Source organism: Salinivibrio costicola subsp. alcaliphilus (assembly GCF_001996185.1).
GTDB classification, from domain to species: Bacteria; Pseudomonadota; Gammaproteobacteria; order Enterobacterales; family Vibrionaceae; genus Salinivibrio; species Salinivibrio costicola.
The window spans coordinates 1-57,671 of sequence record NZ_MUFR01000010.1; the positions used below are offsets into that span (position 1 = coordinate 1).

The 57,671-nt window shown below is 50.9% G+C and carries 52 protein-coding genes and 3 pseudogenes; 22 read left to right on the forward strand and 33 right to left on the reverse strand.

From position 1 onward, the window contains the following. Positions 1 to 229: 229 nt before the first annotated feature. On the reverse strand, positions 230 to 3,985 hold the full coding sequence (gene tamB, locus BZJ21_RS04800) for an autotransporter assembly complex protein TamB (RefSeq protein WP_158075502.1): 3,756 nt from the start codon (positions 3,983 to 3,985) through the stop codon (positions 230 to 232). Between the two features lie 8 nt (positions 3,986 to 3,993). Further along, entirely contained in the window at positions 3,994 to 5,697 is a 1,704-nt protein-coding gene (gene tamA, locus BZJ21_RS04805; protein ID WP_077669258.1) for an autotransporter assembly complex protein TamA, read from the reverse strand. A gap of 163 nt (positions 5,698 to 5,860) precedes the next feature. Here tamA and msrA point away from each other — a divergent pair, with 163 nt between their 5' ends. Next, the gene (msrA, locus tag BZJ21_RS04810; protein WP_236719520.1) at positions 5,861 to 6,493 is read left to right on the forward strand and encodes a peptide-methionine (S)-S-oxide reductase MsrA; all 633 of its coding nucleotides are present in this window, start codon (positions 5,861 to 5,863) and stop codon (positions 6,491 to 6,493) included. 89 nt (positions 6,494 to 6,582) lie between these two features. On the opposite strand, the gene BZJ21_RS04815 is transcribed toward msrA, so the two are convergent. Further along, on the reverse strand, positions 6,583 to 6,789 hold the full coding sequence (locus BZJ21_RS04815; protein ID WP_077459979.1) for a DUF1107 domain-containing protein: 207 nt from the start codon (positions 6,787 to 6,789) through the stop codon (positions 6,583 to 6,585). Positions 6,790 to 7,160: 371 nt separating this feature from the next. Here BZJ21_RS04815 and BZJ21_RS04820 point away from each other — a divergent pair, with 371 nt between their 5' ends. The 7 genes from BZJ21_RS04820 (at position 7,161) to BZJ21_RS04850 (ending at position 12,447) form a co-directional block, all read left to right on the forward strand. Next, positions 7,161 to 7,715 (forward strand): YtfJ family protein, encoded by a 555-nt coding sequence (locus tag BZJ21_RS04820; protein ID WP_077576494.1) that lies wholly within the window; start codon positions 7,161 to 7,163, stop codon positions 7,713 to 7,715. Between the two features lie 99 nt (positions 7,716 to 7,814). Further along, positions 7,815 to 8,102, forward strand: coding sequence for a DUF2607 family protein (locus tag BZJ21_RS04825; RefSeq protein ID WP_077459981.1), 288 nt, complete (start codon positions 7,815 to 7,817; stop codon positions 8,100 to 8,102). Positions 8,103 to 8,128: 26 nt separating this feature from the next. Beyond that, complete coding sequence (zrgA, locus tag BZJ21_RS04830; protein ID WP_077669260.1) at positions 8,129 to 8,812, forward strand: zinc uptake protein ZrgA; 684 nt, start codon at positions 8,129 to 8,131, stop codon at positions 8,810 to 8,812. Between the two features lie 41 nt (positions 8,813 to 8,853). Beyond that, entirely contained in the window at positions 8,854 to 9,549 is a 696-nt protein-coding gene (locus BZJ21_RS04835; RefSeq protein ID WP_077669261.1) for an ABC transporter ATP-binding protein, read from the forward strand. Next, entirely contained in the window at positions 9,546 to 10,805 is a 1,260-nt protein-coding gene (locus BZJ21_RS04840; RefSeq protein WP_077669262.1) for an ABC transporter permease, read from the forward strand. Before BZJ21_RS04835 ends, BZJ21_RS04840 begins: the two co-directional genes overlap by 4 nt. Before the next feature lie 3 nt (positions 10,806 to 10,808). Continuing rightward, on the forward strand, positions 10,809 to 11,306 hold the full coding sequence (locus tag BZJ21_RS04845; protein WP_021023528.1) for a DUF3299 domain-containing protein: 498 nt from the start codon (positions 10,809 to 10,811) through the stop codon (positions 11,304 to 11,306). A gap of 238 nt (positions 11,307 to 11,544) precedes the next feature. Then, positions 11,545 to 12,447 carry a TIGR03899 family protein gene (locus tag BZJ21_RS04850; RefSeq protein WP_077669263.1) on the forward strand — a complete coding sequence of 301 codons (903 nt, stop codon included), beginning with the start codon at positions 11,545 to 11,547 and terminating at the stop codon, positions 12,445 to 12,447. A gap of 5 nt (positions 12,448 to 12,452) precedes the next feature. Here BZJ21_RS04850 and cysC read toward each other — a convergent pair whose 3' ends face one another. The 5 genes from cysC to cysG are packed head-to-tail and all read right to left on the reverse strand — an operon-like array spanning position 12,453 to position 18,636. Then, positions 12,453 to 13,073, reverse strand: coding sequence for an adenylyl-sulfate kinase (cysC, locus tag BZJ21_RS04855; RefSeq protein WP_077669264.1), 621 nt, complete (start codon positions 13,071 to 13,073; stop codon positions 12,453 to 12,455). A 34-nt stretch (positions 13,074 to 13,107) separates the two neighbouring features. Next, positions 13,108 to 14,850 (reverse strand): SLC13 family permease, encoded by a 1,743-nt coding sequence (locus BZJ21_RS04860; protein ID WP_077669265.1) that lies wholly within the window; start codon positions 14,848 to 14,850, stop codon positions 13,108 to 13,110. 3 nt (positions 14,851 to 14,853) lie between these two features. Continuing rightward, on the reverse strand, positions 14,854 to 16,278 hold the full coding sequence (gene cysN, locus BZJ21_RS04865; RefSeq protein ID WP_077669266.1) for a sulfate adenylyltransferase subunit CysN: 1,425 nt from the start codon (positions 16,276 to 16,278) through the stop codon (positions 14,854 to 14,856). A gap of 9 nt (positions 16,279 to 16,287) precedes the next feature. Then, positions 16,288 to 17,196 carry a sulfate adenylyltransferase subunit CysD gene (gene cysD, locus BZJ21_RS04870; RefSeq protein ID WP_077459989.1) on the reverse strand — a complete coding sequence of 303 codons (909 nt, stop codon included), beginning with the start codon at positions 17,194 to 17,196 and terminating at the stop codon, positions 16,288 to 16,290. 12 nt (positions 17,197 to 17,208) lie between these two features. Further along, entirely contained in the window at positions 17,209 to 18,636 is a 1,428-nt protein-coding gene (gene cysG, locus BZJ21_RS04875) for a siroheme synthase CysG (protein ID WP_077669267.1), read from the reverse strand. 288 nt (positions 18,637 to 18,924) lie between these two features. On the opposite strand from cysG, the gene cpdB reads away from it, so the two are divergent. Together cpdB and BZJ21_RS04885 are read left to right on the forward strand one after the other, a co-directional pair. Then, positions 18,925 to 20,889, forward strand: coding sequence for a 2',3'-cyclic-nucleotide 2'-phosphodiesterase (cpdB, locus tag BZJ21_RS04880; RefSeq protein WP_077669268.1), 1,965 nt, complete (start codon positions 18,925 to 18,927; stop codon positions 20,887 to 20,889). Between the two features lie 84 nt (positions 20,890 to 20,973). Continuing rightward, entirely contained in the window at positions 20,974 to 21,441 is a 468-nt protein-coding gene (locus BZJ21_RS04885; RefSeq protein ID WP_077669269.1) for a GNAT family N-acetyltransferase, read from the forward strand. A gap of 56 nt (positions 21,442 to 21,497) precedes the next feature. Here BZJ21_RS04885 and BZJ21_RS04890 read toward each other — a convergent pair whose 3' ends face one another. Both BZJ21_RS04890 and BZJ21_RS04895 read right to left on the reverse strand, forming a co-directional pair. Then, positions 21,498 to 23,129 (reverse strand): methyl-accepting chemotaxis protein, encoded by a 1,632-nt coding sequence (locus tag BZJ21_RS04890; protein ID WP_077669270.1) that lies wholly within the window; start codon positions 23,127 to 23,129, stop codon positions 21,498 to 21,500. A 406-nt stretch (positions 23,130 to 23,535) separates the two neighbouring features. Then, entirely contained in the window at positions 23,536 to 24,228 is a 693-nt protein-coding gene (locus BZJ21_RS04895; RefSeq protein WP_158075503.1) for a LysM-like peptidoglycan-binding domain-containing protein, read from the reverse strand. A gap of 89 nt (positions 24,229 to 24,317) precedes the next feature. On the opposite strand from BZJ21_RS04895, the gene BZJ21_RS04900 reads away from it, so the two are divergent. Continuing rightward, complete coding sequence (locus BZJ21_RS04900; protein ID WP_021023517.1) at positions 24,318 to 24,938, forward strand: FKBP-type peptidyl-prolyl cis-trans isomerase; 621 nt, start codon at positions 24,318 to 24,320, stop codon at positions 24,936 to 24,938. 63 nt (positions 24,939 to 25,001) lie between these two features. Here BZJ21_RS04900 and alr (BZJ21_RS04905) read toward each other — a convergent pair whose 3' ends face one another. The 8 genes from alr (BZJ21_RS04905) to dusA all read right to left on the reverse strand — a co-directional run bounded on the left by alr (BZJ21_RS04905) (position 25,002) and on the right by dusA (position 33,569). Beyond that, positions 25,002 to 26,237 (reverse strand): alanine racemase, encoded by a 1,236-nt coding sequence (alr, locus tag BZJ21_RS04905; protein ID WP_077576879.1) that lies wholly within the window; start codon positions 26,235 to 26,237, stop codon positions 25,002 to 25,004. 250 nt (positions 26,238 to 26,487) lie between these two features. Further along, positions 26,488 to 27,267: a phosphoadenylyl-sulfate reductase gene (locus BZJ21_RS04910; protein ID WP_077645990.1), complete on the reverse strand. Its 780-nt coding sequence runs from the start codon at positions 27,265 to 27,267 to the stop codon at positions 26,488 to 26,490. Beyond that, entirely contained in the window at positions 27,260 to 28,975 is a 1,716-nt protein-coding gene (cysI, locus tag BZJ21_RS04915; protein WP_077669272.1) for an assimilatory sulfite reductase (NADPH) hemoprotein subunit, read from the reverse strand. The genes BZJ21_RS04910 and cysI overlap by 8 nt, the downstream gene beginning before the upstream one ends. Next, positions 28,975 to 30,783, reverse strand: a complete 1,809-nt coding sequence (locus tag BZJ21_RS04920; protein WP_077669273.1) for an assimilatory sulfite reductase (NADPH) flavoprotein subunit — start codon at positions 30,781 to 30,783, stop codon at positions 28,975 to 28,977. The genes cysI and BZJ21_RS04920 overlap by 1 nt, the downstream gene beginning before the upstream one ends. 140 nt (positions 30,784 to 30,923) lie before the next feature. After that, positions 30,924 to 31,151, reverse strand: coding sequence for a hypothetical protein (locus BZJ21_RS04925; RefSeq protein WP_021023512.1), 228 nt, complete (start codon positions 31,149 to 31,151; stop codon positions 30,924 to 30,926). A gap of 155 nt (positions 31,152 to 31,306) precedes the next feature. Continuing rightward, positions 31,307 to 31,957 carry a TIGR04219 family outer membrane beta-barrel protein gene (locus tag BZJ21_RS04930; protein WP_077669274.1) on the reverse strand — a complete coding sequence of 217 codons (651 nt, stop codon included), beginning with the start codon at positions 31,955 to 31,957 and terminating at the stop codon, positions 31,307 to 31,309. A gap of 161 nt (positions 31,958 to 32,118) precedes the next feature. Continuing rightward, positions 32,119 to 32,382, reverse strand: a complete 264-nt coding sequence (gene pspG, locus BZJ21_RS04935) for an envelope stress response protein PspG (RefSeq protein ID WP_077669275.1) — start codon at positions 32,380 to 32,382, stop codon at positions 32,119 to 32,121. A gap of 158 nt (positions 32,383 to 32,540) precedes the next feature. Then, positions 32,541 to 33,569, reverse strand: coding sequence for a tRNA dihydrouridine(20/20a) synthase DusA (dusA, locus tag BZJ21_RS04940; RefSeq protein ID WP_077669276.1), 1,029 nt, complete (start codon positions 33,567 to 33,569; stop codon positions 32,541 to 32,543). 341 nt (positions 33,570 to 33,910) lie between these two features. On the opposite strand from dusA, the pseudogene BZJ21_RS16665 reads away from it, so the two are divergent. After that, positions 33,911 to 34,027: pseudogene (locus tag BZJ21_RS16665) on the forward strand (site-specific integrase); the annotation flags it as partial. Positions 34,028 to 34,242: 215 nt separating this feature from the next. Here the strand turns inward: BZJ21_RS16665 and BZJ21_RS04950 are convergent. Beyond that, the gene (locus BZJ21_RS04950) at positions 34,243 to 34,614 is read right to left on the reverse strand and encodes a hypothetical protein (protein WP_131825165.1); all 372 of its coding nucleotides are present in this window, start codon (positions 34,612 to 34,614) and stop codon (positions 34,243 to 34,245) included. Between the two features lie 307 nt (positions 34,615 to 34,921). On the opposite strand from BZJ21_RS04950, the pseudogene BZJ21_RS04955 reads away from it, so the two are divergent. The 3 genes and pseudogenes from BZJ21_RS04955 to BZJ21_RS04965 form a co-directional block, all read left to right on the forward strand. Beyond that, a pseudogene (locus BZJ21_RS04955) lies at positions 34,922 to 35,122 on the forward strand (tyrosine-type recombinase/integrase); the annotation flags it as partial. Positions 35,123 to 35,314: 192 nt separating this feature from the next. After that, complete coding sequence (locus BZJ21_RS04960; RefSeq protein WP_021023507.1) at positions 35,315 to 35,605, forward strand: type II toxin-antitoxin system TacA family antitoxin; 291 nt, start codon at positions 35,315 to 35,317, stop codon at positions 35,603 to 35,605. Beyond that, a complete protein-coding gene (locus BZJ21_RS04965; RefSeq protein WP_021023506.1) occupies positions 35,581 to 36,138 on the forward strand; it encodes a GNAT family N-acetyltransferase in 558 nt (185 codons plus the stop codon). The genes BZJ21_RS04960 and BZJ21_RS04965 overlap by 25 nt, the downstream gene beginning before the upstream one ends. 217 nt (positions 36,139 to 36,355) lie before the next feature. On the opposite strand, the gene BZJ21_RS04970 is transcribed toward BZJ21_RS04965, so the two are convergent. From BZJ21_RS04970 to azu, 4 genes are all read right to left on the reverse strand, one after another. After that, on the reverse strand, positions 36,356 to 36,928 hold the full coding sequence (locus tag BZJ21_RS04970; protein WP_077669277.1) for a hypothetical protein: 573 nt from the start codon (positions 36,926 to 36,928) through the stop codon (positions 36,356 to 36,358). Positions 36,929 to 36,952: 24 nt separating this feature from the next. Then, positions 36,953 to 37,318, reverse strand: a complete 366-nt coding sequence (locus BZJ21_RS04975; RefSeq protein WP_021023504.1) for a hypothetical protein — start codon at positions 37,316 to 37,318, stop codon at positions 36,953 to 36,955. A gap of 252 nt (positions 37,319 to 37,570) precedes the next feature. Then, a complete protein-coding gene (locus tag BZJ21_RS16795) occupies positions 37,571 to 37,693 on the reverse strand; it encodes a hypothetical protein (protein WP_269087433.1) in 123 nt (40 codons plus the stop codon). Positions 37,694 to 37,934: 241 nt separating this feature from the next. Next, the gene (azu, locus tag BZJ21_RS04980) at positions 37,935 to 38,381 is read right to left on the reverse strand and encodes an azurin (protein WP_021023502.1); all 447 of its coding nucleotides are present in this window, start codon (positions 38,379 to 38,381) and stop codon (positions 37,935 to 37,937) included. Between the two features lie 282 nt (positions 38,382 to 38,663). Here azu and zur point away from each other — a divergent pair, with 282 nt between their 5' ends. Both zur and BZJ21_RS04990 read left to right on the forward strand, forming a co-directional pair. Further along, positions 38,664 to 39,107 (forward strand): zinc uptake transcriptional repressor Zur, encoded by a 444-nt coding sequence (gene zur, locus BZJ21_RS04985; RefSeq protein WP_021023501.1) that lies wholly within the window; start codon positions 38,664 to 38,666, stop codon positions 39,105 to 39,107. A 29-nt stretch (positions 39,108 to 39,136) separates the two neighbouring features. Further along, positions 39,137 to 39,601, forward strand: coding sequence for a chemotaxis protein CheX (locus tag BZJ21_RS04990; RefSeq protein ID WP_077669278.1), 465 nt, complete (start codon positions 39,137 to 39,139; stop codon positions 39,599 to 39,601). A gap of 100 nt (positions 39,602 to 39,701) precedes the next feature. Here BZJ21_RS04990 and pgi read toward each other — a convergent pair whose 3' ends face one another. After that, on the reverse strand, positions 39,702 to 41,357 hold the full coding sequence (pgi, locus tag BZJ21_RS04995; RefSeq protein WP_021023499.1) for a glucose-6-phosphate isomerase: 1,656 nt from the start codon (positions 41,355 to 41,357) through the stop codon (positions 39,702 to 39,704). Between the two features lie 229 nt (positions 41,358 to 41,586). On the opposite strand from pgi, the gene BZJ21_RS05000 reads away from it, so the two are divergent. Beyond that, positions 41,587 to 42,018 (forward strand): secondary thiamine-phosphate synthase enzyme YjbQ, encoded by a 432-nt coding sequence (locus BZJ21_RS05000; protein WP_077660547.1) that lies wholly within the window; start codon positions 41,587 to 41,589, stop codon positions 42,016 to 42,018. A gap of 51 nt (positions 42,019 to 42,069) precedes the next feature. Here BZJ21_RS05000 and alr (BZJ21_RS05005) read toward each other — a convergent pair whose 3' ends face one another. Together alr (BZJ21_RS05005) and BZJ21_RS05010 are read right to left on the reverse strand one after the other, a co-directional pair. Continuing rightward, the gene (gene alr, locus BZJ21_RS05005) at positions 42,070 to 43,209 is read right to left on the reverse strand and encodes an alanine racemase (RefSeq protein ID WP_077669279.1); all 1,140 of its coding nucleotides are present in this window, start codon (positions 43,207 to 43,209) and stop codon (positions 42,070 to 42,072) included. Next, positions 43,181 to 44,572: a replicative DNA helicase gene (locus BZJ21_RS05010; protein ID WP_021023496.1), complete on the reverse strand. Its 1,392-nt coding sequence runs from the start codon at positions 44,570 to 44,572 to the stop codon at positions 43,181 to 43,183. The genes alr (BZJ21_RS05005) and BZJ21_RS05010 overlap by 29 nt, the downstream gene beginning before the upstream one ends. Positions 44,573 to 44,741: 169 nt before the next feature. On the opposite strand from BZJ21_RS05010, the gene BZJ21_RS05015 reads away from it, so the two are divergent. Next, a complete protein-coding gene (locus tag BZJ21_RS05015) occupies positions 44,742 to 45,512 on the forward strand; it encodes a DUF481 domain-containing protein (RefSeq protein ID WP_077669280.1) in 771 nt (256 codons plus the stop codon). Between the two features lie 61 nt (positions 45,513 to 45,573). Here BZJ21_RS05015 and rplI read toward each other — a convergent pair whose 3' ends face one another. The 5 genes from rplI to BZJ21_RS16280 are packed head-to-tail and all read right to left on the reverse strand — an operon-like array spanning position 45,574 to position 47,198. Then, on the reverse strand, positions 45,574 to 46,023 hold the full coding sequence (gene rplI, locus BZJ21_RS05020) for a 50S ribosomal protein L9 (RefSeq protein ID WP_021023494.1): 450 nt from the start codon (positions 46,021 to 46,023) through the stop codon (positions 45,574 to 45,576). 32 nt (positions 46,024 to 46,055) lie between these two features. Then, on the reverse strand, positions 46,056 to 46,283 hold the full coding sequence (gene rpsR, locus BZJ21_RS05025) for a 30S ribosomal protein S18 (protein ID WP_021023493.1): 228 nt from the start codon (positions 46,281 to 46,283) through the stop codon (positions 46,056 to 46,058). Positions 46,284 to 46,299: 16 nt separating this feature from the next. Beyond that, positions 46,300 to 46,602 (reverse strand): primosomal replication protein N, encoded by a 303-nt coding sequence (gene priB, locus BZJ21_RS05030; protein ID WP_077669281.1) that lies wholly within the window; start codon positions 46,600 to 46,602, stop codon positions 46,300 to 46,302. A gap of 8 nt (positions 46,603 to 46,610) precedes the next feature. Continuing rightward, positions 46,611 to 47,039 (reverse strand): 30S ribosomal protein S6, encoded by a 429-nt coding sequence (gene rpsF / locus BZJ21_RS05035; RefSeq protein ID WP_077460007.1) that lies wholly within the window; start codon positions 47,037 to 47,039, stop codon positions 46,611 to 46,613. 18 nt (positions 47,040 to 47,057) lie between these two features. Continuing rightward, positions 47,058 to 47,198: a hypothetical protein gene (locus tag BZJ21_RS16280; RefSeq protein ID WP_158011513.1), complete on the reverse strand. Its 141-nt coding sequence runs from the start codon at positions 47,196 to 47,198 to the stop codon at positions 47,058 to 47,060. A 314-nt stretch (positions 47,199 to 47,512) separates the two neighbouring features. On the opposite strand from BZJ21_RS16280, the gene BZJ21_RS05040 reads away from it, so the two are divergent. The 3 genes and pseudogenes from BZJ21_RS05040 to BZJ21_RS05050 form a co-directional block, all read left to right on the forward strand. Continuing rightward, positions 47,513 to 50,338, forward strand: a complete 2,826-nt coding sequence (locus BZJ21_RS05040; protein ID WP_101494549.1) for a glycosyl hydrolase family 18 protein — start codon at positions 47,513 to 47,515, stop codon at positions 50,336 to 50,338. Positions 50,339 to 50,390: 52 nt separating this feature from the next. Continuing rightward, positions 50,391 to 51,563, forward strand: coding sequence for a lytic polysaccharide monooxygenase (locus BZJ21_RS05045; RefSeq protein ID WP_077660551.1), 1,173 nt, complete (start codon positions 50,391 to 50,393; stop codon positions 51,561 to 51,563). Between the two features lie 18 nt (positions 51,564 to 51,581). Beyond that, positions 51,582 to 53,846: pseudogene (locus BZJ21_RS05050) on the forward strand (glycosyl hydrolase family 18 protein); the annotation flags it as partial. 433 nt (positions 53,847 to 54,279) lie between these two features. Here BZJ21_RS05050 and rlmB read toward each other — a convergent pair. Both rlmB and rnr read right to left on the reverse strand, forming a co-directional pair. Beyond that, positions 54,280 to 55,014 (reverse strand): 23S rRNA (guanosine(2251)-2'-O)-methyltransferase RlmB, encoded by a 735-nt coding sequence (gene rlmB / locus BZJ21_RS05055; RefSeq protein WP_077576889.1) that lies wholly within the window; start codon positions 55,012 to 55,014, stop codon positions 54,280 to 54,282. Positions 55,015 to 55,017: 3 nt separating this feature from the next. Further along, a complete protein-coding gene (gene rnr / locus BZJ21_RS05060) occupies positions 55,018 to 57,513 on the reverse strand; it encodes a ribonuclease R (RefSeq protein WP_077669283.1) in 2,496 nt (831 codons plus the stop codon). Between the last annotated feature and the right edge of the window lie 158 nt (positions 57,514 to 57,671).

Consider the following 57,671-nt stretch of genomic DNA (forward strand, 5'->3'; position numbering starts at 1 on the left):
GGCGTTGGCATAATCGCTCCTATAAACATTTAATTATTAAGCACAGCCTATTCACTGTGGTAATGGTCATATTGCGAAAAGCATGCCAAGTTTTATTTTTTTATTTTACAGATACTTACTGATTGGTTTGGCAACTTCTTGCTCGACCGCAAGCAAGAAGTTGCCAAGCTGAGCAAAAAGTTGCTTGGAGGAATGAAGGTTTCACGCAATTCCCAAGACCACTATTTATCTATTTAATCTCAAACTGATAAAGCACATCGACCGCTTGGTCAACACCCGACACCGCTTCTAGGTAAAGGTCTTTCATTAAACGATAGCGCACAGTAAATACCCCAATCGCATCGAAGATCCCGACCCCATATTTCACTTCCAAATCCGGTAAAATATAGCCTGACACTTCGACCTTTTGTTCGTCGCCGGCACCCGCGGTATCTAAGGTGAGATCCTCAACACCAAAGGCTTGGCCGATCTCTCCTACCAATTTTCCGCTTTGCGCTAACCCAATACCAATCAGCATCGAGGTCATATTGGCATCGCCGGCGCCAGCATCCAGCGCTCGGCCACGCAATAGATAAGATAAGGCATTCGCCTGCGAGCCAGCCGGATCCATAAATATATCCGCAACCGGATCATCGGCCGGGCCACTCAAGCGAATACCTGCGATCACATCCCCCTCTATTCGCTCTGGGTTACGAATCGCTTCCACTTGCAGGTAGGGTTGGTCGGCAGGGCCATTAAACAAGATTTCCCCTTTGCGGATAATCAAGTCTTGTCCGAACGAGCGATACGTTCCGTCCAGTAAGCTGACATTCCCGACAATTAATACACCTTGCGGATTGTTTTTGATATTCAGTTCACCGGATAAGCGCGACTTTAAACCAAAGGCTGCGAGACTAACGTCATCCCCCAGTGCTAACTTTACATCGGTGACTAGGTTAAACGGCATCGGCTCATCTTGTTCTGCACTTTCTGGCGTATAGTCTTGGTTTAACAGCACCGTATCGTCTGACACCGTCACCGCTGACGCAGGTAAATTTTCGACTTCTATCCGTCCCCAAGGCACATGGATATCACCACGAATCGCGACCTGATCAGGCGTCGCAGAAACGGTAAGATCTGGCGCGACATCGAGCTTTACCATTGGGGGAAGGTTAACACGTAACGTATCACCCGATACATTCAAGCCAAATTGCCAATCATCAATGCGGGGCCATTGGCCATCGCCTTTTAGTGTTAGCGGACCCTCAGGCGTGATTAACTGCCCATCCAGTTGCCCTTGTTGCCCATCAACCGTCAGAGCCAATTGCCCGTTATCTACATCCACCGGTGACGATAAGCCTTTCATCCGCAGCCCACTGACCGTCATGCCGCCATACACTTGCGGTAACGTTAGTGGGCCTTCAAGACGTAAATTCGCATTCACTTCACCATTCATATCCGCTTGTTTATCGTTTCCGAGCAAGGGCTCAAGCTTGGCCAATTGCACAGCAGTCACGGTAAGGTCGCCAGTAATCGTAGGTGTAGGAGCCAATAAATCGGTTAGGGTAAAGCCAGACGCAAGGGTGCCACCATCATCCAACGTCAGAGCAAGCGCCCCTTGTAATTGGTCATTGTGCCAGCGTGCATCCATGTTCGCGTGTTGCCAGTCAATGACTAGTGGCCTTTCTGCTTGCTGACGCAGTGCACCGTCGGTGATATCAATCGAGGCGCGTACATCTGGCGAGGCGTCAGGCTGCCATCGAGCGTGAACGGCTGCATTGGCACGTGTTTCAGCGTGCCATTCCGGCGGCATGAACGCCGCAATTTGCTTCGCATCAAACCCTTCAATATTGGCAACGACCTCTCCTTGCTCACCAATATAGGCCGGTTGTGATAAGCATAAAGAAGTGGCTTGCCACTGCCAGCAATGCTCGCCGATCTGGGTTTGCGTATCGGCGAAAGTAAACGCAATGGGCGCCGCGGTTTGCTGCACGATGTCGCCAATGTCTTCTACATTCACCCGCGTATCGAGCAGTTGCCCTTGCCAACCGGACTCGCGCGCCAGCGCACCTTGAATACGTAGCACGCCAGAGGTAGGAACGCCTTGCCAGCGTAAATCCAGCTGATGCTCGGCTTCATCACCGCGGACGGTAAGATCTAAGTTCTCTAAACGCAGCGTTTGATAGCGCCCTCCCAGTACAGACACATTCAGGTTGCCACCTAAGGTATCCTTGAAGGCCAGCGCGCCGTCTAAGGTAAGCTGATTGATGCGAAGATCTTGCCAGCGCAACTGCTTGGCATCGACGGCCAGTTTGGCATTGGGATGGGCAAAGGGCCCGCTCAGACGCGCATCGCCACGAATCACACCAGTTAACATCGGTAATGATTGAGACAGGTCGGCAATATCCACCGATAGCCCCATTTGCCACTCGTCACGCACTTGCCCTTGCGCAGTAATACGGTTAGGACCGTGGGAAAGCGTCAGACCGGAGGTAGAAACGCTAGGTTGCCCATCGCCATCACGATCATGGGCATTAAGCGCGCCAGACACTGAAAGGGGTAATTGCTGAAGCTCACCATGAACGACCAAGGTTGGCATAGACACATCCCAGCCACCTTGTGGGGTTAATCGTCCACGATGGCTCACGGCGCCGGTGAGATCACCATTCACCTCAGGCCATTGCCGCTGAGGCTGAATATGGGCAAAGCCTAACTCGGCTTGCCAAAAAGGCACGCTGGACCAATCCACGCTGGCGCGCCCAGCAACAGTACCACCGAGTGTTTGTGCCTCAAATTGCGAGAGCTTGAGCGCCGAGAGGCTACCTTGCCCGGCAAGGTTTAGTTGTGTTGTCGGCACCTCAGGGCCGTCAACGTCACTTTGTAGCCCCAGCTGATAGTCAGATAAGTCACCATCGGCGTGAAAGTGTAGCTCGCGTAATGCCGCGATCGCTTTCCCCGTCAGCGGCCACGCCAATGCCTCGCTATCCAATTGCACGGCAAAAGGTAAGTTCGGTGCCAGCACGTTTGCTTCTCCCTCAAGCGTCGCCGTCACCGGGCCGCGCGCGCTCGCGTTTAGCTTAAGCGCGGCAAGACTTCCTGAGGCCGACAGCGATAAAGCTTGGCCTTGGAGCGATGCCAAGTTCGTGGTCAACTGTGTTTCTAAGGTCAGTGGGTACTCACCTTCCAACAGAATATCGCCAGAAAGCTTAGCCGTGCCCTGAGGGGCGGCCACCGAAAAATGGTCAATCGTCACCGCACTGCCTTTGACGGCGCCGACGAGATCTAACGAAGAAAAAGTATGTACTGTACCGGCGTCAATACGAGTATCGCGTAGGCTAAATTGCTCAACATTGATATTTAGCGGCACATGAATAGACGGCAAGCGGAGCCCTGGATAATGAAAAGGGGCACTCGAGGCGTCGCTATCAGGTTTACCAACCGCACGGTCGGTATTTTCTTGATCACTGTCGTTGGTGGGCAGGGTAACCACCAGCTGCTGCCACTTTGTGGGCGATAAGGTTAATGTGTCTCCCTCGACATGCACACCGCCTTGAAGCTGCTGCCAGTCAATCGCCTGTCCAGCCACCTGAATCGCCACATCATTGAATGCAAACGCGTTAATATGTATCGGTAGCGGCGATTGGATCCTCGCGGTAGACGGCTCGGCGGCGGTGTTGTCATCGCTTGGCGGGAAATTAAGCGCAAGCGTTACCCCTTCAGCCGCCAGTTGTTCGACACAGATTGATGGGGTAAGTAAGCACTTACCTTTTATCTCAATCCCCAGCTTATTAGCGGCCAATTGGATTTGCTCATCCTGATATTGCAGACCACGAAGTTCAAAGCCGGTCAGCAAAGTGCCCTCGGCTTGTTCAAGCGATAATGCAGGTATAGCTTTCTGTGCCCCCCACACTCCAACTTGTAACCCGATCGGCGTAAATAAGGTGGTGGACACCAAACCTACCAGCGCAAATATCGTGATTAATAGAATCAAAGTTAATCTAACCAACCACCGGCTCATAATTCAGGCCCCAACGTCAGGTGCACACGAAAGTCGTCATCGTCATTATCAAAACCATGGGCGACATCAAGGCGAATCGGGCCCACCGGTGATGACCAACGAATGCCTGTCCCGGCCGCGCGCTTCCATGACAAATGGTTGGTCCACGCATCGCCGCCGTCAGCAAACACCGCCCACCACCAATTGCCACCAAGACGATACTGATATTCTAAAGTCCCGGTTAACATATAGCGTGCACCACTTAACTGACCGCTGTCATCGACCGGCGAGACGGTTTCATAGCCATAACCACGAATGCTGTTATCCCCCCCAGCGAAAAAACGTAAGGATGGTGGTGCTTCACGAAACTCCTCGGAAATCAGGGCGCCACCATCGACCCGAAGTAAGCCACGATGATTCTTATTTAAACTGCGAATCCAAGCACTACGACCTTGAAGTCGCAGCAAGCTAATATCCGACAGCCACGCGGGATCGGCTGCCTCCAGCGTCAGTGATTGCTTGTCTCCCCAATGCGGCATCAGACCACCACGCACGCGCGTTCGGGTAACGTTGACGCCCGGCAGCACCACGCTGACGATATCTTCATCTTGCCCTTGGCTATAGTTTTCGTACAGCCAGCGCAGCGATACACTGCGCTGCCAGCCGGTATCATAAAGCCAGTGTCGGGAGACAGAGGTCGTCGCTTCAAAACTGGTGGTATCGCGTTGGTCTGTATTTTTTAACCCCAGCTGAACTTGATAATATTCCCGTGAAACATCGTCAAGCGGCACTTTATAGGTAGAAGTAAGGGTTTGCTCTGGCTGAGAAACCGCCAGTGATGTGCTCAGGCTATGCCCCCTTGAATTATACCAAGGCTTACGCCAATTAAGCTTAAGACGCGGGCCAATGTCGGTGGAATACCCCACCCCAGTTTCAAACTTGTTGCGCGCTTCCGGGGTCAACGTCACCTTGATCGGCACTTCATTGTCCTCGGCGTCTTCCATATCCGCTTGGACTAATGCACTGGCAAACCAGCCCGTATTTGCTAACGCTTGGTTAAACTCGCCTAAGTCAGTAACTTGATAGAAATCACCTGGTGAAAAATCTCGCAGTGTATCAAGTCGCTTATGCTGGATTTGCGAGCCTTGATAATCGATCGCACCAAAATGATAACGCTTGCCACTGGCAAAATGTAGACGAATAAAGGCTTGCTGGCGGTCAGGCGCGACTTCGAGCCGGGCTTGCGTAAAACGACCATCAAAATAGCCCTTTTTCACGGCTAAGCTCTGGATCTGACTTTTGAGTGACTCATAATCACTGTGATTGAGCCGATGACCAGGTTGCGGTCCTTTCGCTTTAAGCGAATGAAAGTCATCATCCATCGCAGCTTCACCGGAAAAGACGACATCGACTTGCGCCACGTTAACCGGGGGGCCTGGATTAACGGAGACAACCAGGGTATCGCCCTCTGGCGCGTTCAGCGTGATTTTGGGCTGATAGTAGCCTACTGCCTGGAGTGCTTGTCGGACATCGCGCTCGACACGCGCCTTAAACCGATACGAACCATCGCGTTCTTCGGGCGCGATCGCCGCCAAATAGGTTGCTACATTTTGTTGCGCTTCACCCTCGAGTCCTTGGAGCTCAACGTCGAGGCTCGCGCGTACCCAGCTAGGTAGCAGTAAAAAAGCGATCGCAATAAGGGAGAGTTTACGTATCTTCATGCAATGAGAACCATTACTAGGGTGCCGCTCAACAAAATTGATGATATCTTGCCATATTACGCGTTGAGCTGGGCTTGATGCTAGCGCCATTCACATCAGTCCACACCCAAAGCGGTTTCATACAACACATAACGCTTTTCATCACAGCAGTAAAAGGATGCCTATGTCGATGCAATCTTCGTTCAGCCAACCCGATAATGCGATTGCGGATCGTGCTGATGCCATCACGCCCACCGAGCCACATGCCGTATTTGGGCAACCTATCACAACGGCCCCAGCGAACGGTCAGAAACAGGTCATTTTAGGGATGGGCTGTTTTTGGGGAGCGGAACGCAAACTCTGGCAACAACCAGGTGTAGTCATGACCTCTGTTGGCTACTGCGGTGGGGTAACACAACACCCGCGCTATCAAGATGTCTGTACGGGTCAAACAGGCCACGCCGAAGTGGTTAATGTCATTTTTGACCCGAGTGTCACCAGTCTGGACGCTTTATTGACGATCTTTTGGGAAAACCACGATCCAACTCAAGGGTTGCGCCAAGGTAATGACGTGGGCCCACAGTACCGTTCAGCCATTTATTACTGTGATCCTGCCGATTGCGCGACGGTAGAAGCCAGCTTTGCCGCCTATCAAGCCGCTTTAAAAGCAGCGGGCAAGTCGGATGGCGTCACCACAGAGATCGCCCCCGCAGGTACTTATTTCTTAGCAGAAACAGACCATCAGCAGTATCTGCACAAAAACCCCCAAGGCTACTGCGGCTTGGGTGGCACCGGCGTTTGCTTCCCGCCACAATAGTCTGAAGGCACGCAAAAGTCTGAAGACACGCAAACTCAGAGATAAAAAAAACACGTCATTAGACGTGTTTTTTCTGCATCGCACGTTTTTTATGCGGTGATGGCCATCGATTTAATTTCTTTATTTACTTCGGTCATGACCGAGAGTGCACGTTTATCACTGTGTCCTGGAGGTAGCAAACGCCCACCATCAAACTCAAACGCGCCGACACCTTCAATATAAAGTCGGCCCTTAAAAAATCGTTTCACATATCGCGCAATCTGGGTTGGTCGATATTGACGAAAGATGCGAAGCATAGGGATCCCTTTATTTCTCAACCAAGTCTGATGAACAGACCGAAACAGTAACAACGCTCTTTCACCGTTTCTTGGTAAATTATGTGTTACCACCTTGGAGCACCGAATATTATCTGGCAATCTCCACGTATAAAACTAAGCAAGCAAAGTGCCATCTTATTCTGATGACAAGCACAGAATTAGAGCCTACTGGGCACGAAAAGTTCCTACCTTAGATCAATACGCGCGCTTTGAAGTGACGATCACTGGATAAAACTCCGATCTCGCGCACGGATTAACCCTTGGCACTTGGCACAACGCACTGTCTGGCGTAACCATAGATAACTTGGCACCGAATGCCAAATAATGACCACAGACATGGATGATAAAGAATGAACAAAACCCTACTTGCTCTCACTTTTGCGTTATTCACAGGCACCAGTTGGGCGCACACGATCCAAAACGGTGCACCTTTACCGTCAGCCAAGGTCGCCGAGCAAGGCGAACTAACCTTGAATGGCGACGATATCGTTTATCAAGCTTGGCAAACCGAACAGTTGCAGGAAAAAGTACGCGTGATCCAAGCCATTGCTGGACGCAGTAGCGCCAAAGAAATGAACGCCCCCCTCATGGCGGCAATTACCGCCGCGGATTTTGACGATGCACGCTATCAAACCACCACCATCATCAATCAAGATGATGCCATGTGGGGAACTGGCGGCTTTGTAAAATCGTCAGCCGAAGACAGTAAACGCGAATTTAGCTGGTCATCGATTGTGCTCGACGAAAATGGCAGTGTCGCAGAGGCATGGCGCTTAAAAGAAGAGAGCTCGTTGATTGCCGTACTGGATGATAAAGGCATGGTGCGTTTTGTTAAAGAAGGTAAGCTAAACGAGGATGAAGTGAATCAAGTTGTCAGCTTGGTGACAGAGCTGGTAAACCAATAATCATATCGCGGGCAAGGCCCGCGCTTTCATTTCAGACTTGGCGTTCAAGGCTACAATTGTTATGTTATCACATTACTTAATAACCTCATGGACGTCTGGATGACTCGGCGAGTGCTCGTCAACCTGCTATTTGTATTGGTGCTTAGCCAAGCCGGACTGTGGGCGCACCATCAAGTCGATACCTTAGCCCCGAGCCATCACAGTGAGCATTGTGGTGTCTGTCATCTCATCCCACCAGCAATACTGGCTTCCAGTATCGTGACACCGACGCCCACCTATGCCGCCAATACCCTCATCGTTTGGTCAAAACCTCAGCGAGCTTATCGTACCGCTATAGCCTTTTCGGCGCGCGCCCCACCGAGTGAAATAAATGCCTTCATTATCTAATTCATTTATTCACGAGGAGAAACCACATGAAAGCTCGTTTATTACCCAGCGTTATCACTATGGCCATCGCGACCACCTCTGCAGCAACATTAGCCGATGAAGCCAGCTATCAGTCGTTCGATGCCCACGTCCACGGGGAGGTAGCACTGAGCCTCGCCCAAGACGGTGAGCGCGTATTCATTGAGTTAACGGCCCCCGGCAATGATGTGGTCGGCTTTGAACACCAGCCTAAAAACGCCGCCGACCAGCAAGCGGTCGAAGATGCCTATGCGCTTCTGCGTGATGGTGGAAAACGCTTCCAACTTGCTGAAGCAGCGAATTGCCAGCTTGCCGAGACCAAAGTCACTAGCAGTTTTGACGACTACAATGAGCATCACGGCCATGACGAACACCACGGCCACGACGAACACCATGACCACGACGAACACCATGACCACAATGAACACCACGGTCATGACGAGCACCATAACCACGACGAGCACTACGGCCATGACGAACACCACGGCCATGACGAGCATGATCAGGGTAACCACAACACTTTATCCGTGAACTATCAATTCGTTTGCCAAACCCCACAAGCCTTCACCGAATTGAAAACGGATTGGTTTAGCCTGTTCCCTAACACAGAAGCCATCAAAATTCAGGCCGTTACCGATGATAAGGTCAGGGTTGACACCTTGATTCGTACTAAGTCGCACATCCAGTGGTAGTGAAAAAAGGAGGCGGGGCGCATCCAGTGCCCCTGTCAGGCATGATAGCCATCAAACAACTAGGTTTTACGTGGCCCGATCAGTCGCAACCGATCTTAGACATCGATAGCTTTACGGTCGGTGAAGGCGAGCATGTATTTTTACAAGGTCCCAGCGGCAGTGGTAAATCCACCCTGCTAAGCCTGATTGCGGGTATTCATATCCCCCAGACGGGTACGCTGACGGTCAATCATCAAGCGCTAACGGCACTGAATGATCGCGAGCGTGATCAATTCCGTGCTAACCACATTGGTTATATTTTTCAGCAATTTAATCTGCTGCCTTATTTATCGGTGATCGATAATGTCACCGTGCCGCTGCGCTTTTCTCACCTGCGTCGTCAGGCGTTGACACGATCGCCTCATCAAGAGGCCGCCACCTTGCTCGACCAATTGGGCTTACCCACAAACTGCCACCACCAGCCGGTCACCGCGCTGAGTATCGGCCAGCAACAACGGGTCGCGGCGGCGCGGGCGCTGATTGGTGCGCCGGCGTTAATTATCGCTGACGAGCCGACTTCTGCGCTCGACGCTGACACCCGCAACACCTTTATTCAGTTGCTTCAAGACCGCTGCCGAGAAGCCAACAGCAGCTTATTGTTTGTCAGCCATGACAGTCAATTAGCGCCCTTGTTTGACCGTGATGTCTCGCTTCCCGCGCTGAATCGCGCCATGCGTCGCAAGGAGGATCAGCAATGATTTCGCTATTGGGACTCGCAGGGAAAAGCCTGAAAAATCGCCGCGCCACCGCATTGCTTTCTTTGCTGACCGTCACCATCGCCGTGGTGCTGTTACTCGGCGTCGAAAAGGTGCGCACGCAAGCGAAGGCCAGCTTTGCCAACACCATTTCCAACACCGATTTAATTGTGGGCGCCCGTTCCGGCTCCATTAATTTGCTGCTCTATTCCGTGTTTCGAATTGGTAACGCCACCAACAATATCGGCTGGGAAAGTTATCAACGCCTTCGCGAGCACTCAGATGTGAGTTGGACCATCCCCATTTCACTCGGGGATTCTCACCGTGGCTTTCGCGTGCTAGGCACCAGCAATGATTACTTTTCCCATTATCAATATGGTCAAAAACAACCACTCGCCTTTCGCCAAGGCGGCCCATTTTCCGGTCAATTTGATACCGTGATTGGCGCCCAAGTGGCGAAAGATCTGGGATACAAAATGGGCGATAACCTAGTGATTGCTCATGGACTGGCCGATAAAAGCTTTAATCAACACGACAATTTGCCGTTTACTGTCACCGGTATTTTGGCGCCCACCGGCACGCCCGTCGACCGCAGTGTGCATGTGTCGCTCGAAGCCATAGAAGCGATTCATGTCGGCTGGGAAAGTGGCGCACGACTCGGCCAAGGCCTCACTCAAGCCCAAGCACAGCAGCGTGAATTACAGCCCGAGCAACTCACTGCAGTCATGGTGGGTCTGAACAGTAAAATCAAAACGTTTGCCGTCCAGCGTTGGGTCAATACTTATTCACGCGAGCCATTGACTGCCATCATGCCCGGCATTGCCTTGCATGAGCTATGGGACATGATGCGCGTGGGCGAGCAAGCGCTATTAGTGATCGCTGGATTTGTCGTCGTTGCTGGATTATTAGGCATGCTCTCCAGCCTGCTCACCAGCCTGAACGAGCGTCGACGAGAAATGGCAATTTTACGGGCAATGGGCGCACGTCCGGTACATATTATTCTGCTGTTGGTCAGTGAGGCGGTTGCCATCACCCTGGCGGGTATCATCTTAGGTGTGCTACTGCTTTATGGCGGTCTTGCGCTCACCCAGCCCTATATTATCAGTGAATTTGGCCTGTTCTTACCGCTCGACTGGCCCTCTTATTATGAATGTTTGTTAATGGTCGGCGTGTTTATCGCTGGTCTCGTGGTCGGCTTAATTCCCGCTTGGCGCGCGTACCGACAAACACTGTCCGACGGCATGACAATGAAGGTATAACCCATGAAAAAACGGATAACGCTCCATCTTATCGCCTTGCTTAGCGGCCTTTTGAGTTCGCTTGCTTGGGCAAGCAGTGAACCACTCATGCTCGATTGGATAGATTTGGTTCCTGAGCACGAACGGGCACAGTTTGATAGCCGCGGCATGCCAGACATTAGCCACGACGGTGATAACCCGCAAAGCTTGGTCGGATCGGTTCGCCCTGAACTCAATAATAGCCAAGTTAAAATCCCCGGCTTTGTGATCCCGTTAGAAGGTGACGATCAACGGGTGACCGAATTCTTGCTGGTCCCTTTTCTTGGCGCCTGCATCCATGTGCCACCCCCACCGCCCAATCAAATTATTTACGTAAAGTTTGCCGATGGCGCGCCGATTCAAGAACTATGGGATGTGGTTTATGTCGAAGGGACACTCAATACTGAGCATGTCAGTCATGACTTGGCAGAGGTGGGATATGTACTGCAAGGTACAACGCTAAGCGCCTACGACGACGGATAGATTTCTATCAATCAGTGAGCTTGATCGGCGCCGACACCATTGTCAGACAATATAATGAGACAATATCGCCAGTGCGCCGATATAAATGGCGATCAACAGTAAATTGATGGAGTTAGGTTTTTGCCTTCGCACACGCATCCCTACGCTTAATAGATAACACCATAATGTTAACAAATTTAATCATTAATTAACATATTTGCCAGCATAAAATTTTGCTGACAATCAGTGTGAGAACCGCATGGCAGAGCAAGACAAACCCGTGGTCGTCGACGCCCACCCAGAGAAACGGCAACACCAAGATCACAGCTATAAAGAAGATGCCGATCTACGCGGCAGTAAAGGGCGACTAAAAGCGATTGCGAGCGAGTATCAAGTTGATGCTCGCTTACAAGACGTGGAGCAAGAGGATCTCGCCCATCGCAGCGCAAACCGCCAACGCCAGGTGATGCAAAAGCAACAAGCCAACCTCGAAGCGATCATTGCTCATACCTACGAAAGTTGTCACAGTGAAACGGCACAAACCCCCGATCCGGATTGGCTGGTACGCTTTTTCGACTTAGCCCGCAATATTCACGGCTATGCGATGCAACAGCTTTGGGCTAAGATCCTTAAACAGGAAATATTGCGTCCGGGAAGCACCTCGATCAAAGCACTCACCCTTTTAGAAACCATGACCCAGCGCGAAGCGCAAGCACTGCAACGCGCCTGTGCATTGTCCAGCACCTTTGGCCAAGACAGCACCAAAAAGCTAGTCACCGGTTTTCGTCGTCGTCAAGGTTTGGTGCAACTGCTGCGCCCAGAGCCGCCACACAAACTCTCGCTAGGGCATTACCAGCTTTCTTATACCGACTTGATGTTACTGATGGATTTAGGGCTTATCCTGCGCACCGAGCTTGAATCTGGGATCATTGAGATGCATCCTGCCATGCCATTTACACTGCAAGACACCCAGTACATGCTCACTCCGCTCCACAAAGGCATGCGCCTGTATTATTACCGCTTTAGTCCCACCGGCCACGAGCTGGCTAAACTGGTCGGCAAACGCGTGCATCCCGACTACCACCACGCGATTTGTACGTTGCTCGCTGAAGGCTTTGAGATGCACAGCGACATTGGCGATACCGTCAACACCCATGCGTGATACCTTTAGGTGCGCAGCACTCCCCGATCGCGCAACACATCAAGGCAGACCGCCACATGCTCAGCAACACGCTGATCGCCAGTTAAATGAATCGCCGGTGCGTGCGGTGGTTCATAATCTGACGATATGCCGGTAAACGCTGGGATCTCGCCAGCACGCGCTTTTTTGTACAGCCCTTTTGGATCGCGCTGCTCGCACACCGCCAGCGGCGTATCGACAAAGACTTCGATAAACTGCCCCTCAGGCAAACGCTCACGCACCCTCTCTCGCTCCGCGCGGAATGGTGAGATAAAAGCACTGAGGACAATCAGACCAGCATCGGTCATCAACTTAGCCACCTCGCCAATTCGGCGAATGTTCTCGGCTCTGTCCTGATCGGAAAAACCCAGATCGCGACACAATCCATGGCGAATATTATCGCCATCCAGCAAATAGGTATGGTGCCCTTCGGCCACCAAGGCGGCCTCCAACGCACCAGCAATGGTCGATTTGCCCGAGCCAGACAAGCCAGTAAACCAAAGCACCACAGGTTGCTGCTGTTTTTGTTCACTGCGCTGGGCTTGGTCAACATGATGCTGATGCCAGATCACATTGGGATCAGTTGACGCAGATACAGTGTCAGTCATGAAAGTCTCCGCTATTTCGTTGGCCACGCCATAATTAAGGGGCGACCGCCGTTAAAGGAAAAACAATCGGTAACAGGGTGAGCACTACTGCGGAATACACCACAGATAATGGCAGTCCCAGACGCAAATAATCACGTAGCTGGTAATTTCCCACGCTGTATACCAATAAATTGGTTTGATACCCGTAAGGGGAAATAAAACTGGCACTGGCGCCAAATAGCACCGCCATCACAAAAGGCATAGGATCAACCCCATACCCTAGCGCCAGGCTATAACCAAGCGGGAAAGCCAGCGCCGCCGCGGCATTGTTGGTGATAAGCTCGGTCAGTAACAAGGTCAGTAAGTATACGGCCACCAGCGCTCCTATCGCGCCCCCTGCGGTAAAGGTCGCCATAAACCAATCACTAAAGCGCGCCGACAACCCTGACGCCAACATAAGCTGTGCCAATGTCAGCGCCGCGCCGACAATCACCACCACTTCAACCGGAAATCGGCGTTGTAAATCGTGCAAGGAGATAATGCCGGTGACCAGCAACACCACCAAATAAGCGGCTAAGCCATTGAGAATTGGCATAGGGGTGAGCAAGGCCGCGCCAATCACCGCGACAAATCCCACTAGTACCGCAACGCTTTTACGCTCGGAAAGCCGGGTACTGGCTTCCAAACCATTAAAGAGCACGAATTCACGCCGTAACGCTTGGCTGTCTTGGCGAAAGGTTTTGCCCGGCACCAACACCAACGTATCGCCGGCATGCAAAGGAATATTACCCAGCCCACCGTCGAGTTTTTCATGGCCGCGGCGAATGGCGACCACCACGGCATCAAAGGTCTCGCGAAATCGGGCGGCTTTAAGAGTTTTGCCACAAATGCTGGCGCTGTGGCTCACCACCACCTCAATCAAGTTTTGTCCATCAATGTGATGCTGGCCGAACAAGGTCAAGCCCGGGATCTCTTGCAAGGTCGCGACACTTTCCACATCGCCGGCAAACTGCAACTTGTCACCGGCCAATAACGGCGTATCCGGACACACAGGCGCAATGACGCCGTCTTGACGATGAATTTCGGCCAAGTACAAGCGGCGTAGTGCCCGCAAGCCATTGTCTGCCACACTGCGACCGCATAAGGGTGAGTCGGCAGCCAACCGTGCTTCGAGCACATACGGCAAGCTCTCTTCTTGTTCACCATCATGGCGTGGCAACCGATAGCTAAACGGAATTAATACCAATAGCCCTGCCACCAATGCAGCAGCACCAATGACCGTTGGCGTGAAAAAGCCCAAACTGGGTAAACCCGCCCGCTCAACAAAGCTGTTCACAATGAGATTGGTGGACGTGCCAATCAGCGTTAGGGTGCCGCCGAGAATGGCGCTATATGACAATGGGATCAAAAGCTGCGAGGGTGAGTGACGTCGGTTGCGCTTTATCGCGCCAATCATAGACACCACCACCGCTGTGTTATTGACCAGCGCCGATAGCAGCGCGCTCGATATGCCTAATTTCGCAATTACGGTGGGGAGTGCGCCGTGAGACGCCTGCCGCGCAACCCAGCTGGTCAAATGGGTTTTCTCTAGCGCACAAGAAACCAAAATCAGCAATACCAAGGTCAGCAGTGATGGCGCGGTAAAGTTCGCCGTCAGCGCTTCAACCGAGGTGAGCCCAGTTTGGAATGCTACAAACGCGGCCCCCGCAAACAAGAGCACAGGCTTTATTCGAGTGAGCACCAAGCCGGCGACAATCGCCACCAGCAAGGTGAGTACCGTGGTTTCTTGCCAACTCATCGTTTACCCCAGTTGGCTTAGATCCCGCGCTTGCCAATGCGGAAAGTGCTTGCGGATAAGCTGGTTTAATTCAAGCTCAAACGCTGAAAACGACGAGGTGGTTAGTGGCTGCGTCTCAGCGACATGACGAATCATGCCCGCGCCGACCGTCACATTGGTGAGGCGGTCAATCAGGATAAAGCCACCGGTATTCGGGCTATCGTGATAGGTATCCAGCGGCACCGCTTCGCTCAGGGTCAAGGTGCAACGACCTATGCCATTGAGCGGCAAGGTGTCTGCGTCATGAGTATTAAGCGTATTAACATCGACCCCATACGACAGTGCCTCAACCTGCGCTGAGGTTTTCTTGCTGGCCAACTGAATATCGTATTCGCGCCCCGGTGCCAGTGGGGTTTGCGTCATCCACACCACGTCGGCGTCAAATCGTTGACCCACCGCCACGTCATCATCCGCTCGCACCAAGAGATCGCCACGCGAGATATCAATTTCTCTATCTAAAGTGAGGGTGACCGCTTGACCGCTAAAGGCAAATTCACGATCACCGTCAAAGGTGACGATGCGCGCGATCTTCGCGGTAAGCCCAGAAGGGAGTACCTTAACCTCATCGCCCACATGCAACTCGCCACTGGCAAGGGTGCCTGCATAGCCACGGAAGTTCAGATCCGGTCGATTGACATACTGCACCGGAAAACGGAACGCGCCCGTCCCGCGCGATTTTTCAATGTCGATGGCTTCTAGCTGGCTGAGTAGCGGCTCGCCTTGATACCACGCCATCGCGTCACTGGCATTGACCACATTGTCGCCTTCCAGCGCCGACAAGGGCACCATAGACACTGACAAGCCGGGATTGAGCTGATCGGCAAACGCCAGATATTGCTGTTGAATTTCATCAAACCGAGCTTGACTATATGCCACCAAATCCATCTTGTTCACCGCTACCACAAAATGCTGAATACCCAGCAAGTTAGCAATGTACGAATGACGGCGGGTCTGATCCAAGATGCCGTGACGGGCGTCGATTAAGATCACCGCTACATCACAGGTCGACGCGCCGGTGGCCATATTACGGGTGTACTGCTCATGGCCTGGGGTATCGGCGATGATAAACTTACGCTTGGCGGTGGAGAAATACCGGTACGCCACATCAATGGTGATCCCCTGCTCGCGCTCAGCTTGCAGGCCGTCTACCAGTAGCGCCAGATCCGGTTTCTCCCCCGTGGTACCGACACGCTGGCTATCGGCATGGACAGCAGCCAGCTGATCTTCATAGATCTGTTGCGAGTCGTGCAGCAAGCGGCCAATCAAGGTCGATTTACCGTCATCGACCGAGCCACAGGTCAAAAAGCGCAATAAACTTTTGTGTTGGTGCTGTTGCAGATAACCCTCAATACCCAGATCGGCCACCTGTTGTTGAATTGCTGGATTCATGACTGCTCCTTAGAAATAACCCTGACGCTTTTTGCGCTCCATGGATCCGGACTGATCGTGGTCGATCGCCCGCCCTTGGCGTTCACTTGAGGTAGCGACCAACATCTCTTCGATGATCTCTGGCAAAGTGGTCGCGGTAGATTCAATCGCCCCCGTGAGCGGGTAGCAGCCCAGCGTGCGGAAACGTACCGATTTATGCATCACGGTTTCCTCGGGTCCAATCGGCATCCGCGCATCATCGACCATGTACAAGGTGCCCTCACGCTCCACCACCGGGTGTTCAGCCGCCAAGTAAAGCGGGACAATATCGATATTTTCCAGATAGATGTATTGCCAGATATCGAGCTCGGTCCAGTTAGAGAGCGGAAACACACGAATGCTCTCGCCCGGGTTCACTTGGCCGTTGTAGTTGCGCCACAGCTCTGGCCGTTGATTTTTCGGATCCCAGCGGTGGTTCTTATCGCGAAACGAATAGACGCGCTCCTTGGCACGGGACTTTTCTTCATCTCGACGCGCGCCGCCAAACGCCGCATCAAACTTATGTTGATCCAGCGCCTGCTTCAGCGCTTGGGTTTTCATGATATCGGTGTGCTTGTCGGAGCCGTGATCAAAAGGATTAATCCCCTGTGCTATTCCTTCTGGATTTTTGTGCACAATCAGATCTAGCCCCAGCTCTTTAGCGGTGCGATCGCGAAAGGTAATCATGTCGCGAAACTTCCAATCGGTATCGACATGCAACAGCGGAAACGGGATCTTACCGGGGTAAAAGGCTTTGCGTGCTAAATGCAGCATCACCGACGAATCTTTACCAATTGAATACAGCATCACGGGGTTATCAAACTCCGCTGCGACTTCCCGCAGTATATGAATGCTCTCGGCTTCCAACTGCTGGAGGTGAGTCAGTGTTTTTGCGTCCATCTTCATTATCCTTTAAGCGAAGTTAACCACAGCGGTTGGCGCTTGCGTGGGATCAGCATCAGTTGCCACATTATTATCACCAAACCAAGTCAACTGACCGGCGAGGGCCGCGACTTCGCCTACCACGATTAGGGCTGGCGACGCCGCTTGCTCAGCCAGCGACGGTAAATTATTGAGTTGACCGGTAAAGACTTTTTGCTCTGGACGGGTGCCGTTTTCAATCACCGCCACTGGCGTCTCCGGTGAACGGCCATGAGCCAAAAGCTGGCTTTGAATGTGGGCCGACTTCATTAGCCCCATGTAGATCACCAAGGTTTGCTGCGCGCGTGCCAAGGTGGCCCATTCCAGCGTGTCTTGTTCTTTTTTCAAATGACCGGTAATAAACAGCGCCGTTTGAGCGTGATCGCGATGGGTTAGCGGAATACCGGCATACGCCGTTGCCCCTGCAGCGGCGGTGATACCAGGCACCACTTGAAACGAGACTCCGGCGTTGGCCAGTGTTTGTAACTCCTCGCCACCACGGCCAAACATGAACGGATCGCCCCCTTTTAAGCGCACCACCCGTTTTCCCGCTTGGGCATGCTCGACCAACAGACGATTAATGTCGTCTTGGCTGACACTGTGGTAGCTCGCCCGTTTTCCCACGCAAACCAGCTCTGCATCTCGGCGACACAACTCCATAATCGGCTCAGCGACTAAGTAGTCGTATAACACCACATCGGCTTGCTGCATCAATTGCAATGCGCGCAAGGTCAATAGCCCAGGATCCCCTGGCCCGGCGCCAATCAAGGCCACTTCGCCTTGGGTGGTGATTTGTCCACTGAGCTGTTCAAGCGCCTGCTCGGCTTGCTGGTGTTTGCCCGCCGCGACTAAATCAGCAAACCGGCCACTAAAAGCGGCTTCCCAGAATTTACGCCGCCCCGTTAAGGTCGGAATGCGTGCTTTCAGTTTGTCGCGAAACGCGCCCGCCATCGCTGCCATTTTGCCGATATGTTGGGGGACCAAGGTTTCAATTTTTTCACGTAGCATCCGTGCCAATACCGGCGCTTTACCGCCCGACGAAATAGCAATGATAATGGGAGAGCGATCCACTAATGAGGGGACAATAAAGCTGCACTTGGGCGTATCATCAACCACATTGACCAAAATATTGCGGCTGTCAGCGGCAGTGGAGACCAACTCGTTGACTAAGGCATTATCGGTCGCCGCAATTGCCAGCATGTTTCCATCCAGGTGTTCGGGACGAAACGCCTCGCGTAACACCGTCAACTTGCCTTGCGCTTGCGCCTCTTCAATTTCACGGTCGACCTCAGGGGCCACTAAGGTGACCGCCGCCCCGACTTTGAGTAGCATGCGGGTTTTTCGCCATGCCACTTCGCCGCCGCCCACCACGAGGCAAGGACGATGTTTCAGCTGAGCAAAAAGAGGAAGATAATCCATGATCGCGCATTTCCTTGATGACAATACCGCCACTATATCGCTCCACAACTATTACCTGAAATTCTATAAATTCATTTTTTATTCTTTTTAGTGCTTTAGGAGGGAGTGGAATGGGTAAGGCATCGGGTCAATAAAACAATGACTGCGATCGCAAAGCGCTCAATTGCCGCCTCAGAGCCTTGAAACGGTTCGATAAAGCCGATCAAGCGCACAGCTTCATGTGAATGATAAACGGCATAATTCAATTGCTTGATAACTAACGCACACTTTTCACTTGGAGATCCTGTTATGCGTTTGCTCCCTTCTGCTGTCGCCACCGCGGTGGTTGCCGGTCTGTTTGCCGCATCTGGCAGTGCCTTTGCCGATACCATCAACCTGCGTGTGATTGAAACCACCGATATTCATACTAATGTGATGGATTACGACTACTACAAAAACAAGCCGTCACAAAAAATCGGTTTGGTCCGCGCCGCGACCGTGGTCAAACAAGCTCGCGATGAAGCACAAAACGCGCTATTGGTCGATAACGGTGACCTGATTCAAGGCAGTCCAATGGGCGATTACATGGCGAGCAAAGGTATCCAACCTGGCGAAGTGCACCCAGTGTACAAAGCGATGAACTTGCTCAATTATGAAGTGGGAAACATCGGTAACCATGAATTCAACTATGGCTTGGCCTTTTTAAAAGAGTCAATCAACGACGCTAACTTCCCGTATATCAACGCCAACGTGTTTGATGCCGATAGCGGCGAGCACTACTTTGACCCGTATTTAATTAAAGAATACCAACTCAAAGATGAAGACGGTGATAGCCACACCATCAAAGTCGGTTACATCGGCTTTGTCCCGCCACAGATAATGACTTGGGATAAAGCCAATCTCGAAGGAAAGGTGATCGCCAAAGACATTAAACAAACCGCAGAAAAGTTAGTGCCGGAAATGAAAGCCAAAGGGGCCGATGTGGTCGTGGCTATTCCTCACTCAGGTATTTCACAAGCGCCTTATAAAGCGATGGCAGAAGATTCTGTGTATTACCTCACGGATGTCGACGGCATTGATGCCATTGCCTTTGGTCATTCACATGCCGTCTTCCCTGGAGAAGACTTCGCCAACATTCCCGGTGCGGATATCGATAAAGGCACGATCAATGGTGTGGCCAGTGTGATGGCCGGCCGCTGGGGCAGCCATGTCGGTGTAATAGATCTGGCGCTCGAGCAAGTCGATGGTCAATGGCAAGTCACTGACAGTCAGGCTCAGGCGCGTCCGATTTTTGATCAGGCGAATAACAAGGCCTTAGTCGAGGCCGATGAAGCTTTGCTTAAGGCTGTGGAGTCAGACCATAAAGCCACACAAGATTTCGTCAATCAGCCAATTGGTCAAGCTAATGATGTGATGTATTCCTACTTGGCCCTGCTTCAAGACGATCCGACCGTACAAATCGTTAACCTCGCACAGCAAGACTATGTCGAGCGCATGATTCAAGGGGACCCTGACTTAGCCGATCTGCCGGTGCTGTCTGCCGCCGCGCCTTTTAAAGCCGGTGGTCGCAAAAACGATCCGAGCAACTTTACCGAAGTGGAGGCGGGCCAACTGACGTTCCGTAACGCCGCCGATCTTTATCTGTACCCGAATACCTTGGTGGCACTGAAAGTCTCTGGTGCCGAGCTTACCCAATGGCTAGAGTGCAGTGCCGGCCAGTTTAACCAAATCGATCCCAACACAGAGCAGCCCCAGTCACTGGTGAACTGGGATGGATTCCGCACCTATAACTTTGATGTCATTGACGGTGTCGAGTATCAGATTGATATCACCAAGCCTGCCCGCTACGACGGAGATTGCAATGAGGTCAATCCAGACGCGTCGCGAATCATCAACCTGACCTATCAAGGTGAGCCGGTTGGCCCTGAGCAAACCTTCCTGATAGCGACCAACAATTACCGTGCCTATAGTGGTAAGTTCCCAGGCACCGGCAGTGACCATATCGCCTTTGCCGCGCCGGATGAAAACCGTACCGTGGTCGCCAACTACATCAGCCGTGTGAGTCAAGAAGAAGGCCAAGTCACAGTGAGTGCGGATAACAACTGGTCCATCGCGCCTATCGAAGGCGACGCTGTGGTCAGCTTTGAAACCTCACCAAGCGAGAAAGCGGCGCAATTTATCGAGCAAAAAGGCCAATGGTCAATGCGCCGCCAAGGCACTGATGAAGTGGGATTTGGCGTTTATCATGTTGATTTAAGCCAGCCTCGTCAGTAGCTGGTTAACGACACCCACTAAATAGCTTTTGAATACCGCAGCCTGTCTGCGGTATTTTTTTACTTTCCCCTTTGGAGTTTTGGTATGGATTGGCAAATCGTGACATTTGACGCGCTTGATACGCGCACCTTATTCACACTGATGAAATTACGGGTAGATGTGTTTGTAGTGGAACAAGCCTGTGCCTACCCAGAGCTTGATGCGCTCGACACCGCGCCAGAGACGCTGCATTTAATGGGCTGGCTGAATGGCGAGCTGGCGGCTTATGCCCGTGTGCTGGCACCAGGTGCAAGTTACTCAGGCGCCAGCATTGGCCGTGTGATCGTTGCGCCCGCTCACCGAAACGGTCAATGGGGGCATCAATTGGTTCGCCACGCGATTCAGGCTTGCCAGCAACATTGGCCACATGATGATATTGAGATTGGCGCACAAACACATTTACAGCGGTTTTATCAAATCCATGGCTTTTCGGCGTTTTCCGACGCCTACTTAGAAGATGGGATCCCCCATATTGATATGCGTTTATCGGTGAGTGACGCATCCGCCGTTTAAAGCAAAAAATCCCGCTGAATCAGCGGGATTTTGTTTTCATCTATTGGCGGTAAGACCTATTTGGTTAGACGGAAGCGCTGCATGGTCGTTTGCAGTGATTGCGCCAACTGGCTGAGCTCGCTACAGGCTTGTGCGGTTTGATCGGCACCGCCAGCGACTTCTTGTGACGAATCATTGATGCGCTCAATGTTACGGCTTAGCTCATCCGCTACCGAGTCTTGCTCGCCACAGGCACTGGCAATTTGCATGCCCATATCAGCGATGTTTTCAACCGAGGTTTCAATCCCACGCACCAGCTGTTGAGCCTGGTCGCCCTGCTCTACGCATTGCTCAATGCTCTCACAGCTTTGCGTGGTGGCATTGCGCGCTTGCGTGGCGTGTTGCTGCAGTTTTTCGATGATGGTGGTGATTTCGCCCGTTGAGTCTTGGGTACGGCCCGCTAAGGTACGCACTTCATCGGCCACCACCGCAAAGCCACGGCCTGATTCACCGGCACGCGCTGCTTCAATCGCCGCGTTCAACGCCAGTAAATTGGTTTGCTCAGCAATATCACGAATAACATCCACCACCATGTTGATTTGTTTCGACTGCTGATCGAGCTCACTCACGGTATTGCCCGTTTGACGCATGTCCTCTGCTACTTTGCGAATCGATGCCACCATCCCATCAATATCTTGCGCCCCCATACGAGACTGCTCGCTCGCTTCGTTGGCGGCGGTGGATGAGCTTTCGGTATTCTGCGCCACATCCGCCACGGTGGCTTTCATTTGTGCCATCGCGGTCGCCACTTGCGACACCTCATGTTGCTGGTTTTGCATCCCAGTCGAGGTTTGGCTCGATACGGCACTGACCTCTTCGACTGCACTGCTCAATTGGGTTACCGCGGCAATCACTTCTTCAATCAGCGTGCGCAGACTGTCTTGCATCGCCATGCTCGAGTCCGCCAATTTACCCATTTCATCATTACCAATCTGGCTGCGATCCAATTGATAGCTCAAATCACCATCGGCAATCGCAGAAGACTGCTCCATCACTAAACGCAACGGATTGATGATCGCACGAGTAAACACCACTGCCACCACAATCATAAAGGCGATCACTGCAAGCAGTACGCCAATAATGGTCATGCTCACCGTAGAAACTTGGCTAAGCATCGAGGCGCGGTTTTTACCAATAAAGCCTTGCATCAACTCAGACATTTCCGTTAAGGACTTATCTAACTGTCCGAAGGTACCAAATGACTTAGATAAAATTTGTTGTGCTGCGGTCAGTTGCCCGTCTTCAACACGGTCAGGAAAAGCACTGAGCTCTTGATTATATTTGTCCCAATTGTTCTGGATACGACTGAAAATGGCTTTTTCATCGTCGTACCAAAGCGTCTCCTGGTAGGCGTCGAGAGCACGGCTATAATCGCGCTTCATAACATCGATCTCGCCCAAGATTTCACGCCGTTCTGCCGGATCACTAAAGGTAAGAACCGCATACTGATCCTGACGAATCCGTATCATCTCTTCATTGAGTCGTTCGATCTCAAGCACCGCGGGAAGGGTATCGTCAGTAAAGTTCAGCATATTATCGCGCATGCCGCTGACTTGGGTGAAGATGTAAAACCCAAAGATCACGACAGCAATACCAATGAGGGAAAAAGCCGCGGTAAACTTTTTGCCAATAGATAGATTTTTCAACATGGAAAAGCGAGTCCTCAACAAATTAGTGATTAGCGTGTTAATGCCTAGACATCCATGTTGAGGCGGGCTTGCGTGTCTGTCCTACACAGCGGCGCGAATACTAGCACAAAAAATAACCAAAGTGTGATGAAAGACTCATTATTTTCGTAAAAAGTATGTCATACAACACTGGCTTGTTTGGCAGGCATTCACACCCTTAACCGCAATTTGTCCCTTTTCCGCCTCAATGATGCAATGTATCCAGCCGTATTGACTGATTTATAAAAAGTAGCTTAAAAATCGTGCTGCAGCGACTTTAATCACAAAATTGCGCAAAAAACAGACAGAGTAAGGACTATAAAAGACAGGGAAGAGACCGAAAGCACCACCTATCAATGCCTTCGGTTAGATTGACGGTTTCAAGAAACTAACGTTGACGGGCAAAACCGCCATCAGAAAGGCGAAAATACAGTGCGGATTGACCTTTCTCCGTTTCGATCTGCAATATATCTAGCGCGCCACTGGGTGTCCGTTTAAAACGAATCCATTGGCCAGGCTGAATGCGACTGATAGGTTTGCCTTCACCTTCAATATTGGCAATCGAATACAAGTCCGTTAAGGCGAGATCGTAGCGTCGGAACACTTTGGCCAAGGTATCACCAGACTCAATTTGATGACGTGTCCAAGCGCTCTCTTCTGCGGTTGAGGACTCCTGTGACATCGCAGAGTCAGCCACTGACGATGCGTTTTGTGACGCTGTTGACGATGGAGCCGTTGACGATGATAACGAACGGCTCGCATCTGGATTGATCGCAACCGGCTGTCGCGCCTGGCGCACAGGTTTATCCGATGACGACTCAGGCGGCGTGGGGCTAGGAAGTAAGGCCAATACCACAACGACGGGAACCAGGATCATCAACAGTCGCCGGTGGAGACGAGGCAGGTGGCGCCACGCGTGTTGTATTCGCGTTAGCATCGCACTGTGACGACTTAACGTCGCCGCTTGCTCTAAAACAGTGGTGAGTTTGTCTCCACCTTTCGCACGCAGTTTATCCCAGAGCGCTCGTATTGCTGTTAACTTCATTGCCACTCCGCGCATATATTGTTGTTTTGTCCTCATATTGGACGCCTTTTTGGCACAAAAGTTTACCCACGAATCCATCACCTGTTATCCTTTCACACTTTATTGACCCACAAAAGAGAGACGTTATGTCTGACGTACAACTGGAAACCGTCGAACAGAAGGCCAGCTATGGCATCGGCCTACAAATGGGCCAACAACTTGCGGGCAGTGGCCTTGAAGGTCTAAACGTCGATGCGATTGCCAAAGGCATCAGCACGGCCTTAGCTGGCGAAATGCCAGAGATCGAAATTGATGACATTAATAACGCATTGCGTGAGCTTCACACAAAAGCGGAAGAAGTTCGTCAAGAAGCTGCAAAAGCACAAGCCGCAGAAGGCGATACTTTCTTGGCTGATAATGCCAAACGTGATGAAGTGACGGTAACCGAATCAGGCCTACAGTACGAAGTGCTGGTACAAGGCGACGGTGACATCCCAACCAGCGATAAGCAGGTACGTGTGCACTATCATGGCCAACTGATCGATGGCAGCGTTTTTGATAGCTCAGTTACGCGTGGCGAACCGGTCGAGTTCCCAGTGACTGGCGTGATTAAAGGTTGGGTGGAAGCCCTGCAAATGATGCCAGTTGGCTCTAAGTGGAAACTGTATGTACCACAAGATCTGGCCTACGGCGAGCGTGGTGCTGGCGCAGCAATCCCGCCATTTGCTGCATTAGTATTTGAAGTAGAGTTGCTTGATATCCTGTAAAACGGATCAGCGCTTGAATAACAAGCAAAGCGATGCCAATCGGCATCGCTTTTTTTGTACTGATTACTGCACGTATTCACGTGGGTTGACCGCGCCCCACCAGCTATATATCTCAGGGAAGATCACATCCGCACTCGATTCATACTCTTCAGCGCCAATGGTCTCCTCCCCTTGCTGACCAAAGAGCACCACTTCATCGTTTGGCATCACTTGATCCGCAATCTCGGTAATATCGACCATAATGGTGTTCATGGATGAAACACCGACCACGGGGGCTCGGTGACCTTGAATCAAGACATCAGCGTTGTTGCCCATTTTACGTGGCACACCATCCGAATACCCCACCGGCAGGTTCGCCAACACCGAATCACGCTTTAGCGTATAGGTACTGTCATACCCCACGGTGCTGCCTTCAGGCAAGTGATGCACAGAGGCCACTTTAGTTTTAAAGCTCATGATCGGTGGCAGTTCACGGTTAGTGGGCTGATCGCCATACAAGGCGCCTCCCGGACGAACCATATCAAGATGGCCTTCAGGAACATTCAGGGTCACAAAAGAGTTCGCCGCGTGCAGCAATACGTCTTCACGTTGAAGCCCAGCTTCCTCTATTAGCCATTCGCTGTTCGCAGTAAACTGTCCTAACTTGCTACGAACATACTCCGCTTCATAGTTAGGAAAGTGAGTCATGATACCGACGACGTTAAAGCGTGGGTCGGTAGCGATATCCACCGCAACTTGTTTGCCAGATTCCTCGTTCATCTCAATACCATTACGCCCCATACCTCCGGCATTAAAGGCCATATGGACCGGAATGGTAATATCATGCTTGTCGGCTAACTCACGCATTTGCTCGGCTTGCTCTGCCGAGCCAATGAGCTCTTGCATGTTCAATGCTAATGCACTTTCCATTTCCTGCAAGGTCGCGGTCCGTACACGCATGATCTCGCCGGTAAAGCCGCCTTCGCGCAACGTCCGAGCTTCTTCATTACTGGCAATACCAACACAGTCGATACCACTTGCAATCACGGTGGGCAATAAGCCTGCAATACCATTGCCATAGGCATCCGCTTTCATGACGGCACAGATTTTCGTCCCTTCACTGACTTGCTGTTGAACACGTTGAATATTGTTAGCAAAAGTGGCCGTGTTCACTTCCAGCCAGCCGTTGCCGTGCCCCATATAACGCTGGTTAGCATCAGACGTGGAGGGAGCTGCTGATGTATAGTCAATGACAGCCGGGGCGCCAATGGCAACGACACCGGCGACGGCAAGCGCGACTAAAGATAGTTTTTTGTTCATAAGATTCACTGTTGGTCACATTAATGGCGCATCCGTGACACGTTGCGAATAAAAGTATTAGGCTCTTATTCACTGCCTCCTAGCTTTACCCGCTATTTATAGCACAAAACACGCCACGGCTGATGAGTTACTCAGTTAAAGAGTAGACAAACTCAGTGAAATTGAACAAAAAAATGCCACCACAAGGTGACACTATTTAAGGGCCGAGAGTTAGTTACATTCTTTCTCGGCGGGGCTATTCTCGACGAGGCTATATCCCCGAACCATCATTTAAGTCGTCCTCATGCAAGCCGCACTCGCGTTTGAGACCAAAAAACCGTGTTTGCTCTTCACGCATGCCCGGTTCTAACCGCTGGGTGGTATGAACATCCCCCACCGACACATAGCCTTTTTCGCGCAATGGATGATAAGGCAAGTCATGCTCGCGCAGGTAGTCATCGACCTGTTGGTTCGACCAATCAATCACAGGCAAGAACTTAAACACCCCATGCTGGACACTGAGTATCGGCAAATTGGCACGCGAGTCAGATTGACCTCGGCGGAGCCCAGAAAACCAGGTCCCGGCTTTTAGCTCTCGCAGCGCACGCTTCATCGGCTCAACTTTATTGATTTGATTATATCGGCTGATCCCCTCCACGCCTTGCTCCCAGAGTTGGCCGTAACGCGCTTCTTGCCACGCGGGGGAAAGCTCAGCACGATAGACGCGCAAATCCAAGTTAAGCCGTGCAGTTAAGGTATCGATAAACCGGTAAGTCTCGGCAAATAAGTAGCCCGTGTCGGTTAAGATCACCGGAATGTCCGATTTAACCTGACTCACTAAATGAAGCATAAGCGCTGCCTGTACACCAAAGCTGGACGACAGAACACATTGCCCCTCGAGATGCTCAAGTGCCCAGGCCACACGCTCAGGCGCCGAAAGTGACTCCAAGGTGGCATTGACCTCCGCCAATGCCAAGGCTTGCTGGCTTTTATTCATCGCGGCAATGTCAGCCAAGGCTAACGTCGCATTAGGTTGAACGGTTTCAAGCATAAAAATCCCTCTTAGATACATGCACGGGGGCAATCACCTCGCGGCGGATCAAGAAATCACCAAAGTGCTCACCCACTTCACGCTCCGTTGCCCAGCGACCAATCAACTGATCCAATTCTTCAAGGATCTGACGATCGGTGATGTTCTCTTTGTACATTTTGGGGATTCGGGTACCTTCCCAATTTCCGCCTAAATGCAGGTTATAGCGCCCTGGCGCTTTGCCGACCAAACCCACTTCTGCCAGCATCGCACGGCCGCAACCATTGGGACAGCCGGTCACCCGTAAAACAATCGGATCGTTGTCTACTTGGTGTTTTTTCTGAATCGCTTCCACTTCGGTGACAAAATCGGGAAGAAAGCGCTCCGCTTCTGCCATGGCAAGTGGACAGGTTGGGAAGGAAACACACGCCATCGAATTCGTGCGCTGTACACTGTGCGCATCATCAATTAACCGATAACGACGCGCTAACGCCTCAATCTCGTCTTTTTGCGCTTCAGGGATCCCGGCAATGATCAGGTTTTGGTTGGCGGTCATTCGAAAATCGCCTTGGTGTACCTTGGCGATCTCTGCCATGCCGGTTTTGAGCGGCTTTTCTGGTGTATCACGCAAGCGGCCATTTTCGATAAATAAGGCGAGGTGGTATTTACCGTCAATCCCTTTGGTCCAGCCCAAGCGATCACCGCGACCAGTAAAGCTATAAGGCCGGCTTGGCGCAAATATTACACCAGCACGCTTTTCCACTTCCGCTTTGAATACATCCGCGCCAACACGATCAAGGGTGTACTTGGTTTTCGCATTTTTACGGTTCGAACGGTTTCCCCAATCACGTTGGGTGGTGACCACGGCCTCAGCAATCTTCAACGTATGTTCAAGCGGAATAAAACCAAAATCATCTGCGCGGCGCGGGTAGGTGTTGGTGTCACCATGGGTCATCGCCAGCCCACCCCCGACTAAGACGTTAAAGCCGATCAGCTGTCCTTGTTCGGCGATGGCGACAAAGTTAAGGTCGTTGGCGTGCACATCCACGTCGTTTTGTGGCGGGATCACCACCGTGGTTTTGAACTTACGCGGCAAGTAACGCTCACCCAAAATCGGCTCTTTATCTTGGCTGCCTTCGACTTTTTCACCATCGAGCCAAATCTCTGCGTAAGCGCGAGTTTTAGGCAGCAAGTGCTCGCTGATGCGTTTTGCCCAATCATAGGCTTGCTGATGGAGCTCGGACTCCACTGGGTTGGAGGTACACAACACATTACGGTTCACATCCCCAGCAGTAGCAATCGAGTCAATACCATATTCATGCAAGGTCTGATGCATGAGCTTGATGTTAGGCTTTAAGACACCATGAAACTGAAAAGTTTGTCGCGTTGTCAGGCGAATGCTGCCATAGAGCGAGCTTTCGCGGGCAAACTTGTCAATCGCTAACCATTGCTCAGGGGTAATGATCCCGCCCGGCATCCGCGCGCGTAACATCACGTTATGCAGTGGCTCCAATTTTTGTTTTTGCCGCTCCGCGCGAATATCGCGATCATCTTGCTGATACATGCCGTGAAAACGGATCAGCTGGAAATTATCATCGGTAAAACCACCCGTAATAGGATCCTGCAAGTCGTGATCAATGGTGCCACGCAAATAATCACTGTCTTTTTTTAGCCGTTCATTATCGGCCAGTGGGCCCAGTGTATCGCCCGCAAATTTCTGCTCACTCATTAGTACACATCCCTTTGATAGCGCTTATCTTTGCGCAATTCGTTAATAAAGGCTTCGGCTTGCTCACGGCTTTGCTGACCCTGTGTTTGGGCAATCTCGATTAACGCTTCATGGACATCTTTCGCCATTTGGTTAGCATCGCCACACACATAGAGGTAGGCACCGTTTGATAGCCATTGCCATACCGCTTCAGCGCGTTCGCGTAACCGATGCTGGACATACACTTTCTCTGCCTGATCACGGCTAAAGGCCACATCCATCCGCGTGAGTAGGCCAGATTTAAGGTATTGCTGCCATTCAACCTGATAGAGAAAATCATCAGTAAAGGTGCGATCACCAAAGAACAACCAGTTGTCACCTTGTGCCTCCCGTTGCTCTCGCTCTTGCAAGAAGGCGCGGAATGGCGCAATACCGGTGCCTGGACCAATCATAATGATCGGGGTGGCATCGTTATCAGGAAGCTTAAAGTTATCGTTATGCTCAACAAACACTTTTACTGTCTCCGCTTTCGCCGCGCGGTGGGCGAGAAAGCTCGATGCGCCGCCTTGGCGTGACGCTCCACTCTCATGCTGATACTCCACCAGCCCGACGGTGAGGTGCACTTCGTCTTCTACTTCTGCCTGGCTGGAAGCAATTGAGTACAAACGCGGGGTAAGCCGGCGCAATATCGATTGAAATTGCTCGACATTGAGAGTGACATCGGCCAGCGTCAATGCATCAATGAGCTGAGTGCGATTGGCAAACTCACGCAGTGCAGCTTTGTCTTCCGTCAAGGCGGTGAGTGTGTCGCTTTCCGACAACGCCGCCAGCGCAGTGATCTGCTGCGGGTTAGAAGCGGTGATTTCATAGTCAGTGATCAGCGCCTCGCGCAACGAAACGGCACTGCCATCCACCGCTACCGACTCGTCACCACTCAGTCCTACTTGGGCTAAAATGGCATCGGCTAATACAGGATCGTTTTGATACCACACCCCCAAGGCATCGCCCGGTTGGTATTGAATGCCGGACTCATCCAGATCAAATTCAATGTGGTAAACCGCTTTATCTGACCCACGTCCAGTAATACGCTGACAGGTGAGTAGTTCGGCTGTGTAAGGAGACTGCTTAGTATATTTAGCGTGCGAGGTGGCTTGATGGAGTGGCACCACTTGCGCGTCCCCGCTGGCCTGAAATTGTTGCTTGACCTCGGCTAAGGTTTGCTCGCGCCAGGCACTGGCTGTGGCTTCATAATCCACATCGCAATCAAGACGGGCGACCATGGGCTTAGCGCCGAGTTTTTGTAAAAAGGCGTCAAAATCTTTACCTGTTTGGCAAAAGTACTCGTAACTCGAGTCTCCTAAGCTCAAAACGGCGTAGTGAAGATGGTCAAGCTTAGGCGCTTTTTTAGATTGTAAAAATTCATGCAGCTCAATGGCATTATCAGGCGGCTCGCCTTCACCATTGGTGGAAGCCACTATCACCAAGTGGGTTTCTTTGCCCAGCTGCTTGCCTTTATAGTTATCGGTCGCAACCAACTTGGCTGGGATCCCTGCTGCCTCGGCCTCTTGATGCAACGCCTCCGCCACGCCTTTGGCATTACCCGTTTGCGAGGCATACAGAATAGTCAGGGTGTGGTTGGGCGCGGCACTGGTTTGTGGCATGGTCTTGGGTGCCACCGCTTCACCGGCAGGTGTTTGGCTTAACCCCCAAAAATAACCACTGATCCAGGCCAGCTGCTGCGGTGACAACTCCGCCACCGCTTGTTGCAACTGGCCGATTTGCTGATCATTAAGCGGGCTGGTTAACCCGGAGAGATCCTTGAGTAACATGGTGACGACATTCCTTGCTAACATTGCGTAAATGCTAGCGTAACCTCACCAGTTAATAACAATAAAGAATAGATGTGAATGTTTTATAACTTTTTGTAAGATCCCATGTGTAGAAAGGAGTGCTTAAGCGGGTCGCGGGATTAGTCGATAATGCGCACTTGCTGAAAACCAATCTCTAATGCATTCAAGGTCGCTTGATCGATATCGAGAAAACACTGCTCAACGCCGTCGGCATTCGTCAATGCCATCAAGCCTCCCGCAGCATGGCGGCATTCAACCACCCATCCTTCATTATCTAACGACGGCTCAACAAGCGCTTCAATCAAAAGCTGTTGGCGGTATAACGCACGGAGTTGTTCGGCTGTCATCGTCATTTGCCTATCGATAAAATCCACATCTTGAATTGAGCTTAGTATCAGATAGACGAGGGTGCCATGTGTTGTAGGGGGAGAGGATAAACAGGAAGGCATTAAAAAACCGCGCAGAGGCGCGGTTTAGGGCATAAGGCTGATAAAAAGCAAGATTAAAAGTCTAATTCAGCACCGACAAAGAAACCGGTCAGATCAAGCTCAGCTTTGTTATTAAAATAATCGAAATCGTGGTCAATCATCCGATAGCCGCCACGCACATTCAGATCTGCGGCGACCAAGCCCAGTTGGTAAATAAGGCCCGCCTCGGCATCTAAGGTGCTGGTGCCATCAAACTCGCCTTTGCTTACGGTGGCAAACACATTTAACGGCGTGCCTACCAAACCAACGCGCGCATCGACATACAGGTTTGGCTGCCATTCGTCGAAGCTCTCCCCTTTGAACTTACCAGATTGAAAACGCTGTAAATTAACGCCAGCATCCACAGATACAAGATCGTTATCGAGAAACTCGTAATACGCCACGAAGTCGATTTGGTCAAAATCAACGTTGTCCGAGCGAGTGCCATCAACACTCACCGAGGTTTGACGGATCTTGGCATTCGGGATTAACGGAAGCGGGTGCTCGAGTGCCGCATAATAAGAACCCGCTGTACTGGCATCATCGGCTTCTACATTGTTGACATCAGCATCCATAAACCAGGCATCGGCGCCGACTTTTCCCCCGGCAAGGGTGGCTGCTTGAGAGGGCATGGCCAGTAGCGCGGTAAACGCTGCGGCGGCAAGCGTCATTGAAGTGGTTTTCATGAAAGTCTCCACATTGTCGATAAAAAAGTGTCGTCACGCGGAGGCGGCAAAGCCATGCCTTGTCGCCGGTAACTGATAATGATAGCAAGCTTTGTGCCGAGAAGAAGCCAAAAACAACTTATGCTGTCCGTTTGCTGTGCACACGCGCAAGTTTTCACGCTCTAGCGGCGACGGAATCGTGCCCAGCGCTTTTCATTGATGATCACTTCTGACTGACCTTTACGGCTGCGACGTTGACGTTTGACTAACCAAACCACCACAGCAATGACTAAAAGCCATGGCAGTAGCTTGAGCAGCGTACCGATCATCCCGGCCAACATCATCACAGCAAAACCCGCAAGCATCGCCAGTACCATGCCCATGATGCTGACTCCGGTCATGAATAACACCACCGCAAAGCCAATCAGAAAAAGTAGTTCGATCATTACGATCTCCTTGTCTTGATAGCGAGACAGACTCTGCAGGTTTTAAGCCAATTTGTCACTCTATATATTCTCATTATTTCAGTACGTTAGGATTGGCTTTCCGGTCGATGTCAACGTGGTGGTTAAATGTAAACCTAAATTTAGTCATTTTCACTCAATTACGCATCAAGCCAATCGTCAGGAATGTGGCTCATCGCCGTGGTCAGCACTTCAATACTTGCTCCCGGCTTGTGCGCATTCTCGCTGATATAGCGACGCCATTGCCGCGCGCCAGGCATATTTTGGAACAAACCTAACATATGGCGACTGATATGGTTCAGTTGCGCCCCTTGAGAGAGCTGTTTTTCGATATATGGGAACATGGCTTCAACCGCTTGACGACGTGTAATGCGAGGCGTTGTCATACCAAATAAACGCTGATCGGCCTCGGCCAACATAAACGGACTCTGATAAGCTTGGCGACCAACCATCACCCCATCAAGATGCTCAAGATGCTGCTCCGCTTCCTCAAGACTTTTCACCCCGCCATTGATAGCAAGCGTCAGGTGCGGAAAGTCTTTTTTGAGCTGATACACGCGTGGGTAATCCAGTGGCGGGATATCGCGGTTCTCTTTTGGGCTCAAACCGTTTAACCACGCTTTGCGCGCATGAATCGTGAACATATCACAGCCACCTTTTTCGCTGACTGTCTCAACAAAGTCGGTTAAAAATTCATAGCTGTCTTGCTCATCAATACCAATGCGGGTTTTCACCGTAATAGGCACATCGGTGACTTCTCGCATGGCAGCCACACACTGCGCCACCAGCTCAGGCTCCGCCATTAAACACGCCCCAAAGCGCCCGTTTTGCACCCGATCCGACGGGCAACCGACGTTGAGGTTAATTTCATCATAGCCACGCTCGGCCGCCAGCTTGGCGCACATTGCCAAATCCGCCGGATCCGATCCCCCCAGCTGCAACGCCACCGGATGCTCCTGCTCGTTGTAAGCAAGGTAATCCGCTTTACCATGAATGATCGCCCCCGTGGTCACCATCTCGGTAAACAGCAAGGTTTGCCCAGATAATAAACGATGAAAGTAACGGCAGTGTCGGTCCGTCCAATCAAGCATGGGTGCAACAGAGAAACGCTGCATCACCGTTTTTGGCGTCATATCAGGGCTGGCGGCGGTTTTGCTGGGGGTAGTCATGGTCTCGAATCTCTGCAAATTACGTTGAACGACAGTCGTTTTCGACAGGCGGACGCCAATAGTACGCCTCAGAGCAGAGGAACAAACATAGACGAACACCCGCGAATGCCTAAAATACTAAAAGGCACCGCCTGTAGATACACGCAACAGGCGGACGCAGATTATACACAGAGTGTCCAAGACATTTAAGCAGAATCCACATACATTGGCGTGAGCAAACAAGCCTACCCATGATTTAGAAACCAACGGTATCGGCTAAAAAATGTCAGCAAAGATTAGTGGTAACATTGATATGTTCTTGAATAAGCGAAGTGTTTGAGCTGTAGCAATACAGTATCTGCAGGCTATTTGAAAAGATTGAGGAGGTATCGCAGGTAGCAGGCCACCGGAACTTGAACGTGCTGTGGACGGTGTACACGGAGTTGTTTCCATATAAGTTGCATGAAAAAGGGGCGTGATCCCCAGGGCGAGCGCAGTGATGTTTACTGTGCACTCATTCACGCGAAAGGTCATTGTTTGAACTTCGGCCGCTCGACTATATAGGCATATAACGCGATCAGTGGGAAGATTATTAACGCGAACTCCCCTAACGTATTCCAAAAGGCATAAGCACCTAACGCTGCCGCCAATGCAACGAGGATTAATAACGATCGATCCTTTAATCGGCGCATGATTATTGATTCCTTAGCAAGTTGTGGCTGTTTGGTTGGCGTAAAGCATCATCCGCAGCCCATAAAGGTAAGCCAAGCTCTTGAAAAGCTTTTTTAAGCTCTTCACCACTACATGACGTCGCACTTGTTGACGCTCTCAGTGCTGAACCAATAATCGCCCCAGCATAAAAAGAAGCTGTGACACCTGCGACTGTGGTTCCTGCGGCTCGACTAGCGACTACGCTAATCGAGACATCAGCAGCTTTAGTCATTAAAGCCGCTTCAATACTCGCTAGCGCACCTGACATTGTTGCCATACTACCAAACACTGTTTTGGGTACAGGAAGCCCCATTAGCTCTAAATTACTTTCGATATTGTGTGTGAATTTATCCACGTTAAATCGGCAAATCGCCATACAATTGATGCCCCTAAATTGAAAACTCAGTTTAACTGAATAACTGCTCTCCAAAAAATAGGGACGACGATATGTGATTTATGACTCGCTTTATATGCTTGATGCGTCATTTCGGTTATCTCTTGGAACAAAATCACACATTAATCGTTTCCACGCTACCGCTTGGAAACGTGGGAAATCGAAAAGGTATCTTTGATCAGCTATCCAATTCATTTAGACAGGAAGATATCGAGCAGGGCGAGCGCCCGAACAGCAACGTACGAATACCGTTTATTGATATTCTCGGTTTCAGCGTGTGCGCAATGCGCTAGGCATTACCGATTTACGTTATCACGATTTACGCCGCGAGGGGGCCAGCCGGCTATTTAAGAAAGGCTATTCGATTGAGGAAGTGGCGCAGGTGACAGGCCACCGGAACTTAAACGTACTGTGGACGGTGTACACGGAGTTGTTTCCGCATAAGCTGCATGAAAAGGCGATTCAGTGAGACAAGTTGACCTAGGATAAAGGTTGACAACCGCGCCAAAACCTCTAGAGTAAACATTGTACGTGAAAACGCCGTACACGAAGAACCGAGATGCTTAATTTAAGAAACTGAAATTTACGTTTACATTTACTTTAAAATCATCAGCTTAATCAAAACAAAGGATAATCCACCTGCCTTGGCGGAGTGAAAACTATGAATGCTATTAAAAAAGAGCGCGTTGAATTAAGAGTCACATTAGAAGAAAAACAAGCGCTTGAAGAAGCGGCCACACTATCAAATACTACTTTGAGCAGATTCATTGCGGAGAGCGCAAAAGAGACAGCTCAGACAGTTATTAATGAGCATAAAAGGCTAATGATCACCCATGAACAGTGGGATTCTGTTATGCATGCATTGCATAACCCTTCACAGCCAACAGAGCTTATGAAAGAAATCCTAAGCTCTTCTACGGAGGAAACGTGGACAGTACAAGTCAACAGATAAGAGTAGAGAAGTTTGACCCACAAAAGTGCTATGACTTTGACAAGTTTGACTGTGGTGATGGTGGGTTAAATGGCTTCCTACAAAACGAACTTGTTAGGCAAGCAGAAAAAGGAACTCTGGTTGCCTATCTCTGCATCATCGAGAGTGACCAACAACCTTCAGAGGTTGTTGGTTTCTTCACTCTGAGTAGCTCAAGTTTGGAGCGAAATGTATTCACTAACAAGTGTAGAAAAGATCTGGTATACAAGTCAGCTCCCTGCATATTGCTGGGGAGAATAGCTGTTTGCAAATCAGTACAAAAACAAGGTGTAGGCAAGTGGCTTTTAGGTCTCGCTATCAAAAAAGCGATACAATCTTCCAGCGATATAGGTGTGTACGCGTTAGCACTTCACGCCGAAGAGCATAACTGGCCATTCTATAGGGGTGCCGGTTTTACACAATCACAGCATGGGGAAAGAAAACTGTTCGTTTATCCTCTAAAGCAAGGTCTAAAGCATTACATAGAAGAGAATAAGTTGGATCGATTATCGTAGCAGCCACTCTCGTCTTTGTTTACTCAGCCAATAAAGACGAGAGATCTGTTCCCGCACGTACGGCTAAGCCGTAGCGATGCTCTAAGACTACACTTTTTGGGGTGTAGCCGGTAGTGTTCAGACTTCTGTGTCATTTCGTTAAACTATACCAAAAAGAGATGACACAGAATATTGAACCCCCTCTTTCAAACAAAAAAAGAGCTTTTCAGCTCCTTTTTTATGCAGTCAACCGTTCATTTGAAACATGCTCATATGCAGGCTTAATATTCCTGGCTACCATTGTCATATCTAACATGTAGTCAGTAGCTTTCTTCGTTCTCCGGTATAGAGTACCAATGAACTTAAATGCTAGTACAAAAGGCAATACGTAGACAACAAACATAAAAGAGTTCATCGCCAATACCTTGTGTAAAACCTTACCAACCTCATGAAATGTCTCTAGAGGTGTTTCATCTTTGGCATTATCTAAGAGGCTATGAAATTTTTTCCTCGAAATTTCATACTCTTTGGACGATTCCTCGATGTGGATCGTTGTACGAACGAAGTTAGAAAATGTCAGCATATGTAGGCGATTCAATGAGCGATTAATACCAGTATCAACTTCTTTAAACGCACGAATCGTCTTCTTATCACAAGTTCCCTGAACTTCTATCAATCTAGCTCTCAGCTTATCCCTTAGAACAAACAACTCATCGCGAGCTGATTGACGAAAACTAGGCAGGATAATGGCCTGATACACATAGTGCACTATACATACAACGAAGAACATAACGCCAATATATTGCATCATGTAGTCTCCCAACCAGTATATAGATTAGTAGTTATCACTAGACCCTAGCGGGGTATTTACCTGCTCTTTCTGCAGTCTAGATTTTTCACTACCAATTCTTTGATACTCAGAGCTATGTTTACGTCTCATAATTCTGGCATGACCTGCCCAGAGAATGCACACTACTACTGTGCTCACCCAGCCAGCTAAAGATAAGTTCTTAAATCCATTCAGAATTAACACACCAAAATCATAAACTTTACTTTCCGGCATCTTCCAGATGAAGGCCAGAACCAGTAAAAAACCAAGCACAGGCAACAACTGTCCTCGATCCATAGCTCTTATAATGATGTCCCTGAAGGCTTGCGCCCACGAGACTGTCGATTTGCTGTTCTTGTTCGGCTTCGCCATATCACATCATATTGTTAAACATAGCCCATTTTGACCACATCTTATTTATTTCTGCATAACAAAGTTTCCCTTAACACCATCAAGCTCACACGTTTACACAGATGAGTCAACGGGATGCAAATCATACAACAGGTACAACTAAAAGCAATCGAACAGGACTCAAATCAACAAAAATTTTGACCAACATAACGACAAAAAAGTTCCAACGAGTTGACTAAAGTAACGTATCAGTACTCCTTTAGTACCCCTCAATTACGCTAGAGCACTAATGGCGGGAAAATCGGTCCAATCGAGCATGGGCGCAACAGAGAAACGCTGCATCACCGTTTTTGGCGTCACATCAGGGCTGGCGGCGGTTTTGCTGGGGGTAGTCATGGTCTCGAATCTCTGCAATTACGTTGAACGACGGTCGTTTTCGACAGGCGGACGCGGATTATACACATTGCATCGGTAAGATTTAAGCAGAACCGGTTCACCAGCAGGCTTAGAGAAAGAAATCGGTAAGATAACAGTATGGAGACCGTTATGATCGCAGGGGTGATTCGACTTACTCTGTTATTAAGCCGAGAATGAAACAAGCGAGAGAGCCGAACGATGCGCTCTCTCGCAACAAGACTTATTCGATAGTGAATTTGCCTTTCATTACCGTCCAATGGCCGGGGAAAGAGCAGAAATAAGTTAAGTCTTTGCCTTGCAACCCATCGGTTGAGAAGGTGATGGTGGTGCTTTCGCCGCCGCCAACCAACTTGGTATGTGCCAAGATACGATCATCACCTTGTGGTAGGTAATCGTTATCGGCACCCGCACCCGCGCCTTTCATGGCGATATCTTGCAAGTTAGACGTTTCCGACAGCACCCAGTTGTGGCCCATCGAGGTCACAGGCATTGAGCCTTGATGCTCCAGCGTGAGCGTGACTTCACTACAGCTTGCTGGTACGGACAACGATGACTGGTCGTAGGCCATTTTATCGCCGGTGGTGACAGTTAACTCACACTCATTGGCAGCCGCTTGCGTAGAGACAGACGCGAACGCCAAAGCGGCGAGGGCTAACAGTTTTTTCATCGGTACATACTCCTGTTATGGATGTAAAGGTATGTTTTTTATGCCTGTGGCACACTGCCATCATACTGACATGACAGCGCAAAACAGTTAGCCGATTCAAAAATCGACTGATTATTTATTGTTTTTACTTCTATCATTACCCAAAGGTAGCTGATCGCGATCAAGTGGTCATAGACTATCTATTTACACTTGTGGCAAAGCGCATAGGATAAAGATACGCAGGGTGCGTTGGTATACAGCTATGATAAGATAACTGTCTGACTGTTAGTACTTTGAGGCGCTATGACCCAGATCACTGGTTTACTGCACCGCGCACAGCAGCTATGTGAGCAACGTGGTGTGAGATTAACGCCGCAACGAACCCGCGTTTATGAAATTATCGCCAATAACTCACGGGCGATTACCGCGTACGAGCTGCTCGATATATTGCGTGAAACCGAGCCACAAGCGAAACCCCCAACGGTGTATCGTGCGCTAGACTTTCTATTAGCACAGGGGTTTGTGCACAAGGTAGAGTCGACCAATAGCTATATTGCCTGCTGCCACTTAGGGCATCAGGGGCACTGCTCTCAACTGCTGATTTGTGATCAATGCGGCACCGTGGAAGAGTGTCACACTGAAGAGCTATCAGAGGCATTGCGTGAGAAAGCGCGTAAAATGGGCTTTGATGTGCAACATCATGTGATTGAAACCCATGGCACTTGTGCACAATGCTTGGCTCACTAACACTGATTTGATTAGGACGGACACTCTTTATGGAAGCACAATTCGTCAACCCATTTCTTACTTCACTGATTAATGTGCTACAAACCATGGCACAGCTGGACATCCAGCCAGAGAAGCCTCATTTAAAAAAGTCAGAGATCGCAAAAGGTGACGTCTCTGGGTTGATAGGCATGGTTGGCCCACAAACCAAAGGATCATTTTCAGTCACATTTGATGAAGATATGGTACTGGAAATCATGCAACGCATGCTGGGCGAGCGTTCAGAATCCATTGATGAAGAAGTGACCGACATGGTCGGTGAGATTACTAATATGGTGACAGGCGGCGCTAAGCGGATCCTATCCGAAAAAGGCTTTGAGTTTGAAATGGCGACCCCAGTGGTTGTCTCAGGCAAAGGCCATACCATCAACCACAAAAGTGATGGCCCAGTGATTATCATGCCGTTTAAGTCCCCACATGGCACAGCGTTTATCGAGATCTGCTTCGATCATTAAACAACGATGCGCAGCTTAGTCAACCCACCTATATTAAGATAAAAACGCCGCGATAAGCATCGCGGCGTTTAGCTTTCTCAATTAATCGTAGTCGGTCAGCTTACGCTTGGCGCCACTGCTTGAATGCATTGATCAGTCCATTGGTCGAGCTATCATGGCTCTCAACCTGCTGATCATCACTCAGCTCAGGCAAAATGTTGCTTGCCAGTTGTTTACCCAGCTCAACACCCCACTGATCAAAGCTGAAAATGTTCCAAATTACACCCTGAGTGAAGATTTTATGCTCATACATCGCAATCAAAGCCCCGAGTGTATAAGGCGTGATTTTCTCAACCAAAATAGAGTTGGTTGGACGGTTACCTTCAAACACTTTAAAGGGTGCGATCGCGGCCACGTCTTCGGCCGATTTGCCCGCTTTCACTAGCTCGGCTTCGACTTGCTCACGGCTCTTACCAAAGGCTAATGCTTCGGTCTGAGCAAAAAAGTTCGCCATCAGTTTAGCGTGGTGATCGCCAATCGCGTTGTGACTATGCACGGGGGCAATAAAGTCACACGGGATTAACTTAGTGCCTTGGTGGATAAGCTGATAGAAAGCATGTTGGCCGTTTGTACCAGGTTCACCCCAGATAATTGGGCCCGTTTGATAATCGACCGGATTACCGTGACGGTCGACATACTTACCGTTTGATTCCATGTTGCCTTGCTGGAAATAAGCGGCAAAGCGATGCATATACTGATCATACGGTAGGATAGCTTCTGATTCAGCACCGTGGAAGTTGTTGTACCAGATACCGATTAACGCCAACAACACCGGCATGTTTTGAGCCATGGGTGCGGTTTTAAAGTGGTTATCCATTTGATGTGCGCCATCGAGTAAGGCGACAAAATTGTCAAAGCCGACGCCTAAGCAAATCGATAGACCAATGGCTGACCACAGTGAATAACGGCCACCAACCCAGTCCCAGAACTCGAACATGTTGGCCGTATCAATCCCAAAGTTCGCAACAGCATCGGCATTGGTTGAAAGCGCCGCAAAATGCTTCGCCACCTGGCTTTCATCTCCAGCAGCCTTCATAAACCAGTCACGCGCCGTGTGCGCATTGGTCATGGTTTCTTGGGTGGTAAAGGTTTTTGAAGCCACCAAGAACAACGTCGTTTCAGGATTCAGGGCTTTTAACGTTTCGGCCATGTGGGTGCCATCAACGTTAGAAACAAAGTGTAAATTGAGGTGGTTTTTGTAGGCTGCCAGCGCTTCAGTGACCATGTAAGGGCCAAGATCTGAGCCACCGATACCAATGTTCACCACATCGGTAATTGCTTTCCCGGTATAGCCTTTCCACTCACCGCTGATCACACGCTCAGAGAATGATTGCATTTGCGCGAGTACTGCGTTGACGTGCGGCATGACATCTTCGCCATCCACCATAACAGGCTGGTTGCTACGGTTACGCAACGCAGTATGAAGCACGGCTCGGTCTTCTGTACGGTTGATTTTCTCACCATTAAACATCGACGTAATCGCGTCTGAGACGCCCGTTTCGTCTGCCAATGCCAATAACTTGGTCAGGGTTTCTTCGCTGATCAGGTTTTTGGAATAATCCAACAGAATGCTGTCTTCAAATTGCGTTGAGAAATGGGCAAATCGGTCTGGATTATCCGCAAACAGATCCGCCAGTGTATAGTCCTGTGCTTCTTCAAAGTGGGCAGTCAGTGATTGCCACGCCACGGTTTGTGTGGGGTTCGTTGTCTTTAGCATCATGTCATCCAAATCGCGTTGTGAGTGCTGCTGTGGGTATCACAGCAGGCTGGAGTCCTGTATAACGTCAGCACCACCATGCTGTACGCAGCGGTTATTGGTGTAATATTACATAATCATGGCTCGATTCTCACATGCAATCGCTGTGAGTAGGTTGCGATTAATCATAGAATAGTTGGATCGCCTTTGGGCTAACTGATTACGATAGAGATCACAACAAGGATTGCTTATGTGGTACCAAACTGAAATTCGCTTACGCCCGCGCTCTCGAGGCTTTCATCTTGTGACCGACGAGATCATCGACGCACTGCCTGTGTTGCATGATATTGAGATGGGGATGATGCAGGTATTTATCAAACATACCTCAGCCAGTTTAACCCTCAATGAAAATGCGGACCCCACCGTGCGTCAAGATATGGAGTCCCATTTTAATCACTCAGTGCCCGAGCGTGCGCCCTATTACCGTCATACCTATGAGGGGGATGATGATATGCCGGCACATATTAAGGCGTCTTTACTGGGGGCAAGTGTCACTGTCCCTATCACTCAAGGACACCTCAATCTCGGTACGTGGCAAGGGATTTATCTAGGCGAACACCGTGATCAGGGCGGTTCACGTACGCTGGTCGTCACACTTCAAGGCGCGCCTACCGCGGGCTAATCAACCGAGACAAAGCAGCCCCGAGGCGTTTAGCGTATCACTGCGTTTCGCTCACCCCCTCGGGGAGGGATTGGTTAGATATTGACGTGGGACGCGGCCTGTCACCTGGCAGACAAGTTCATAACCAATCGTATCAACCAAGCGCGCGATGCGCTCAACCGGGAGCTCGGGTCCCCACAACACCGCTTCATCACCCACCTTATCGGTCGCATCTGGACCCAGATCAACGGTGATCATATCCATTGAGACGCGCCCAGCCAGCGGTACTTCTCGACCATTGAGCCATACGGGCGTGCCGTCAGGTGCAGAACGCGGATAGCCGTCGCCATAGCCGATCGCAATCACACCAATCAAGGTATCGCGCGAACTGCGCCAACGCGCGCCATAACCTACCGGCTCGCCAGCTTTGAGACGACGCACAGCCATGACCCGCGATGTCAGGCGCATTGCCGGCTTCAAACCAAGTGCGTCGCCTGTTAATTCAATACGAGAGGAAATGCCATACAGGCAAATACCTGGGCGCACCCAATCAAAATGACTTTGCGGCCAAAATAACGTGCCGGAAGATGCAGCCAATGAGCGTTCACCGGGCAGCCCTTCCGTAACGCGCGAGAAGGTGTCAATTTGCGCTTGGGTGATCGGATTATCCATTTCGTCCGCGCAGCCAAAATGACTCAAGTAACCAATCTCAGGCGCTACATTGTCGCAAGCATGCAGGGCAAAAAGTGCACCAGGCACCTGATCCGGTTCAAAGCCGAGCCGATGCATGCCTGAGTCCACTTTTAGCCATACCGACAAAGGCGAAGGCAGGGTCGCTTGTGTCAGCATTGCCACTTGCTCATCACAGTGCACCGTGGCGGTCAGTTGGTGCTCAACCAATAACGGCAGCTCATCCGCTTCGTAGAAACCTTCGAGTAGCACAATGGGTAAGGTAATGCCCGCTTGACGCAACGTCAGTGCTTCTTCTATCCGCGCCACCCCAAAGGCATCGCTATAAGGCGCCAACGTCGTCGCAACGGAGGTTAGCCCATGACCGTAACCGTCCGATTTGACCACTGTCATCATTTTGCTACCGGGGGCTTTGCGACGCATCACTTGGATGTTGTGCACCATGGCCTCGGGATCAATGAAGGCGCGAGCCGCATTGGTCATGGTAGACAGATCACTCATCATCAAACGCGGGTCCTGCATAATTATCAAAGCGTGAGTACTGGCCTTGGAAGGTCAAGCGCACACTACCAATTGGACCGTTACGCTGTTTACCAATCAGGATTTCTGCAATCCCTTTCATGGCACTTTCTGGGTTGTAGACTTCGTCACGATAAATAAACATGATCAAGTCAGCATCTTGCTCAATCGCACCCGACTCACGCAGGTCCGAGTTAACGGGGCGCTTATCAGCACGTTGCTCCAACGAACGGTTAAGCTGCGATAGCGCCACTACAGGCACATTCAGCTCTTTCGCGAGCGCTTTCAGTGAACGCGAAATTTCAGCAATTTCCAAGGTCCGGTTTTCTTGTAACCCTGGCACGCGCATCAGTTGCAAATAGTCGACCATGATCATGCTCACGCCACCATGTTCGCGCGCCACACGGCGGGCTCGCGAGCGCACATCAGTCGGTGTTAGGCCGGAACTATCATCGATGTACATGTTCTTTTTCTGCATCAAGATCCCCATCGAGGACGAGATACGCGCCCAATCTTCATCATCTAATTGGCCGGTTCGGATCTTGGTTTGGTCAACCCGTGATAACGAGGCCAACATACGCATCATCAGCTGCTCAGCCGGCATCTCGAGCGAGAAAATCAATACAGGCTTTTCTTGATCCATGGCTGCGTTTTCACACAAGTTCATCGCAAAGGTCGTTTTACCCATCGATGGTCGTGCCGCGACGATAACGAGATCAGAAGGCTGTAAGCCTGCCGTTTTCTTATTAAGATCGGTAAAACCCGTCGATACGCCGGTAACCCCGTCTTGCGGTGACTTGAACAGCTCTTCAATGCGCTCTAGGGTGCGACTCAGTACCGAGTCAATGTGCTGTGGACCTTCGGTTTCACTAGTCCGAGACTCAGCAATCGCGAAGACTTTACTCTCCGCCATATCGAGCAAATCTTCTGAGCTTCGCCCTTGGGTATCATAGCCCGCATCGGCAATTTCATTGGCTACCCCAATTAGGTTGCGCACCATGGCGCGCTCACGCACAATGTCGGCATACGCCACAATGTTAGCGGCGCTCGGGGTGTTTTTCGCCAGCTCCGCCAAGTAAGCAAAGCCGCCCACATCGTCGAGCGTTCCCGCCTTTTCGAGATGCTCAGACAAGGTGATGAGATCAAGCGGCTTCCCCTCATCCAGTAGCGATTTGGTCGATTCATAAATCAACCGATGGGGTCGGCTATAAAAATCATGGCCGACGACTTTTTCCGCAACCGCATCCCAGCGTTCATTATCCAACATTAAACCACCTAAAACCGACTGCTCGGCCTCTATCGAGTGTGGTGGCACTTTGAGGTTAGCGACTTGCTGATCTTTTGCGGGTTTACGATTGTCTGCCATAAAAACTCACCTATTACTAATGGAAGTCATTATACCCGCTGTCCTCGTGGGACGCTGCCCCATGAGACATTTTTTTCCAAACGCTGAATGACCTCCTCGAATTCTAACCCAAATTTGACTATCACAATGCAAACAGCGCTTAGCATAGCGGCGCCTTAGATTGCGTGAGATGAAAGTAGTGAAGTCTTTTTGTCAGCCCATGTGGTTATCAATTTGGATGGTATGCGGGGCCCCTGCCTATGCAAGTGACGATAATAAAACATCAGAATCACCTTGGTCAGCCGATATTTCGCTCGGTTATCAGCGCCTCGGTGGTAACTCAGATTCTCAAACCATCAATAATGCGCTCACAGGTCAATATCAAGTTGAGCAATACAGTTATCAAGCCAGAATTAGTCTGTTGCAAGTTGAAAAAGATGGTGAAGAGGACAAACGTAAAACAGAGCTAGAGTCGCAAGCTAATATGCTACTTGGTGACAGAAGCTATGCGCTACTCAATGCCACTTATGTCGCCGACCGTTACGGCCCTTATTATGACGATTTTATGCTGGCAACGGGTTTAGGCTATCACTGGCTTCAAAACGCTAAGGTCACATTAAGCACCGAGATAGGTCCAGGTTTTCGTTACCAACAACCGAACGTCGATGAAATTGATGATGACGATTTGATCATGCCTTACTCAGTCAGTGAATCAGTGATACGTGGACAGGCAAGAGGAGAGTGGCATATGCTCGATAATGTCAGTTTAGAAGGAAGAAGTATTATCATTTCAGGGAGCAGTAATACCAGTGTCGAAGGATCACTCACTTTGGCATCGACCATTACTGAAAAGTTATCGATAAAAATAACCAGCAAACAGACTTACATGACATATGTCCCTCCGGGACTAAAAAATCGCGACAGTATGTTCACGGTCGGTATTCGTTATCAATGGTTATAAACCGCTGAAAAAACAAAAAGCCAACCCGAAGGCTGGCTTTTTATCGAAACCTTGTTGCTAATTACATAGCAACAACGTTCACGTTGACGGTCGCGAAAACATCATAGTGCAGTTGCACGCTGATTTCGTACTCGCCAGTGTGACGCAGTGCGCCTTCTGGTAGACGAACTTCGTTTTTAGCGATTTCAACGCCCGCTGCAGTCACAGCGTCAGCGATATCACGGGTACCGATAGAACCAAACAGTTTACCTTCATCACCCGCTTTCGAAGCGATTTCAACCGCTTCTAGTGCTTCAACTTTCTCAGCACGCGCTTGAGCAGCAGCCAGTTGCTCAGCAACTTTTGCTTCTAGCTCAGCACGACGTGCTTCAAAATGTTCAATGTTGGCTTTGGTTGCCATAACAGCTTTACCCTGAGGGATAAGGAAGTTACGTGCATAACCAGATTTAACAGTTACCTGATCACCTAGGCCACCCAGGTTACCGATTTTATCAAGTAGAATAACTTGCATTCTTCAATCCTCTCTAACTTGGACAGTTCCGATTACTGATGCTTGTCAGTGTACGGCAGCAGGGCCAGGTAACGAGCGCGCTTTATAGCACGAGCCAGTTGACGCTGATACTTAGCACGAGTACCAGTGATACGGCTAGGTACGATTTTACCTGATTCGGTAATGTAATTTTTTAGAGTCGCTACATCTTTGTAATCGATCTCTGTGACGCCTTCTGCAGTGAAACGGCAGAATTTACGACGACGGAAGAAACGTGCCATGGGCTTATCTCCTGATCTAAATGTCTATAATAGTGTCGGCATGCAATACCAATTTTCCCTCGCCTTGTCGGCTGGTCTGGTAAGCGATAAAACCGCTTACCTTGATATAGCTACCTAAAGCTAAATTTTGCGTTTGTTGTGTTGACCCTTGCCCACTCACAACCACAGATAAACGACAAAAAACTTGTCGAGGGAAGTCAGCTTCAACCTGCGTGGAACGATGCTCTAACACAAAGTGACAGTGCGGAACGCCTGCAGGGCTTTGGCGACGGACCGGACCTTTACTGATAACACCAGCAAGCTCCAACCGATTGGTCATCACAGCAATTACTCAGCTGCGTTTTCGCCTTCAGCTTCAGCTTCCGCTTTTGCTTCTGGCTTCGCTTCCGCACGCTCTTCACGCTCAGGGCGATCTTCACGCTTAGCAGTACGCTCTTCTTTAGCCTTCATCATGACAGATGGCTCAGTGATAGCGTCTTTAGTACGCATGATCATGTTACGGATCACTGCGTCGTTGAAGCGGAACATGCTTTCTAGCTCGTCAATCACAGCCTGCTCGGCTTCTACGTTCATCATAACGTAGTGTGCTTTGTGCAGTTTGTTGATTGGGTAAGCCAGTTGGCGACGGCCCCAGTCTTCTAGACGGTGGATCTGACCGCCTGCATCTTTAATAGACGCAGTGTAACGCTCGATCATGCCAGCAACTTGCTCGCTCTGATCAGGGTGCACCATGAATACGATTTCGTAATGACGCATTGAGTTGCTCCTTACGGATTAATCAGCTTCCACAATTGGCTCGGTCGTCCAGCGGAAGCAAGGAACGGAAAAGAAAAGACCGAGAATCAGGCGCGAGATAGTACAGAATTGCAGCGTCATAAGCAAACGGATTTTGTCTTTATCGGTTGGTTGTTCCATGGCATCCCCGAAAAAAAGCATGACCAATTTCAAAAAAAATAAGAAATCAAGCCTGCAAACTGTCAATTATGTGCGAATTACTACCAACATCACGCTATGGATGCACTTCTTTTTTACCAATAATTAATTTATGAACCCACGCTCAAATTATGACATTCCCGCCTCCTTTTCTTGGCAGTTAATGTCCAAAATAATCTTTTTATTGCCTATGCTTGAGCGGAAAAGCCGTTTTTAGTGCAAAAAGCGTAGGGGAAGACCTCATCAATCACTGACTGTATTGATGAAATTCGTTTCAAAAATTTTTGGAGCAAAATATGAAGATAGTAACACCATCGCGTATGGTCGCACTTGGTTTGGCAGGGCTCGCATTAAGTAGCCCCAGCGTACACGCTGCAGTTGATTGCCAGCCATTATCCGATTGGCAGAATGGCAATACCTACACTAAAGGGGATCAAGTAAAAACAGATAACACCGCCTATGAAGCGAGGTGGTGGACGCAAGCCGACCCGGCCACCCAATCTGGCGAATGGAAAGCGTGGAAAATCCTCGGCCAGTGCGCGGGCAGCGTCAACCAAGCCCCTACCGCAACCTTAACCGTCTCTCCGTCTGGACCGATTGAGGTTGGTGACACACTCACCTTCACCCTTGCCGGGACCGACACGGATGGCACGGTGACCTCATTCGCGCTCTCACAAGGCGACACCCTATTGTATGAAGGCGCCGAGGCGACCACCATTGACTGGCAAGCCGAACAAACGGGGCGTTTTGCCTTTACCCTCACCGTGACCGACGACAAAGGCGCTACCGACATCCAGACATTGCAACAGGTGGTGGGTGATGACCAAACCGGCGGCGATGAGTATGCCTGTCGTCCGGCTGGTTTATACACCACCCCAGATGTCGAGGTGCCGTATTGCTCTGTGTATGACGAAAACGGCCTTGAAGACATGGGGGCCGATCACCCTCGCCGTGTCATCGGTTATTTCACTAGCTGGCGAAACGGTGCCAACGGCCAGCCTGCTTATTTAGTCAGCGATATTCCTTGGGACAAGATCACCCACATTAACTACGCCTTTGCCCACATCAACGCGGACAACCAACTGTCTATCGGCGATCCCAATGCCCCCGACAACCCCGCGACCCAGATGACTTGGCCGGGCGTGGCCGGCGCAGAGATGGATCCGACCCTGCCGTACAAAGGCCACTTTAACTTGCTCAACAAGTATAAAAAGCAGCACCCCGACGTGAAAACGCTGATCTCCGTGGGCGGCTGGGCCGAAACCGGGGGCTACTTCGGTGAAAACGGCGAGCGCATCGACAGTGGCGGTTTCTACACCATGACCACCAATGCCGATGGCAGCGTCAACCAAGCCGGCATCAAGGCTTTCACCGACAGTGCCGTCGCCTTCTTGCGCCAGTATGGCTTTGATGGTCTGGACATTGATTATGAATACCCATCGTCGATGAAAGACTCAGGCCACCCTGACGATTTCGAGTACTCCAACCCACGTCGCGCGCACTTGAATAAATCCTATCAAGTACTGATGAAGTCGCTGCGTGAAGCGCTCGATAAAGCCAGCGCGCAAGATGGCAAGCACTATATGCTGACCATTGCCGCACCGTCATCGGGTTACTTATTGCGCGGGATGGAAACCTTCCAAACCACCCAATACTTAGATTACGTCAACATCATGAGCTATGATCTGCACGGGGCATGGAACGATCATGTTGGCCATCAAGCGCCGCTGTATGACACCGGAGAGGATTCCGAACTTAAACAGTGGAATGTCTACCAAACCCCTGAATTTGAAGGGATTGGCTATTTAAATACCGATTGGGCAGCCACCTACTTTATGGGCGGTATGTCTCCCGGCCGCATCAATATCGGTATCCCGTATTACACCCGCGGCTTTAAAGACGTGCAAGGTGGCGACAAAGGTCTTTGGGGACGCGCACCATTGCCAAACCAGAGCGAGTGCCCAGCCGGCACCGGCGTCGGTGAGAAAAACAAATGCGGCAACGGTGCAATCGGGATAGATAACCTTTGGCATGATGTGGATGAGCTCGGCACCGAAGTGCCTGCTGGCTCCAACCCTTTATGGCATGTGAAAAACTTGCTCGACGGCAAACTACCGGCCTATGCGGCGGAATACGGACTTGATCCTGAGCAAGACCCCACTGATCGCCTTACTGGTAGTTATCAGCGTTACTACGATGACATCGCCAAAGCGCCGTGGGTTTGGAACGAAGAAAAACGCGTATTCCTGTCAATGGAAGACGAAACCTCGATGGCCGAAAAGGTCGACTACGTGGTCAATAGGGGCCTAGGCGGGGTGATGTTCTGGGAGCTGGCGGGGGATTATCGCTATGATGATCAGCGTCAAGCCTACTTTATGGGTGACACCCTGACCTCTCTGGCGTACCAAACCTTTAAGCAAGCGGGCAGCGACTACTCACTACAACGTGGCGACGCCAATTTCCAAGTGCCAAGCGAGCAAGTGGATGTCACGCTTGACGCGCTGAACTTCCCAGTGGGCGATGACAACTACCCTATTCGCCCCACGTTCCGCTTTACCAACCACTCCGATCTGGACTTATCGGGCGCCACCATCAGCTTTGATGTGCCAGTGTCTACCTCGGCCATTTTTAAATCTGACTGGAACGCCCAGAAAAAGCTGCGCATGGAAGTGGTGCGTGATAGCAGCAATGCCAGTGGTAACAACATCGGCGGGTTTGATGCCACCCATCATCGCTTTGCCATCACCTTGATTAACGAATGGGGTGGTATAGAGCAAAGCTTTAAGCCGGGTGAAACCTTGGACGCTCAGGTGATGTACTACATGCCTATCACCAACCCAACCAATATCACCATCGAAAAAAATGGCCAGCGCTATGCGGTGAAGCAGGGGTATCCAAGCCTTCCGCCTGCGCTCCCCGGTAGCACCAGCCAAAGTGGCGGAGAGTCTCAGTGTCCTGACGTCGATATCGCCAGCCTGAGTACCTACCCCAACTGGCCTAACGGGGGCAATCATGCCAGCGGTGGCGACCAACTTATCTACCAAGAGGCGGTGTGGGAAGCCAAGTGGTGGACCCAAGCGGCACCCGGTGGTCAAGCTTGGCGCCAAGTCTGCAGCCTCTAATCCATTTCTGGTCTTGAATGCGGGGGCTGAGTGCCCCCGTTAAGGAGTCGTTATGTTCAAGTCTTCGTTCACGCAGTTTTCCTGCCGTACCGCCGTGGCTCTTGCGCTGGTCGCAAGCAGTACACAGGTGATGGCACATGGCTATTTAGAAAGCCCCAAAGCGCGCCAGGCGATTTGCCATGAGCAAGGGGGCTATTGGTGGCCTTCAGATGGGTCAGGTATCCCTAACGCCGCCTGTCGCGCGGCGTTCTTAGAATCGGGGCACTACCCGTTTGTGCAACACCATGAATCGGCGCAATTGGTGGCGGATTACCGTAATATGGATGCGGTGAAAGCGGCCGTTACCGATGGTAACTTATGTGGCGCCGGCGATCCCAATAAAGCCGGGATCAGTTTACCCTCATCGGATTGGCAACGGACCGAGATCACCCCAGATGGCAATGGCCAAATTGACGTGCGCTTTCGCGCCACCACTCCTCACGATCCAAGTTTCTGGGAAATTTATCTGACCAAGCCAGATTACAACGGCGCGACCGATGCGCTGACGTGGGATGATCTCGAAAAGATCGACACCTTTGGCGATCTGCCCATTGTGATCGGCGATAACGGTAACCGGTATTATGAGATGACCGTGACCCTGCCCGCCGATCGTCAAGGTGATGCCATTATCTATAGCCGTTGGCAACGTATTGATCCGGCCGGAGAAGGCTTCTACAACTGTGCCGACATTACCATCACCCCTAGTCAGACCGCACCCGCCCAATGGCACGAGCTAGGATACTTTGTCCAACATCCACAAATGGCAGCATTGGGCGATCGCGTGCGGGCCCGCTTGCACAATCGCCAAGGCCAAGAAGTGGTGGATGTCACACTCACCCTGACGGACCAAAATGTGACGAATTGGCCACACGCGCTGGCCAGCCTTATCGAGCAACAGGCTAACGAGCCCTTACGTATCGGGGTGATGCGCCACGGCGAGATCCAGTTTAATGCCGATGACGTGGTGCAAAACCAAGTCTTTAGCCATCACGATAGCTATAGCTTCAACCTGTCGGTGATCCCGGCTACCGACGAACCCACCAGCAACCTGCCCGCATGGCGCGCATCTGAGGTCTATGTGGCCAAGGATCGCGTGCGCTACGGCGACAATATTTACCAAGCAAAATGGTGGACTAGAAACGAGCAACCCGGCGCTGCCCTTGTTTGGCAACGCGTGACACAATAAGGAGCAAACATGAAGCCAATGACCCTACTCTCTCTGGCGATTGCTGGGGCACTGGGCGCCAGCCACGCCGTGGCGGCCCCTTCAACCCCAAGTTTGGACTGGAAGCCACAAAACTATTCTTTTGTTGAAGTCGATGAATATGGCCGCGGATCGTACAAAGATCTGGTGCAGCGCGTGGATGAAGTCCAAATTGAAATTAAATGGAATGCCTGGTCCGGTGATGGCGGTGACAGCTACAAGGTGTACTTTGACGATCAGGTGGTCAATCAAGGCACTTTACCGGCAGGCACCCAATCCGGCACAGTCACTTTCCCCTATGACAAAGGCGGTCGTCACCAGCTTAAACTCGCCTTGTGTGAAGGGGGCGTCGATGGTCAGTGTGCGACCAGTGCCGCCAAACCCATCGTCATCGCAGACACCGACGGCGTCCATCTTGACCCACTGCCGATGAATGTCGACCCGAACAACAATGACTATCCCAAACAGCCTGATACCGTGGTGGGGGCATACTTTGTCGAATGGGGCATTTATGGTCGTAACTTCGATGTCAGTCAGGTGCCCGCGGGGAATCTCACCCACATCTTGTATGGCTTTATCCCCATTTGTGGCCCCAATGAGTCATTGGGCGACATCGAAAATGGCAACAGCTTGCGCGCACTTGAGCTCGCTTGCCAAGGCTCAGAAGACTATGAAGTGGCAATCCATGACCCATGGGCGGCGATTCAGAAAAAGCTGCCCGGCACACCGGCCAAAGATCCGATAGGTGGCACCTACGCGCAAATGATGGCGCTCAAGCAGCGCTACCCTGATCTGAAAATTCTCCCCTCCGTGGGCGGCTGGACCCTATCCGACCCCTTCTATGATTTCACCGACAAGGCCAACCGTGACGTCTTTGTCGCCTCAATGAAAGAGTTCCTGCAAACCTGGAAATTCTACGATGGGGTCGACATTGACTGGGAATACCCAGGCGGTGGCGGTGCCAACCCTGATTTAGGTGACCAAGATAAGGATAGCCAAGCCTACGCGGCCTTAATGCGTGAGCTGCGCGCGATGTTGGATGAGCTCGAAGCCGACACGGGCCGTGAGTACCAACTCACCTCGGCCGTCGGTGCCGGTTATGACAAAATCGCCAACGTCGATTACAGCGCCAGCGCGCCGTACATGGATTACATCTTTGCCATGACCTACGACTTTTTCGGTGCATGGAATAATGTCACCGGCCACCAAACTGCCATTTACTGTGGCAGCCATATGAGCGCGGATGAATGTGATGGTACCGGCGTCGATGACAACGGCGAACCTCGCAAAGGCCCGGCCTACACGCTCGATAATGGCGTGCAATTACTGCTAGAAAGCGGCGTGCCACCGGAAAAAATAGTGATCGGTACCGCGATGTACGGTCGTGGTTGGGAAGGCGTTTTCCCTGCCAATGCAACCGATCCTAGCAACCCGATGACCGCGCTCGGTAACGGCCCGATCAAAGGCAGCACCGCGGACGGAATATGGGAAGCGGGCGTAATTGACTACAAAGGCGTCGTCAAATCAATGCTCGGCAGCGCGGGTAACGGCATCAATGGCTTTCAAACCGGTTATGATGAGCAAGCTGAAGCGGCCTACATTTGGAACCCTGACAACGGCAAGCTGGTCACTTACGACAACCCACGATCGGTCAAAGCCAAAGGCCAGTATGTGCGTAATCACAACTTCGCCGGTTTGTTTGCCTGGGAAATAGATGCCGACAATGGCGATATCCTCAATGCGATGCACGAGGGCTTAGCACAGGATGGTCAGCCGCCAGTCAACAACGCCCCAACTGTGAGTATCGCACAACAAAGCTATACGCTGGCGCCGGGAGAATCATTAACCATTGCGGCCAATGGGCGCGATCGGGATGGCGATGCCCTGACCTATCGCTGGCAAGGCGATGAGGCGTTGACCCTGACTAATAGCGACACGGATTCGGTCACCGTGACCGCCCCCGATGTGAGTACCAGCACCGATTATTCCCTGTCGGTGACGGTATCGGATGGCCAAGCCAGTGCCGAGGCCAATGCGATTATCGAGGTGGTGGTACCGGGTGAAAACCAAGCCCCTACCGTGGCGCCTATCGCCCCAGTGAGCCTGAAAAGCGGTGAGCAAACCCGCGTGACGATTGAGGCGAACGATCCAGATGGCGATACACTCAGCTACACCTACCGTGCATCCGGCGATCTGGCCGTCTCTGGCACCGATGATCAGGTGACGCTGACCGCGCCCACCGTGACGGAGAATCGCGACTATGTGGTTACAGTAGAGGTCAGCGATGGCGACAAAACCACGCAAGCGCAATTCACAGTGACCGTGACGCCGACCAGTGGCTTGCCAATGTGGGATGAAAACACCGTGTATGTCGGCGGCGATCGCGTCCTGTATCAAGGGGTTGAGTATCGCGCAAGTGGTGGACCAAGGGTCAGCGCCCAGACCAAGGCGGGCCATGGGAGCGTGTCGGGGATAGCCAAGCCAACCAAAGCAGTGAATGGCAAGCGACCGTCGCTTATTCCGGCGGCGATGAGGTTGAATATAACAACCAACGCTACCAAGCCAAGTGGTGGACCCAAGGCGAAAAGCCGGGCAGTACCGCAGTTTGGCAATTACTGTAACGATTGTTCACTTCCCAAAATGACAAAACGCCCCAACAGGGGCGTTTTTCTTCAACGGTGGACAAGAGACAAGGCACTTAACGACGCTGACGCACCGCTTCATACAAACAGACACCAGTTGCCACGGATACGTTCAAGCTCGATACGCTTCCTGACATGGGAATACGAATTAGCTCATCACAGGTTTCACGGGTCAAACGGCGCATGCCGTCACCTTCCGCGCCCATCACTAAGGCTAGCGGCCCCACCAATTTGGTGTCGTAAACATCATGATCGGCTTCACCGGCCGTGCCCACAAACCACACGCCCTGCTCTTTGAGCGCACGCATGGTACGCGCTAAGTTGGTAACACGCACCAAAGGCACCACTTCAGCTGCGCCACAGGCCACTTTGCGGGCCGTCGCGTTAAGCTGAGCAGATTTATCTTTCGGAACGATGACCGCACTCACTCCGGCTGCATCGGCAGTGCGCAGGCAAGCCCCCAAATTATGCGGGTCGGTGACACCGTCAAGTACCAGCAACAAAGGGTTCTCGGTATTAGCGAGGATCGCCTCCAAGTCATTCTCGTTGTACTGACGACCCGGTTTGACACGGGCAACAATCCCCTGATGCGACGCACCTTGAGTTTTGTCGTCTAACGCTTTGCGGCCCACTTGCTGAATACTCACGCCCAGCATCGCAATGTCATTGAGCACGGGGACCAAACGCTCGTCTTGACGCCCTTTTAATACCATCACTTCAATAAAGCGGGAAGGATCGGTTGCTAAAATCGCTTGGACGGCATGAATGCCGTAAATAACTTCACTACTCATGATTTACTTCTTTTTCTTACCCGCTTCGGCTTTTTGTTTTTTCGCCTTTTTCTTGCGTGCTTTTTGCGCAGGCGACTTTACTTTACTCTTTTTGCTTGGCTTATCCGCCGGCGCCTTATCGCCCTCAACACTGGGCACCGCACCGCGTTTAAGCTGTTGGCGTACCGAGGTTCGCTCACGGCGCGCTTGCGGATCTTTATTCGACTCCGCACGACCTTTTTTGCGCTTATCGCGTTCGGTTTTACCCGGGCGACGGGCTTTGCGCTCAGAGCCTACCAGTTCAAAGTCAATTTGTCGCTCATCAAGATTCACTGACAGCACTTTAACCGTTACCTGATCGCCAAGTCGGAACACGCGGCCAGAGCCTTCGCCCACCAGACGTTGACCTACCATATCAAAACGGTAATAGTCGTTATCTAGGTTAGAGATATGGACCAAACCATCGATATGCAGCTCATTGAGGCGAACAAAGAAGCCAAAACCGGTGACATTGGCAATCACGCCTTCCAGTTCATCGCCAACGTGATCTTGCATATATTCGCATTTAAGCCAATCCGACACATCACGGGTGGCATCATCGGCGCGACGCTCGGTTTTCGAACACTGCTCGCCGAGCACATCCATATCGTCAAATGAGTAGTGGTAGCCACCAGTCGGGGTCCAACGGTCTTGGTTTTTACCCGCTTGTTTGGCAATCAAGTATTTGAGTGCACGGTGCAACAGCAAATCCGGATAGCGACGAATAGGCGAGGTAAAGTGGGCGTATTGCTTGAGCGCCAAACCAAAGTGACCTTGGTTATCCGCTTGATACACCGCTTGCTTCATCGAGCGTAACAGCATGGTCTGGATAAGCTCACTGTCCGCGCGACCATGGACCACGTGCATCAGTGCCGCGTAATCTTTCGGCGTCGGCTCTAGGCCGCCACTCAGGCTTAAGCCTAACTCGCCTAAGAAATCTTTAAAGCCACTAAGACGTTCTTCACCCGGTGCTTCGTGAACACGATATAATGCTGGCTCTTTGTGCTTCTCGACAAAACGCGCAGAGGCGACGTTGGCAAGAATCATACATTCTTCGATGATCTTGTGCGCATCGTTGCGCTCCACCGGCACAATACGGTCGATTTTACGCTGTGCGTTGAAAATAAATTGGGTTTCTACTGTCTCAAACTCAATGGCGCCGCGTTGTTGGCGAGCCCCACTGAGCACCTTGTACATATCGTGCAAGGTTTCTAGATGTGGAACCAAAGTGTGATAACGCTCTCGCAAGGTCTTATCACCCTCTAAGATGTTAGACACCTTGGTGTAGGTTAAACGCGCATGTGAGTTCATTACCGCTTCATAGTGCTTGTAGCCGGATAATGAGCCTGACTCAGAAATCGTCATTTCACAGACCATACATAGACGATCAACCTGTGGATTGAGCGAGCATAGGCCGTTGGAAAGCACTTCCGGTAACATGGGCACCACTTGGTTGGGGAAGTACACCGAGTTACCGCGGTTTTGCGCTTCTTTATCCAGCGCAGAATCAGGCCGCACGTAGTAACTAACATCAGCAATTGCCACCCACAAACGCCAGCCACCAGAACGTTTACGTTCACAATAGACCGCATCATCAAAGTCACGGGCATCTTCACCGTCGATGGTAACCAGCGGCAGATCGCGTAGATCAACGCGGCCTTCTTTCGCTTTTTCCGGCACTTCCTCGTTCAAACTTTTAACTTGCTTGAGCACGGCATCCGGCCATTGATGAGGAATATCATGGGTGCGCATCGCGATTTCAATTTCCATGCCTGGCGCCATGTTTTCGCCCAGCACGTCAACAACCTTACCCATTGGGTTGGTTTGGCGAGTAGGACGTTGCATGATCTCAACCACCACAACATTGCCCATACGCGCGCCCTGAGTGTGATCTTTATCAATCACGATATCTTGGCCCAGGCGGCTGTCGTCTGGCACGACAAAGCCCATACCATCTTCGACAAAATAACGCCCAACGATTTGGCCTTGACGTGCTTCCAACACTCGCACGACACGGGCTTCTTGGCGACCGCGCTTATCGGTCCCCACGCCTTGCGCCAAAATGACATCGCCATGCATCACGCTACGCATTTGATGATACGGTAACGTCCAATCGTCATGATTGCCTTTCCCTTCAGGGCGCAAGAAGCCAAAACCATCACGGTGACCAATAACGGTCCCTTTAATCAGATCCAGACGCTCGGGCAAGGCATAGCACTTACGCCGAGTAAACACGAGTTGACCATCTCGCTCCATCGCACGCAGGCGTCGACGTAAACCTTCATACTGATCATCGCCGTCTAAACCGAGATGGGTAAACAGATTATCGCGGCTCACTGGTGCCTTAAAGCTGCGGATCACTTCCAGCAAGTGCTCTCGGCTGGGAACCGGATTTTCATATTTTTCAGCTTCACGGGCCTGGTGTGGATCCGCAGCGATGTTGTTTGGCGTATTATTTGTCGAACCTGTGTCTTGCGACATAGACCTTTTCCTATTGGCGTATGTTGATTTCATTATATCTGTTAACTGTCGCGATTGCGCCGCGATGATCGCAGTTTGACGTTTTGTTTCAGCGCTTTGCTTGTAGGCAACGAGAGGAACATGGCGAACTGGCCATATCAAATCAGATTGGGAACAGA

Excerpts from the sequence above, each read along its gene's own strand:
- alr (WP_077576879.1), bottom strand. The coding sequence starts at position 26,237 with ATGAACAAAAAACTATCTTTAGTCGCGCTTGCCGTCGCCGGTGTCGTT.
- BZJ21_RS04910 (WP_077645990.1), bottom strand. The coding sequence starts at position 27,267 with ATGCTTGAAACCGTTCAACCTAATGCGACGTTAGCCTTGGCTGACATT.
- cysN (WP_077669266.1), bottom strand. The coding sequence starts at position 16,278 with ATGAATCCAGCAATTCAACAACAGGTGGCCGATCTGGGTATTGAGGGT.
- BZJ21_RS05015 (WP_077669280.1), top strand. The coding sequence starts at position 44,742 with ATGAAAGTAGTGAAGTCTTTTTGTCAGCCCATGTGGTTATCAATTTGG.
- BZJ21_RS04930 (WP_077669274.1), bottom strand. The coding sequence starts at position 31,957 with ATGAAAACCACTTCAATGACGCTTGCCGCCGCAGCGTTTACCGCGCTA.
- BZJ21_RS04900 (WP_021023517.1), top strand. The coding sequence starts at position 24,318 with ATGTCTGACGTACAACTGGAAACCGTCGAACAGAAGGCCAGCTATGGC.
- msrA (WP_236719520.1), top strand. The coding sequence starts at position 5,861 with ATGTCGATGCAATCTTCGTTCAGCCAACCCGATAATGCGATTGCGGAT.
- BZJ21_RS04960 (WP_021023507.1), top strand. The coding sequence starts at position 35,315 with ATGAATGCTATTAAAAAAGAGCGCGTTGAATTAAGAGTCACATTAGAA.
- cysC (WP_077669264.1), bottom strand. The coding sequence starts at position 13,073 with ATGACTGACACTGTATCTGCGTCAACTGATCCCAATGTGATCTGGCAT.
- zur (WP_021023501.1), top strand. The coding sequence starts at position 38,664 with ATGACCCAGATCACTGGTTTACTGCACCGCGCACAGCAGCTATGTGAG.
- BZJ21_RS04815 (WP_077459979.1), bottom strand. The coding sequence starts at position 6,789 with ATGCTTCGCATCTTTCGTCAATATCGACCAACCCAGATTGCGCGATAT.
- BZJ21_RS04990 (WP_077669278.1), top strand. The coding sequence starts at position 39,137 with ATGGAAGCACAATTCGTCAACCCATTTCTTACTTCACTGATTAATGTG.
- BZJ21_RS04925 (WP_021023512.1), bottom strand. The coding sequence starts at position 31,151 with ATGACAGCCGAACAACTCCGTGCGTTATACCGCCAACAGCTTTTGATT.
- zrgA (WP_077669260.1), top strand. The coding sequence starts at position 8,129 with ATGAAAGCTCGTTTATTACCCAGCGTTATCACTATGGCCATCGCGACC.
- BZJ21_RS04970 (WP_077669277.1), bottom strand. The coding sequence starts at position 36,928 with ATGATGCAATATATTGGCGTTATGTTCTTCGTTGTATGTATAGTGCAC.
- cpdB (WP_077669268.1), top strand. The coding sequence starts at position 18,925 with ATGCGTTTGCTCCCTTCTGCTGTCGCCACCGCGGTGGTTGCCGGTCTG.
- BZJ21_RS04895 (WP_158075503.1), bottom strand. The coding sequence starts at position 24,228 with ATGAGGACAAAACAACAATATATGCGCGGAGTGGCAATGAAGTTAACA.
- BZJ21_RS04860 (WP_077669265.1), bottom strand. The coding sequence starts at position 14,850 with ATGAGTTGGCAAGAAACCACGGTACTCACCTTGCTGGTGGCGATTGTC.
- cysD (WP_077459989.1), bottom strand. The coding sequence starts at position 17,196 with ATGGACGCAAAAACACTGACTCACCTCCAGCAGTTGGAAGCCGAGAGC.
- BZJ21_RS04975 (WP_021023504.1), bottom strand. The coding sequence starts at position 37,318 with ATGGCGAAGCCGAACAAGAACAGCAAATCGACAGTCTCGTGGGCGCAA.
- dusA (WP_077669276.1), bottom strand. The coding sequence starts at position 33,569 with ATGACTACCCCCAGCAAAACCGCCGCCAGCCCTGATATGACGCCAAAA.
- rplI (WP_021023494.1), bottom strand. The coding sequence starts at position 46,023 with ATGCAAGTTATTCTACTTGATAAAATCGGTAACCTGGGTGGCCTAGGT.
- rpsF (WP_077460007.1), bottom strand. The coding sequence starts at position 47,039 with ATGCGTCATTACGAAATCGTATTCATGGTGCACCCTGATCAGAGCGAG.
- BZJ21_RS05000 (WP_077660547.1), top strand. The coding sequence starts at position 41,587 with ATGTGGTACCAAACTGAAATTCGCTTACGCCCGCGCTCTCGAGGCTTT.
- BZJ21_RS16795 (WP_269087433.1), bottom strand. The coding sequence starts at position 37,693 with ATGACTACCCCCAGCAAAACCGCCGCCAGCCCTGATGTGACGCCAAAA.
- BZJ21_RS04825 (WP_077459981.1), top strand. The coding sequence starts at position 7,815 with ATGACTCGGCGAGTGCTCGTCAACCTGCTATTTGTATTGGTGCTTAGC.
- BZJ21_RS04820 (WP_077576494.1), top strand. The coding sequence starts at position 7,161 with ATGAACAAAACCCTACTTGCTCTCACTTTTGCGTTATTCACAGGCACC.
- pspG (WP_077669275.1), bottom strand. The coding sequence starts at position 32,382 with ATGATCGAACTACTTTTTCTGATTGGCTTTGCGGTGGTGTTATTCATG.
- BZJ21_RS04835 (WP_077669261.1), top strand. The coding sequence starts at position 8,854 with ATGATAGCCATCAAACAACTAGGTTTTACGTGGCCCGATCAGTCGCAA.
- BZJ21_RS05040 (WP_101494549.1), top strand. The coding sequence starts at position 47,513 with ATGAAGATAGTAACACCATCGCGTATGGTCGCACTTGGTTTGGCAGGG.
- cysG (WP_077669267.1), bottom strand. The coding sequence starts at position 18,636 with ATGGATTATCTTCCTCTTTTTGCTCAGCTGAAACATCGTCCTTGCCTC.
- BZJ21_RS04885 (WP_077669269.1), top strand. The coding sequence starts at position 20,974 with ATGGATTGGCAAATCGTGACATTTGACGCGCTTGATACGCGCACCTTA.
- cysI (WP_077669272.1), bottom strand. The coding sequence starts at position 28,975 with ATGAGTGAGCAGAAATTTGCGGGCGATACACTGGGCCCACTGGCCGAT.
- BZJ21_RS05010 (WP_021023496.1), bottom strand. The coding sequence starts at position 44,572 with ATGGCAGACAATCGTAAACCCGCAAAAGATCAGCAAGTCGCTAACCTC.
- rpsR (WP_021023493.1), bottom strand. The coding sequence starts at position 46,283 with ATGGCACGTTTCTTCCGTCGTCGTAAATTCTGCCGTTTCACTGCAGAA.
- priB (WP_077669281.1), bottom strand. The coding sequence starts at position 46,602 with ATGACCAATCGGTTGGAGCTTGCTGGTGTTATCAGTAAAGGTCCGGTC.
- BZJ21_RS04920 (WP_077669273.1), bottom strand. The coding sequence starts at position 30,783 with ATGTTACTCAAGGATCTCTCCGGGTTAACCAGCCCGCTTAATGATCAG.
- BZJ21_RS05045 (WP_077660551.1), top strand. The coding sequence starts at position 50,391 with ATGTTCAAGTCTTCGTTCACGCAGTTTTCCTGCCGTACCGCCGTGGCT.
- BZJ21_RS04845 (WP_021023528.1), top strand. The coding sequence starts at position 10,809 with ATGAAAAAACGGATAACGCTCCATCTTATCGCCTTGCTTAGCGGCCTT.
- BZJ21_RS04890 (WP_077669270.1), bottom strand. The coding sequence starts at position 23,129 with ATGTTGAAAAATCTATCTATTGGCAAAAAGTTTACCGCGGCTTTTTCC.
- rlmB (WP_077576889.1), bottom strand. The coding sequence starts at position 55,014 with ATGAGTAGTGAAGTTATTTACGGCATTCATGCCGTCCAAGCGATTTTA.
- BZJ21_RS16280 (WP_158011513.1), bottom strand. The coding sequence starts at position 47,198 with ATGGAACAACCAACCGATAAAGACAAAATCCGTTTGCTTATGACGCTG.
- alr (WP_077669279.1), bottom strand. The coding sequence starts at position 43,209 with ATGCAGGACCCGCGTTTGATGATGAGTGATCTGTCTACCATGACCAAT.
- BZJ21_RS04840 (WP_077669262.1), top strand. The coding sequence starts at position 9,546 with ATGATTTCGCTATTGGGACTCGCAGGGAAAAGCCTGAAAAATCGCCGC.
- BZJ21_RS04850 (WP_077669263.1), top strand. The coding sequence starts at position 11,545 with ATGGCAGAGCAAGACAAACCCGTGGTCGTCGACGCCCACCCAGAGAAA.
- azu (WP_021023502.1), bottom strand. The coding sequence starts at position 38,381 with ATGAAAAAACTGTTAGCCCTCGCCGCTTTGGCGTTCGCGTCTGTCTCT.
- tamA (WP_077669258.1), bottom strand. The coding sequence starts at position 5,697 with ATGAAGATACGTAAACTCTCCCTTATTGCGATCGCTTTTTTACTGCTA.
- pgi (WP_021023499.1), bottom strand. The coding sequence starts at position 41,357 with ATGCTAAAGACAACGAACCCCACACAAACCGTGGCGTGGCAATCACTG.
- rnr (WP_077669283.1), bottom strand. The coding sequence starts at position 57,513 with ATGTCGCAAGACACAGGTTCGACAAATAATACGCCAAACAACATCGCT.